This window comes from Streptomyces triculaminicus, from assembly GCF_017349075.1.
In the GTDB taxonomy this organism is placed as follows: Bacteria; Actinomycetota; Actinomycetes; order Streptomycetales; family Streptomycetaceae; genus Streptomyces; species Streptomyces triculaminicus.
On the sequence record NZ_JAFMOF010000002.1, the window covers coordinates 1,714,520 to 1,770,990 of the forward strand.

General features: G+C 69.3%; 52 protein-coding genes and 2 pseudogenes (2 of these 54 running past the window's edge). 29 read left to right on the plus strand and 25 right to left on the minus strand.

The annotated features are described in order from the left end of the window. The 5 genes and pseudogenes from J1792_RS17890 to J1792_RS17910 all read left to right on the plus strand — a co-directional run. Positions 1–297 carry the 3' end of a YdcF family protein gene (locus J1792_RS17890; protein ID WP_086570523.1) on the plus strand. 303 nt of this gene lie to the left of the window's left edge, so the window shows 297 of its 600 coding nt (coding positions 304–600); its start codon lies off the left edge, out of view; it ends in the stop codon at positions 295–297. A 315-nt stretch (positions 298–612) separates the two neighbouring features. Continuing rightward, positions 613–801, plus strand: coding sequence for a lasso RiPP family leader peptide-containing protein (locus J1792_RS17895; protein WP_207247682.1), 189 nt, complete (start codon positions 613–615; stop codon positions 799–801). Positions 802–825: 24 nt separating this feature from the next. Beyond that, positions 826–2,664: an asparagine synthase-related protein gene (locus tag J1792_RS17900; RefSeq protein ID WP_207247683.1), complete on the plus strand. Its 1,839-nt coding sequence runs from the start codon at positions 826–828 to the stop codon at positions 2,662–2,664. Positions 2,665–2,723: 59 nt separating this feature from the next. Further along, positions 2,724–2,975, plus strand: coding sequence for a lasso peptide biosynthesis PqqD family chaperone (locus J1792_RS17905; protein ID WP_086570519.1), 252 nt, complete (start codon positions 2,724–2,726; stop codon positions 2,973–2,975). After that, positions 2,972–3,376, plus strand: a pseudogene (locus J1792_RS17910) (lasso peptide biosynthesis B2 protein); the annotation flags it as partial. The gene J1792_RS17905 and the pseudogene J1792_RS17910, both read left to right, overlap by 4 nt. Positions 3,377–3,492: 116 nt before the next feature. Here the strand turns inward: J1792_RS17910 and J1792_RS17915 are convergent. Continuing rightward, positions 3,493–4,650, minus strand: a complete 1,158-nt coding sequence (locus J1792_RS17915; protein ID WP_207247685.1) for an FAD-dependent oxidoreductase — start codon at positions 4,648–4,650, stop codon at positions 3,493–3,495. A 234-nt stretch (positions 4,651–4,884) separates the two neighbouring features. Between J1792_RS17915 and J1792_RS17920 the strand changes: the two genes are divergently transcribed. Beyond that, positions 4,885–5,490 carry a TetR/AcrR family transcriptional regulator gene (locus J1792_RS17920; protein WP_086573179.1) on the plus strand — a complete coding sequence of 202 codons (606 nt, stop codon included), beginning with the start codon at positions 4,885–4,887 and terminating at the stop codon, positions 5,488–5,490. An 18-nt stretch (positions 5,491–5,508) separates the two neighbouring features. Here the strand turns inward: J1792_RS17920 and J1792_RS17925 are convergent, their stop codons facing one another. After that, a complete protein-coding gene (locus tag J1792_RS17925; RefSeq protein WP_086573181.1) occupies positions 5,509–6,381 on the minus strand; it encodes a GNAT family N-acetyltransferase in 873 nt (290 codons plus the stop codon). Between the two features lie 69 nt (positions 6,382–6,450). Continuing rightward, positions 6,451–7,062, minus strand: a complete 612-nt coding sequence (locus J1792_RS17930; RefSeq protein ID WP_086573183.1) for a helix-turn-helix transcriptional regulator — start codon at positions 7,060–7,062, stop codon at positions 6,451–6,453. Between the two features lie 377 nt (positions 7,063–7,439). Here J1792_RS17930 and J1792_RS17935 point away from each other — a divergent pair, with 377 nt between their 5' ends. The 3 genes from J1792_RS17935 (at position 7,440) to J1792_RS17945 (ending at position 10,659) form a co-directional block, all read left to right on the plus strand. Then, on the plus strand, positions 7,440–7,598 hold the full coding sequence (locus J1792_RS17935) for a triculamin-like lasso peptide (protein WP_179199025.1): 159 nt from the start codon (positions 7,440–7,442) through the stop codon (positions 7,596–7,598). Between the two features lie 162 nt (positions 7,599–7,760). After that, entirely contained in the window at positions 7,761–8,891 is a 1,131-nt protein-coding gene (locus J1792_RS17940) for an asparagine synthase-related protein (RefSeq protein ID WP_207247686.1), read from the plus strand. Positions 8,892–8,907: 16 nt separating this feature from the next. After that, complete coding sequence (locus J1792_RS17945; protein ID WP_207247687.1) at positions 8,908–10,659, plus strand: ABC transporter ATP-binding protein; 1,752 nt, start codon at positions 8,908–8,910, stop codon at positions 10,657–10,659. A gap of 76 nt (positions 10,660–10,735) precedes the next feature. On the opposite strand, the gene J1792_RS17950 is transcribed toward J1792_RS17945, so the two are convergent. Then, positions 10,736–11,338 (minus strand): TetR/AcrR family transcriptional regulator, encoded by a 603-nt coding sequence (locus J1792_RS17950; RefSeq protein WP_207247836.1) that lies wholly within the window; start codon positions 11,336–11,338, stop codon positions 10,736–10,738. A 183-nt stretch (positions 11,339–11,521) separates the two neighbouring features. On the opposite strand from J1792_RS17950, the gene J1792_RS17955 reads away from it, so the two are divergent. The 3 genes from J1792_RS17955 to J1792_RS17965 all read left to right on the plus strand — a co-directional run bounded on the left by J1792_RS17955 (position 11,522) and on the right by J1792_RS17965 (position 13,564). Further along, positions 11,522–11,914 (plus strand): DUF6463 family protein, encoded by a 393-nt coding sequence (locus J1792_RS17955; protein ID WP_086573187.1) that lies wholly within the window; start codon positions 11,522–11,524, stop codon positions 11,912–11,914. 109 nt (positions 11,915–12,023) lie between these two features. Continuing rightward, a protein-coding gene (locus J1792_RS17960; protein WP_372446086.1) for an IS5 family transposase occupies positions 12,024–12,883 on the plus strand; the annotation gives its coding sequence in 2 pieces (ribosomal slippage) (positions 12,024–12,390 and positions 12,390–12,883; 861 coding nt in all). A gap of 87 nt (positions 12,884–12,970) precedes the next feature. After that, the gene (locus J1792_RS17965; RefSeq protein WP_086570942.1) at positions 12,971–13,564 is read left to right on the plus strand and encodes a DinB family protein; all 594 of its coding nucleotides are present in this window, start codon (positions 12,971–12,973) and stop codon (positions 13,562–13,564) included. 260 nt (positions 13,565–13,824) lie between these two features. Here J1792_RS17965 and J1792_RS17970 read toward each other — a convergent pair whose 3' ends face one another. After that, entirely contained in the window at positions 13,825–14,247 is a 423-nt protein-coding gene (locus J1792_RS17970; protein WP_086570943.1) for a MerR family transcriptional regulator, read from the minus strand. Between the two features lie 55 nt (positions 14,248–14,302). Between J1792_RS17970 and J1792_RS17975 the strand changes: the two genes are divergently transcribed. Beyond that, the gene (locus tag J1792_RS17975) at positions 14,303–15,274 is read left to right on the plus strand and encodes an SDR family NAD(P)-dependent oxidoreductase (RefSeq protein WP_086570945.1); all 972 of its coding nucleotides are present in this window, start codon (positions 14,303–14,305) and stop codon (positions 15,272–15,274) included. Between the two features lie 613 nt (positions 15,275–15,887). Next, positions 15,888–16,556, plus strand: a complete 669-nt coding sequence (locus J1792_RS17980) for a hypothetical protein (RefSeq protein WP_207247688.1) — start codon at positions 15,888–15,890, stop codon at positions 16,554–16,556. Positions 16,557–16,723: 167 nt separating this feature from the next. Here the strand turns inward: J1792_RS17980 and J1792_RS17985 are convergent, their stop codons facing one another. The 6 genes and pseudogenes from J1792_RS17985 to J1792_RS18005 all read right to left on the minus strand — a co-directional run bounded on the left by J1792_RS17985 (position 16,724) and on the right by J1792_RS18005 (position 24,835). Then, entirely contained in the window at positions 16,724–17,923 is a 1,200-nt protein-coding gene (locus tag J1792_RS17985; RefSeq protein WP_207247689.1) for a cytochrome P450, read from the minus strand. A 741-nt stretch (positions 17,924–18,664) separates the two neighbouring features. Next, positions 18,665–19,705, minus strand: coding sequence for a cytochrome P450 (locus J1792_RS17990; RefSeq protein ID WP_242645960.1), 1,041 nt, complete (start codon positions 19,703–19,705; stop codon positions 18,665–18,667). Between the two features lie 83 nt (positions 19,706–19,788). Continuing rightward, on the minus strand, positions 19,789–21,015 hold the full coding sequence (locus J1792_RS17995; RefSeq protein WP_207247690.1) for a cytochrome P450 family protein: 1,227 nt from the start codon (positions 21,013–21,015) through the stop codon (positions 19,789–19,791). Next, the gene (locus tag J1792_RS34235; protein WP_307843020.1) at positions 21,012–22,523 is read right to left on the minus strand and encodes an SDR family oxidoreductase; all 1,512 of its coding nucleotides are present in this window, start codon (positions 22,521–22,523) and stop codon (positions 21,012–21,014) included. Before J1792_RS34235 ends, J1792_RS17995 begins: the two co-directional genes overlap by 4 nt. After that, positions 22,481–24,298, minus strand: a pseudogene (locus J1792_RS34240) (amino acid adenylation domain-containing protein); the annotation flags it as partial. The gene J1792_RS34235 and the pseudogene J1792_RS34240, both read right to left, overlap by 43 nt. Before the next feature lie 60 nt (positions 24,299–24,358). Further along, positions 24,359–24,835, minus strand: a complete 477-nt coding sequence (locus J1792_RS18005) for a pyridoxamine 5'-phosphate oxidase family protein (protein ID WP_242645961.1) — start codon at positions 24,833–24,835, stop codon at positions 24,359–24,361. Between the two features lie 1,030 nt (positions 24,836–25,865). On the opposite strand from J1792_RS18005, the gene J1792_RS18010 reads away from it, so the two are divergent. Together J1792_RS18010 and J1792_RS18015 are read left to right on the plus strand one after the other, a co-directional pair. Next, the gene (locus J1792_RS18010; RefSeq protein WP_086575098.1) at positions 25,866–26,861 is read left to right on the plus strand and encodes an ATP-grasp domain-containing protein; all 996 of its coding nucleotides are present in this window, start codon (positions 25,866–25,868) and stop codon (positions 26,859–26,861) included. A 719-nt stretch (positions 26,862–27,580) separates the two neighbouring features. Then, positions 27,581–28,093 (plus strand): hypothetical protein, encoded by a 513-nt coding sequence (locus J1792_RS18015; RefSeq protein ID WP_143587581.1) that lies wholly within the window; start codon positions 27,581–27,583, stop codon positions 28,091–28,093. On the opposite strand, the gene J1792_RS18020 is transcribed toward J1792_RS18015, so the two are convergent. Next, complete coding sequence (locus J1792_RS18020) at positions 28,055–28,555, minus strand: hypothetical protein (protein ID WP_086567197.1); 501 nt, start codon at positions 28,553–28,555, stop codon at positions 28,055–28,057. The genes J1792_RS18015 and J1792_RS18020 overlap by 39 nt on opposite strands. Before the next feature lie 69 nt (positions 28,556–28,624). Then, positions 28,625–29,209: a hypothetical protein gene (locus J1792_RS18025; protein ID WP_086567195.1), complete on the minus strand. Its 585-nt coding sequence runs from the start codon at positions 29,207–29,209 to the stop codon at positions 28,625–28,627. 377 nt (positions 29,210–29,586) lie between these two features. Between J1792_RS18025 and J1792_RS18030 the strand changes: the two genes are divergently transcribed. After that, positions 29,587–30,021, plus strand: a complete 435-nt coding sequence (locus J1792_RS18030; protein ID WP_207247691.1) for a VOC family protein — start codon at positions 29,587–29,589, stop codon at positions 30,019–30,021. Positions 30,022–30,134: 113 nt separating this feature from the next. Here the strand turns inward: J1792_RS18030 and J1792_RS18035 are convergent, their stop codons facing one another. Then, entirely contained in the window at positions 30,135–31,010 is an 876-nt protein-coding gene (locus J1792_RS18035; protein ID WP_207247693.1) for a glycosyltransferase family 2 protein, read from the minus strand. A 364-nt stretch (positions 31,011–31,374) separates the two neighbouring features. Here J1792_RS18035 and J1792_RS18040 point away from each other — a divergent pair, with 364 nt between their 5' ends. Both J1792_RS18040 and J1792_RS18045 read left to right on the plus strand, forming a co-directional pair. After that, positions 31,375–31,788: an SgcJ/EcaC family oxidoreductase gene (locus tag J1792_RS18040; RefSeq protein ID WP_179198782.1), complete on the plus strand. Its 414-nt coding sequence runs from the start codon at positions 31,375–31,377 to the stop codon at positions 31,786–31,788. Positions 31,789–31,938: 150 nt separating this feature from the next. Continuing rightward, positions 31,939–32,346, plus strand: coding sequence for a VOC family protein (locus tag J1792_RS18045; RefSeq protein WP_086567190.1), 408 nt, complete (start codon positions 31,939–31,941; stop codon positions 32,344–32,346). Here the strand turns inward: J1792_RS18045 and J1792_RS35830 are convergent. The 3 genes from J1792_RS35830 to J1792_RS18060 all read right to left on the minus strand — a co-directional run bounded on the left by J1792_RS35830 (position 32,253) and on the right by J1792_RS18060 (position 35,543). Beyond that, positions 32,253–32,882, minus strand: a complete 630-nt coding sequence (locus tag J1792_RS35830; RefSeq protein ID WP_372446121.1) for a sigma factor-like helix-turn-helix DNA-binding protein — start codon at positions 32,880–32,882, stop codon at positions 32,253–32,255. The genes J1792_RS18045 and J1792_RS35830 overlap by 94 nt on opposite strands. A 165-nt stretch (positions 32,883–33,047) precedes the next feature. Continuing rightward, positions 33,048–33,941 (minus strand): methyltransferase domain-containing protein, encoded by an 894-nt coding sequence (locus J1792_RS18055; RefSeq protein ID WP_086567189.1) that lies wholly within the window; start codon positions 33,939–33,941, stop codon positions 33,048–33,050. Positions 33,942–34,250: 309 nt separating this feature from the next. Then, positions 34,251–35,543, minus strand: a complete 1,293-nt coding sequence (locus tag J1792_RS18060; protein WP_207247694.1) for an RICIN domain-containing protein — start codon at positions 35,541–35,543, stop codon at positions 34,251–34,253. Positions 35,544–36,461: 918 nt separating this feature from the next. Here J1792_RS18060 and J1792_RS18065 point away from each other — a divergent pair. The 5 genes from J1792_RS18065 to J1792_RS18085 all read left to right on the plus strand — a co-directional run bounded on the left by J1792_RS18065 (position 36,462) and on the right by J1792_RS18085 (position 41,147). Further along, positions 36,462–37,211 (plus strand): hypothetical protein, encoded by a 750-nt coding sequence (locus J1792_RS18065; RefSeq protein ID WP_086567186.1) that lies wholly within the window; start codon positions 36,462–36,464, stop codon positions 37,209–37,211. Between the two features lie 454 nt (positions 37,212–37,665). Further along, the gene (locus J1792_RS18070; RefSeq protein ID WP_242705168.1) at positions 37,666–38,157 is read left to right on the plus strand and encodes a helix-turn-helix domain-containing protein; all 492 of its coding nucleotides are present in this window, start codon (positions 37,666–37,668) and stop codon (positions 38,155–38,157) included. A 131-nt stretch (positions 38,158–38,288) separates the two neighbouring features. Continuing rightward, positions 38,289–38,729, plus strand: a complete 441-nt coding sequence (locus tag J1792_RS18075) for a hypothetical protein (RefSeq protein WP_143587580.1) — start codon at positions 38,289–38,291, stop codon at positions 38,727–38,729. Next, on the plus strand, positions 38,722–39,924 hold the full coding sequence (locus J1792_RS18080; protein WP_179198780.1) for an MAB_1171c family putative transporter: 1,203 nt from the start codon (positions 38,722–38,724) through the stop codon (positions 39,922–39,924). The genes J1792_RS18075 and J1792_RS18080 overlap by 8 nt, the downstream gene beginning before the upstream one ends. Continuing rightward, the gene (locus J1792_RS18085; RefSeq protein WP_207247695.1) at positions 39,921–41,147 is read left to right on the plus strand and encodes a cytochrome P450 family protein; all 1,227 of its coding nucleotides are present in this window, start codon (positions 39,921–39,923) and stop codon (positions 41,145–41,147) included. The genes J1792_RS18080 and J1792_RS18085 overlap by 4 nt, the downstream gene beginning before the upstream one ends. 123 nt (positions 41,148–41,270) lie before the next feature. On the opposite strand, the gene J1792_RS18090 is transcribed toward J1792_RS18085, so the two are convergent. Then, positions 41,271–43,853 carry a galactose oxidase family protein gene (locus J1792_RS18090; protein ID WP_307843021.1) on the minus strand — a complete coding sequence of 861 codons (2,583 nt, stop codon included), beginning with the start codon at positions 43,851–43,853 and terminating at the stop codon, positions 41,271–41,273. Between the two features lie 421 nt (positions 43,854–44,274). Between J1792_RS18090 and J1792_RS18095 the strand changes: the two genes are divergently transcribed. The 3 genes from J1792_RS18095 (at position 44,275) to J1792_RS18105 (ending at position 47,401) form a co-directional block, all read left to right on the plus strand. After that, positions 44,275–44,862, plus strand: a complete 588-nt coding sequence (locus J1792_RS18095) for a hypothetical protein (protein ID WP_207247697.1) — start codon at positions 44,275–44,277, stop codon at positions 44,860–44,862. 169 nt (positions 44,863–45,031) lie between these two features. Next, positions 45,032–46,078 carry an alpha/beta hydrolase gene (locus J1792_RS18100; RefSeq protein ID WP_372446122.1) on the plus strand — a complete coding sequence of 349 codons (1,047 nt, stop codon included), beginning with the start codon at positions 45,032–45,034 and terminating at the stop codon, positions 46,076–46,078. 324 nt (positions 46,079–46,402) lie between these two features. Beyond that, a complete protein-coding gene (locus J1792_RS18105) occupies positions 46,403–47,401 on the plus strand; it encodes an endonuclease/exonuclease/phosphatase family protein (RefSeq protein ID WP_207247698.1) in 999 nt (332 codons plus the stop codon). A gap of 190 nt (positions 47,402–47,591) precedes the next feature. Here J1792_RS18105 and J1792_RS18110 read toward each other — a convergent pair whose 3' ends face one another. The 3 genes from J1792_RS18110 to J1792_RS18120 are packed head-to-tail and all read right to left on the minus strand — an operon-like array spanning position 47,592 to position 49,917. After that, positions 47,592–49,127, minus strand: coding sequence for a multicopper oxidase family protein (locus tag J1792_RS18110; RefSeq protein ID WP_242645962.1), 1,536 nt, complete (start codon positions 49,125–49,127; stop codon positions 47,592–47,594). Positions 49,128–49,138: 11 nt separating this feature from the next. After that, on the minus strand, positions 49,139–49,510 hold the full coding sequence (locus J1792_RS18115) for a hypothetical protein (RefSeq protein ID WP_207247700.1): 372 nt from the start codon (positions 49,508–49,510) through the stop codon (positions 49,139–49,141). 59 nt (positions 49,511–49,569) lie between these two features. Further along, positions 49,570–49,917, minus strand: coding sequence for a darcynin family protein (locus J1792_RS18120; RefSeq protein WP_086567175.1), 348 nt, complete (start codon positions 49,915–49,917; stop codon positions 49,570–49,572). Positions 49,918–50,012: 95 nt separating this feature from the next. Here J1792_RS18120 and J1792_RS18125 point away from each other — a divergent pair, with 95 nt between their 5' ends. Then, a complete protein-coding gene (locus tag J1792_RS18125; protein ID WP_179198779.1) occupies positions 50,013–50,735 on the plus strand; it encodes a TetR/AcrR family transcriptional regulator in 723 nt (240 codons plus the stop codon). A gap of 243 nt (positions 50,736–50,978) precedes the next feature. Next, positions 50,979–51,821 carry a helix-turn-helix transcriptional regulator gene (locus J1792_RS18130; protein WP_207247702.1) on the plus strand — a complete coding sequence of 281 codons (843 nt, stop codon included), beginning with the start codon at positions 50,979–50,981 and terminating at the stop codon, positions 51,819–51,821. Between the two features lie 158 nt (positions 51,822–51,979). Here the strand turns inward: J1792_RS18130 and J1792_RS18135 are convergent, their stop codons facing one another. The 4 genes from J1792_RS18135 to J1792_RS18150 form a co-directional block, all read right to left on the minus strand. Next, on the minus strand, positions 51,980–53,374 hold the full coding sequence (locus J1792_RS18135) for an amidohydrolase family protein (protein WP_242645963.1): 1,395 nt from the start codon (positions 53,372–53,374) through the stop codon (positions 51,980–51,982). Positions 53,375–53,609: 235 nt separating this feature from the next. Further along, a complete protein-coding gene (locus J1792_RS18140; RefSeq protein ID WP_086567169.1) occupies positions 53,610–54,983 on the minus strand; it encodes a carotenoid oxygenase family protein in 1,374 nt (457 codons plus the stop codon). 1 nt (position 54,984) lies between these two features. After that, positions 54,985–55,614, minus strand: coding sequence for a TetR/AcrR family transcriptional regulator (locus J1792_RS18145; protein WP_086567167.1), 630 nt, complete (start codon positions 55,612–55,614; stop codon positions 54,985–54,987). 113 nt (positions 55,615–55,727) lie between these two features. Beyond that, a protein-coding gene (locus J1792_RS18150) for a LysR family transcriptional regulator (RefSeq protein WP_086567165.1) crosses the window boundary here: on the minus strand, positions 55,728–56,471 show its 3' portion. The gene runs 192 nt beyond the window's last position; only the last 744 of its 936 coding nucleotides appear in the window; its start codon lies beyond the right edge, outside the window; the stop codon is at positions 55,728–55,730.

Consider the following 56,471-nt stretch of genomic DNA (forward strand, 5'->3'; position numbering starts at 1 on the left):
CTTGAGTTCGACGGCAGAGTGATTCTGGAAGACCAAAGCGCCACGACGTGGGAGAACATCACGAACGTGATCCCACTGCTTGAGGATGTCGACCGCATCAAGATCGCTTCCCAGCCGGCTCACGCGCTCAAGGCCCGCGCGTACTTGCGGCGCCAGCGCCCTGACCTTGCAGAGAAGCTGGTACGGGCGGATGACTACCGCTCTGGCGAGTGGATGGTCGTCAAACCGCTCCTGGCTCTGTACGGACTGTGGACGCTCCGCGGTCTCAAGGCCGACGAACGAAATGTCTCGCTATAGACAGCCGCTGCCGCCGTTCTTCTGGGAATGCCCGGCAACGGACAGCCTCATTGAGGGGGACAATGACAGACGCTTCACCGGGCCGGTCTCTTAGGCCCTGGTCAAGACGGTAGACGCTGCCGCTGCGGCCACTTCGGGCCCGGCACCGCGCCCGTGGATCCCGGCCCGGACGCCGGGTCGGCCGATTCGCCGCTGCGCATACCCATGCGAATTCGCGCTGCTGACGGCTCGTTGAGGAAACCTCGAGCCTCTCGATACCATGAATGCGCGGATGATCCGTTCCTTGCAGACCGTTCACCCCTCTGGGAGGGCTCCATGAACGACAGGAATGACAGCACACGCATCGCACCGCAGAATGACACCGCACGCGCGGGACTTGCCGAGCAATCGGAGCCGATGACGTACATCGCCCCGACCTTCACCGAGTTGGGCGACTTCGCCGAGCTGACCAAGGGGACCGGGAGCATCGCCGTGGAGCCCATGGCTTTCGGCTTCAACGGCTGAGCCGCCGTGGCGCGCGCCGAGGGCATGCCCGCTGCCGATGCGGGCTGGTTCGTCGCGCTCCCCGACTGCCCGGCGAGTGAGCAGGTCGCGGCGAGCCTGCGCGTCCGCGCCCCCGCCGAAGCGACCCCCTCCGAAGTGGCCCACCGCTCGGGCCGGCCGTGGCTGATCGGCGTCTGGCGGGCGGATGCGCTGTGTGTCCTCGACGTGGGGCCGGTGCGGGTCGCGGTGTGCGGAGTCTTCCCGGACGCCGAAGTCCGCGCCGTGCTGGCCTCGGCTGGATCAGCTGGGGTGCTGCGCACTGTCCTGCCCGGCTCGTTCCACGTCGCCGTCAGCGACGCCGACGGGAGGACGTCGCTGCGGGGCGGTGCACACGGCGTACGGCAGGTGTTCACCGCCTCCCTCGGCGGCCTGACGGTCGCCGCGGACCGCGCGGACATCCTCGCCGACCTCGCCAGGGCCCGCGTCGAGCCGGCCGCCCTCGCCGCCCGGCTGCTCCTGCCCGGCATGCCGCAGGCCCTGGCGGACACAACGGTCTGGCAGGGCCTGCGGGCCGTGCCGCCCGGCCACCTTCTGACACTCACCCCGGACGGCCGGGCCACCGAAGACCGCTGGTGGACGCCGCCCACCGAGGAACTCTCCCTACGTGAAGGGGCTGACCTCCTCCGCACCGAACTCCGGCGGTCCGTCGCGGTACGTACCGCTCTCGGGCCGCTCACCGCGGACCTCTCCGGCGGCCTCGACTCCACCAGTCTCGTCCTCCTCGCCCACCAGGCGGGCGCCCCGCTCACCACCGTGTCCGTCACCGGGCTCGGCGACGAGGACATGCGCTGGGCGGCGCTCACCCGCTCCCTGATGCCGGACGCCACCCACATCACACTTGACGCGGCAAACGAACTCGCCCCCTGCTACGCGGAATTGTCCGGCGCCTGGGCGCCACCAGACGAACCCTTCCCCGAAGCCCGCACCCAAGCCCGGCTGCGCGGGGTCGCCCGCCACCTGGCCGGCCGGAGCGCCCGCGCGCACCTGGCGGGTCTTGGCGGCGACGAACTCTTCGCGCCCGCCCACGGCCACCTCCACGACCTCGCCCGCCGCGAACCACTCCAGGCCCTACGCCACTGGAGCGCGTACCGGGCGCACCACCGCTGGCCCCTGCGGCAGGCGCTAGGGCTGCTCGGCGGCGGACCCCGGGGATACGCACGGTGGCTGGCGGGTCAGCGGCAGGGGCTCCGTTCGGACATGAACTACTCCGCGCCGCCCACCTCGTGGGGCTACCCGCTCAAGCTGCCGCCGTGGGCCACCGCAACGGCCGCCGAGCTGGTCTGCGGGCTCATCGAGAGCCACCTGACCGATGCGGGACCGCAGGCGGACGGCCGCGGGCGGCACCTCGCCGTGGAGCGGGTACGGGCAGGATCCCGCGGCAGCCGCCTGTACGGGCGGATCTTCGAGGCGGAGGGGGTCCGCTGCCAGCTCCCGTTCTTCGACGACACCGTCGTCGACGCCTGTCTGAGCGTCCGTTCCGGTGAGCGGTTCTCACCGTGGGAGTACAAACCGCTGCTGAAGGAGGCCATGACCGGCGTCCTGCCGCCGGAGCTTCTGGCACGCCGCACGAAGGACGAGACGTCGCGGGACGCGCACGAGGGATTGCGCCGGCACCGTCATCAGCTGTTGGAGTTGTGCGAGGACTCGGCCCTCGCCGGGCTCGGCCTCATCGACGCGGGGACATTGCGCACGCTCCTGTCCGGGCCGGTCCCGCCACGCCTGCCCATCGCGGCCGTGACCCTCACGTTGGGCGGCGAGGTATGGCTGCGCGCGCTGGACCGCGGGCCGGTGACCGGAGTCAGCGCGCCCTACCGAACTCGATGACGGACACAACGACACCTGCAACAGGGACAACAGCAGCAAGGACGACAGGAGGGGGCGGCATGCGTCTCGCGCAATCCGTGTCGACGCTGGACACGGACGACGGCACGGTCCTGCTCCACGAGCGCGACGGCAAGTTCTACCAACTCAACGCCACCGGCTCGGAAGTACTGTCCCGCCTGCTGGCAGGTGAGCGCCTGCCCGACGTCGTCAGCGGGATCGCGGAGCGTTCGGGCGCGGTCCGGGAGACGGTGCACCGAGACGTCACCGCACTGATCGACCGGCTGCGCGGCGCGGGCCTGGTGGCGCCATGACTGCCAAGGCCACCGCCACCGCCCAGGCGCTGGACCGCCCGCCGCTGCCGGGCTGGCGGCTGCGCGTTCCCGCGTACGCCGCGGCGTGCCTCGCCGCCCCGCTGGCCCGCCGCCCGCCCGCTGCGATCCTGCGGATTCTGCGCCTCGTAGCGCGTGGGGCGCGCGGGGCGGACTACGCGTCGGTGTGCGCGTACCGGGCCGCCGTCGTCGCCGTCAGCCCCGCCTGCCGCGGCCAGCAGGGCTGTCTGCGCCGCTCACTGGCGGTGGTGCTGCTGGCCCGGCTGTACGGGCAGCGTCCCGACTGGTGCGTGGGCGTGCGGACGAGCCCGTTCGCCGCCCACGCCTGGGTCGAGGTCGACGGCCGCCCGGCCGGCGAGGAGGCGGGCGGCGAGGTGGGTACGTACCGGACGCTCCTGAGCAGCCGACCCGCCGCAGGGGCGGAGGCGGGGAGGGGTGAGCCCGGCCGGGAGTCGGGAGCCGGGGAGGGGGACTCAGGGTGGCAACAGGCGTATCTGGATCATGCCCCAGGGAGGGTGTTGGCCGGCCAGATGGAATCGGGGAAGGCGGCGTCGTCGGAGTCGGAGTCGGTGTCGGGCATGAGGGTGTTGAGCATGTGCAGGGCGGTCTTCGCGTTGTCGATGGCGCGGGGCAGCATGACGCTTTCGTAGGCGTCGAGGGCCTCGTCGATGGTGGGGTGGTCGATGACGGCTCGGGCGAGTTCGGCGCCGTCGAGCAGGGCGAGGTTGGCGCCGACGCCGGCGGGCGGCATCAGGTGGGCGGCGTCGCCGAGCAGGGTGATGCCGGGGACGCGCTGCCAGGAATGGGGAACGGGAAGGACGAACATGGGCCGGTTGATGAAACCGCCCTCGTTGTCGCGCAGGATGTCCAGCAGGCTCTCGTGCCAGCCCTGGTACTGGACGAGGAGGCGGGCGCGTACTGCTTCGGTGTCTGCGAGATCGAGGCCGGCGTGCCAGTCCTGGGGGCCGCGGAAGGTGATGTAGGCGCGGACGTGTCCGTTGCTGTTGCGCTGCATCACCAGGCTTCGGCCTCCGGCCTTGGCCGACATGGTGCCGTGGCCGACCAGGTGGGCGATGCCGGGGTGACGGTGGTCGACGTCGTTGAAGTGGGCTTCCACCATCGTGACACCGGCGTAGGAGGGTTGGGCGTCGGAGAGCGCGGGGCGCACCCGGGACCAGGCGCCGTCGGCGCCGATGACCAGGTCGAAGTCCTCGGCGGCGCGGTCGTGGTGGTGCAGGCGGGCGGTGCCGTGGGGTAGCGGGGTGACGGCCCTTGCGGGGTGGCCCCAGCGGACCGTGCCGGGGGCGAGGGAGCCCAGCAGGAGGGTGCGCAGCCGGCCGCGGTCGATCTCGGGCCTGCTCAGATCGCCCTCACCGGCCTGGTCATGGCGTATCAGGGTCGCGTGGCGGTCGTACAAGCGCCACTCCTGGCCTTCGGGCCGGGACAGGGCAAGGAACTGGTCGAACAGCCCGGCTGCGCGCAGGGCCGCCTGGCCGGTGTCCGCGTCGATGTCGAGAGTGCCGCCCTGCGCGCGGGAGTGGGGGTCGCTCTCACGCTCGAAGACCGTGACCGGCACGCCGTGCTGCTGCAGGACGCGCGCGCAGACGAGACCGCCGAGGCCGGCGCCGACGATCGCGATGCGAGGGGTGGTGGACATGAGAGTCATGCTCCGTTCGACGGTTGGCGAGAGTGCCGACGCCTTGTGGTGACGCCCTGTTTCGGGCATGTCGGATCGTTCCGGCGTGAGGGTGGGCCCCTGGGTTCCGGCAGGCGAGGGCAGGTCTTGCGTACTCGGCCACAGAATCACAGCCGCTACAAAAGTGCAATCGCTCCGACTTTATAGTTGATCGCCTTTACGATCGGCTCGTCTGAAGCGGGTAGGGTGAGGGGCATGGCAGAGACCACGACAGGACGCCGCGAGCGCAAAAAGGCCCAGACAAGGCAGGCGCTGACGGATGCCGCAGTGCGGCTGTTCACCGAGCGCGGCTTCGACAACGTCGGTGTACGCGAGGTGGCGGAGGCGGCCGACGTCTCGCTGAGCACGCTCTTCAAGCACTTCCCCAGCAAGGAAGCCCTCGTCTTCGACCTGGACGCGGACATGGAGAGCGCTCTGATCACCGCCGTTCGCGACCGAGCCCCCGGCCAGTCCGCGCTGCACGCCCTGCGCGACCACATGGTGCACACCCGTACCGCCGTGCGGACCGACGACCCCACGTTCGTCCTCGTCGAATCCACCCCCGCGCTGCGGGACTACGCCAGGCGCATCTGGTCGCGCCACGAAAAGACGCTCGCCGCCGCCCTCGCCGAGGCCACTGGGCTCACCGCGGGAGACCCCGCCGTCACAGGACTGGCGCGCTTTGCCCTGGAAGCCCCCAGCATCGCCCGCGCAAGCGAAGACCCGGCCCGAACCATGCGCGACCTGTTCACCCTGCTGGAACACGGCTGGGCCACCAGCCCCCTGGCGCGACAGGAAAACCGCCCCGGCCAGGACGGGTGACCGTGACCAGATGCCGCATCACGGCGTGACGGTGGGCCGTACGTAGATCCACAGCTGATCGACTTCGTTGAATCCGGCGGATTCGTACAGGGCGTTGGCCGCCGTCCGGTCGCGTTCGCCCCCGGGGGGTTCGTCGTCGTCGACGTAGAGAATCGCTTCAGTGGCTCCTAGACCGGTGAGCGTGTCGAGGGCGGAGCCGAGTAGTGCGCGTCCCAGGCCCTGCCTTCGCGCTTCGGGGCCGACCTCGATCCACCACAGGACGCCGACGCCCTGGACGGGTTCGCCGATGACCGCCTCGGCCACCGTCCGGCCGTCTCTGCGCACCTGCAGTTGCCGAGCGGTCGTCCGCTCGGGCTCGGGGACGATCCGGATGTTGTCCGCCCGTGGCAGGCCGGGGCGCGGTAGGGCGGCGTGCATGTAGCGCCAGAGGCGTTCGCCGGTGAACCCGGCGCGTTCCAGTGCCGCGCGGGTCACCGGCCGGTGGCCGATCGGCAGCGCCTCCAGACCCAGGGTGAGCGCGGTCGCGAACTGGAAGGCTTCGACGGGGCGGGGCGCCAGCTCTGCCAGGGCATGGGCGATCAGCGCCTCGGCCACGGCCGCGTTCTCACGGCAGTGGGCCCACAGGATCAGCCCGGTGTCGTCTTTCGGACGCAGTGCGCAGGAGACGACGCCCACGACGTTGCCGTTGCCGTCGGCGGTGGTGGCCACGTGTACGGTCGGCGGGTCGAGTTCGGCCCACCAGTTGTCGTCGACGGGCGACTCGCCGCGTAAGGCCTGCGCGAGCATGTCGGGTGTGGCTTCCGGCTGGCCCGGGAGCCTGTCGGCGTTGACAAGGGTCAGGACGGCCGTCCGGTCGGTCGCGCGGTACGGGCGGAGCGTTAGGCGTGTCATGGCTACCACACTGGTCACCGGGTCCTCTTCTGTCCAGGACGGCCGGTTGCTCGTCGCCCGTACCGGTCACTACTCGGCGTTCTGCAGGGTGGCCAGGGAGATGGGTTCGATGTCGCCGATCAGCAGGCTGATGGTCTGGTCGAGGCTCCTCCGCAGCCTTGCTTCCTCCCGATGCCCGGCCACGATCTCCTGAAGGTCCAGCAGGTCGGCGACGATTCGATCGGTCGCCCGGTACGGGTGCTCGTGGTCGGCGGCCGACATGCCGAGACCTTCGTCGAGGTGGGGAATCGCCCGGCTCAGCCGGGCCCTCGCGTCCGGCGCCTGGGCTGGTTCCCCGATGGTCGAGACGGCGAGTTCCGAGGCTGTTCTCTCCGCCTGCGCCCTGAGCCAGAGGTCTTTCAGGGAGCCCTGGGCGTGCAGCACCTTATCGCTGAGGAAGGCGAATTCCCGGCTCGGCCAACGTTCCGCTTTTTCGATCTTCGACACGGTGGAACCGCTGTGCATCACTCGTTCCCCGAGGGCCGTTTGGGAAAGTCCCCGCTGTTTTCGGAATGTGCGTAGTTCCGCCCCGAAGCGATGGCGTACCGACGCGCAGGGAGTTAATTCACGTAAGGGTCGTCCCACTGTCAGTGCTCCCCCTAACCAAGCGCATGAGCCGGGCCGTGAAAGGTCCGGGATCATAGGACAGGTCCAGATCAAGGTAACGCAAAATCGATATCGGAAGGCTGAGATCTGGATCACGTTCGTCGTGCTGGTCCACTATCGGCCACTCGTCGGTCGTCGTCACAGGTCGAAGCTCCGTGCTCGCGTCGGCTGGTGATGATCTTTGTACGAAAACTGTCCGATTGTGTACGGCCCGCACCGGGATCTCTCGTGGTAATGGGTTCGCCAAGTCCGGAATCGTACATTGCCGCTGTCCAATTCAGGGCATTGATTTCCATGGCGTCGACACGTTGTCATGAATGACGAAGGGAATCGGCTCACGGGTGTGCCGATCGCCTTCATCGAAAATCGGGAGCCGTATCACCGATTTTTTCTCACCATCCAAGGAGGTAGCGATGTCGAAGAAGAGCAAGCCGGGCGACGGTATTCGCGGCAAGGGCGTCCGGGGACGCTTCATGTTCATGGACGAGACCCCGGAGGCGGAGGCCACCACCTCGATCCGGGATTCCCTGGCCGACCTGGCCGAGACGCTGGAAAGCGAAGCCCGCAAGTAACCAGAGGCAGGTGACGGCGTGCCGTACGAGCGGATCTCCCGACGCAGACTCGCACTGTGGTTGACCTGGCCGGCCATCAGGGGCGAGTTCGGCCCGGCCCATCCCTTCGAGGACGGTCCGGATATGGCGACGGAACCCCCGTGGCCCCGGGGCGAACCTGGAATGCGAAATCTGCGCACGGAGTTCCTCGCCTCGTTACGGCGCGCCGTCGGGAACAGCGAGGGGGTCGCGGTCGCCACCTCCGGCGGGCTCGACTCCCTCGCCGTTCTGGCCAACCTCATCCTCGAGCACGGTGATCAGCGCCGGATCACCGCTGTCGCCATCGAAATGATCGATGACCGGGGGAAGTCCAACATCCCCGTCGCCCGGAACCTGCTCGAGGGAATCGGTCTGCGGTGCGACCTGCGGATCGTACCGATCTCCCGGCGACCGACGGGGGTTCCGGAATGGCATGCGGAAGGGCCACGTCTCGACGCCCTGCCCGATGCCAACCGGCTTCTGGTGGAACTCGCCCACGAGGCGGGCGCGGACGTGCTGCTCACCGGCGACGGCGCCGACGAACTCCTGGGCAGCGGGCAGTACCTGACACCCCACTTATTTCGCCACGGAAACGTGCGCGCACTGCCGGACTACTGGCGCGATCACCGCGGCGAGTATCAGCCCACGAAGAAACTCGAGACGCTCGCCGTACTCTCGCCCCTCCTCGGCCGACGACGCCGGGCGATGACGTATCTGGCGTGTTCCTGGCCGGAGCTGTGCAGCAATCCACCGCACGACTTCCTCGCCGAGCCGTACCGAGGAATCGCCACCGCATGGACGAAGTCCTGGATCGGTTCGCTGGTACGGCTCCACGAACGGCACCATGATTCGCTGGCCGTCATGGAAGCGTGGAGCGACCTCTATCCACACCAACGGCTGCGCACAGCCGGTCTGGTGCGCAACGAGGACCCCTTCCTGGACCCGGAGTTCGTCGAACGGGCGAAGCGACTACCGCTGCACCGGCGCTACGACCCGAGCTACCCGCACCCGTACTGGCGGATGAAATCCCAGGTGATCAAGCTGATGCCCCCGGGTGCCCTGGCGCATCTCCCCACCGCCAAACAAATCTTCAGCCGGGCCATCGTCAGCCGTGTGGATCCCGCCGAACTGTCGGCGAAGTATCTGCTGGAGAGCGGGATCCTCAGCGCCCGCGCGCTGTCAGGAGACCTGGATCCCATGGTGGCGACCCGCATCGTCGAGGTCGAGCAATGGCTGGCCACGGCGATGGAACTCGGTTACGAACTGATCGACTAATCACCCTTGCGGAGCCATGGACGAAACCTCGAAAGTCAGCCGCGTCACCTTCCGTACTCTGCTGGCCTGGACGCGGGGCAGTCGGCGAAGGCTGCTGTTCGCTCTGCTCTGCGCCCTGGCCGGATCCGGACTCGGGCTGGCCCAGCCTCTGATCGTCAACCGGACCATCGAGGCGGCGACGGCGGGGCGGTCCGTCGCCGGACTGTTGTGGCTGCTCGCCGCCGTCTTCGCAGGCCAAGCCGCATTGCAGGCCTGGTCGACGTTCCGGCTCGACCAGGCCGGCGAGGGTGTCGTCCAGCGGCTGCGCAGGGCGATGGTCGACCAGTTGCTGTGCTTGCGCATGGCCGTCTACGACCGTCACCGGCTGGGCGACCTGATCTCCCGCACCACCACCGACACCACCCTGCTGCGCGACGTGCTCGCCACCGACGTGGTGAACGCGATCGTCAACTCCATCGTCGTGGTCGGCGGCGTGGGCATGATGTTCTGGCTGGATCCGATACTCGCCGGGGTGGTCATGGCGGTCGTCATCGGGTCCGGAGCGGTGATGGCGCTCGTACTCAAGGGGATCCGCCGCGAGACCCAGGCCGCGCAGGAAGCCACCGGCTCCCTCGCCGCCGAGCTGGAGCGCGTCCTCAGCGCCATCCGCACCGTGCGCATCAACCGTGCCGAGGCGCGCGAATCCGCGGCGCTGGCCCGTAGCACCGACGACATCTACGGTCACAACGTCAAGGCCGCCCGTCTGACCGCCGTGGTCTCACCCGCCATCGAACTCGCGGTGCAGGGCTCGCTGATCGTGGTCATCGTCGTCGGCCTGGCCAGGGTCGCGTCCGGGGACATGGCCGTCGGCGAGCTGGTGGCCTTCCTCCTCTACGTGAACTACCTGGCCGTACCGATGGCCGGGCTGTTCGACATCGCTCCCGCACTGCAAGCCGGGCTCGCGGCGCTGCAGCGCATCCAGGAGGTCCTGGATCTGCCCGTCGAAACGGACCGGCTCCGGACGGACCGCCCGCAGACGGACCAGTTCCGGAAGGAGCCCGTCGCCGTCGCCGTCGCCGCCTCCGGGCTCGTGCTGCACGACCTCCGGTTCCGCTACACCGATCGCGAGATTCTCAAGGGGGCGTCGTTCCGGGTGCCCCGCCACAGCTTCACGGCCATCGCAGGGCCGTCCGGGGCCGGCAAGAGCACGATCTTCAGCCTGCTCGGACGGTTCTACGACCCCGCGGCCGGGAGCATCACCCTCGACGGGCGCGATGCCCACACCGAGCACACCACGGGCGAATGGCGGTCCCGCATCGGCCTGGTGGAGCAGCATTCACCGCTGATGTACGGCACTCTGCGCGACAACCTCACCTACGCGGCGCCGGACGCCGAAGAACCGTGGCTGCACCGGGTAGTGGAGATGGCGGGCTTGTCCGCCTTGGTGAAGCGGCTGCCCGACGGCCTCGACACCCCCGTCGGGGAACACGGCTCGTCGTTGTCCGGTGGCGAACAACAGCGCGTGGCGATCGCTCGTGCCCTGCTGGCCCGGCCGGAGATCCTGTTGCTGGACGAGCCCACCTCGCACCTGGACGCCGCCCATGAGCAGCTCCTGGCACAGACCCTGCATCTGATCTCCAAGGAGTGCACGCTGCTGGTCATCGCCCACCGGCTGTCCACGATCCGGTCCGCCGACCAGGTCGTCGTGCTGGACGGCGGGCGGGTGGTCGCCGCCGGCGGCTACGACGAGATACGGGACCACCTGCCCGCGCAGCACGCGGCCGCCTGACTCCGGCGCGGGCCGGAGCCGCGTAGTTGTAGAGAGGTTGCCGACGGTCACCGGGTTGAGCGTGGAAACCCCATGATCACCGTGGCTCGTGCCCGCTCTTCATCCGGGGCACCTTGTCCGTGCCGGGCGAGCGGTCGAGGAGAAGCCGGCCGGCCCGGGCGCGGACCTCGGCTTGGGTGCGGCCGGGGTGGTCGGCGGCGAGGAAGTGGCTGCCGATGGCCATGCAGAAGGCGAGCAGGCAGCGGGCCTCGACCTCTTCCGGGTCGGGGCAGAACGTGCTGATCGCGTCACGCAGCAGCCGCATGCGCCGGTTGTCCACGCGGCGCAGCCGGTCGGCGACCGCCTGGTCGCGGCGTGCCCAGTCGCGGACGGCGAGGTCGATGGGCAGCAGACGGTCGCCGGAGAAGGTGAGTTGCCCGGCGAGCCGCACCCTTTCCAGGGGGGCGTCGCTCTCCTGCTCGACCCGGTCGATGACGTCGTCGACGCTCTCTCGCTCCCAGGCGTCGAGCATTTCGGTCAACAGCGCCTCGCGGCTGGCGAAGTAGCCGTAGAAGCCTCCCCTGGTGACGCCGAGCGTCTTTGCCAGGGCGTCGATGCGTACGGCCTCCACGCCGCCCTTCGCCAGAGCGCGCAGTCCTTCTTCGACCCAGGTCTCGCGCGGTGTGCGCAGCGCACCCATCTTGTGGTTCACCTCATGCAGTTGCTGGATGTACAGGGCTGTATAACGGGCCTAGTCTCGTGTTGTACATAACTGTACAACGGACGTTGGGGAAGGGGGACTTCGGCGTTCCGGAAGGACGGCCCCCAAACGAAGACCCACCCGTCCCCTCGTCCCCGTGGTCGCGAGAAACGGAGTACTCAGATGATCAAGTGGGCAGGCTGGATCATCACGCTGGCCGGCATCGGGCACACGCTGGGCAGCCTTCTCGAAACGGCTCCGGATTACGCCGGGACCTGGTTCGGCGGGGTGTGGAACCTCGGGGACTACCCCGAGATGAGCGACGCCACCGTCGCCTGGTGGTATTCGGTGTTCAGCTTCGGCCCGCCGCTTCTCCTCACCGGCCTGACCGTGCTGTGGCTCGCCCGTCGCGGAATGACGCCGCCCGCGTTCATCGCCTGGGCCATGGTGGCGTGGGTCGTCCTCGGTTTCGTAGTCGACGGGCCCTCGCCCTTGTTGGTCCTCCTCGTCGCGGCCTACCTGCTGCTGGTCGGAGCCCGACATGGCGAAGGCCAGGGGAACGCGTCTGCCGGCTGAGGCAGCGGCACCTGAGCGCTGAGCACCGTCCCGGGCGGCATCGTCCGCGGGGTGGACGACCTAGGGTCCGTCTTCAAATGGTCGTTCGATGGTGGATCATGGTGTCGTGATTCGACGTCATGAACTGACCGACTCCGAGTGGGAGTTACTGGCTCCGCTGATACCGAGTGCCAGCAGAGGCCGGCCTCGGACCGAGGACCGCAGGGTCATCAACGGGATGGTCTACAAGATCCGGACCGGGGTCTCCTGGCGTGACCTGCCAGAACGCTACGGCCCGTGGAAGACGGTCTACACTCGCTTCCGCCGCTATGCCATCGACGGCGTGTTCACCCGGGCCCTGCAACGGATCCAGGCCCGTGCCGACGCCGCTGGTGACATCGACTGGCTGGTCCAGATCGACTCCACCATCGTCCGCGCCCACCAGCACGCCGCCGCCACCGGCCGAAAAGGGGGAGGCACCGGACGGACGAACCGGACGATCACGCCCTCGGCCGATCCCGGGGAGGCCTGACCAGCAAAATCCACCTCGCCTGCGACGGCCGCGGCCGCCCCCTGGCCATCCTGCTCACTCCGGGCCAACGACACGACGGCATCTGCGCACGCCCCCTGCTCGAACGCATCCGAGTGCCCCGTACCGGACCAGGCCGGCCCCGCTGCCGCCCAGATCACGTGATCGCAGACAAGGCCTACAGTTCACGCGGCTTCCGCGCCTACCTGCGTAAACGCGGCATCGGACACACGATCCCGGAGAAGAACGACCAGAAGCGGCACCGCCGAAACCGAGGCCGACGAGGCGGCCGGCCGACAAGCTTCAACAGCGAGATCTACCGCCGCCGCAACACCGTCGAACGCTGCTTCAACCAACTCAAAGGCTTCCGCGGCATCGCCACCCGCTACGAGAAGACCGCCACCTCCTACGAAGCAGCAGTCACACTCGCATCACTCCTGCTCTGGGCAAGATCAATTTGAAGACGGACCCTAGTCGTTGGCTGATGCTTTGTGAGCGAGGGGAAACTCATGCGACTGCTGTCGGCATGCGGTGCGAGACTCAGCCCCATGAAGCCCAATGACCCTAAAGGCGACCTGCACCGCTACCTCAAGGCAGCCCGCGAAGCCGTCGTCTGGAAGCTGGACGGACTGTCCGAGTACGACGTCCGCCGCCCTCTGACACCCACGGGCACCAACCTTCTCGGCCTCGTCAAGCACCTCGCCAGCGTCGAGTTCGGGTACTTCGGCCCGACCTTCGGCCGCCCGCACAACGAATCCCTCCCCTGGCACGAGGAGGACGCCGAGCCCAACTCGGACATGTGGGCACCCGCCGACGAGTCGCGCGAGGATATCCTCAGCCTCTACCACCGTGCCTGGGCGCACGCGGATGCGACGATCGAAGCGCTACCGCTCGATGCGATGGGCCACGTGGCATGGTGGGGCGACGAGGGCGAGGTGACGCTTCAGCGGATCATGCTGCATATGACGGCGGAGACGAACCGGCACGCCGGCCACGCCGACATCGTCCGCGAGCTGATCGACGGCAAGGTCGGCATGCGAGAGAGCAGAAGCAACATGGCCGGCGACGGCGAAGTTTGGTACCAGGAGTACTGGAACAAGCTGGAGGCGTCTGCCAAACAGGCCCAGGCCAAGCTGAGCTGAGTTCGTTCGGGGAGGTGGAGCTCGCCTTGGCAGCGTGCGCTGGCGCCCCAGTCGCCAGCTGCGGCTCGCTGCCTTTTGACGGCTACGGTGATGTCGATGCCGTGGGTGCGGGCGAGGGGCGTGGCGGCATGGCTGCGGGGAATGTGACTTCGAGGCGGCCTGCAAATCGGCGAAGAACACGGCCACCGGGACAACCGGTCTGCCCGCAGGAGTAGTTCACGCACCGGCTAGTGGCAGCTCTCGGGGAGTTTGGTCTCGTCTCAGGCCGTCGGGTCCCACAGTCCGCCGGCCTCGCCGCGGGCGAGGTGGTCGGCGTAGACGCCGACCTTCCAGGTGATGACGGAACGGCACTCCTGCAACGCCTGGATCTGTGCATCGACGCGCTGCCGGTGGGCATCGAGGAGCTGGAGGCGTTCCGCCTCGTTGCCCGGCCCCTGCCGCACCAGCTCGGCGAATTGCTTGAGGTCGGCCAGGGGCATCCCGGATTCACGCAGCTTGACGCAGATCAGCAGCCAGTCGACATCGAACGCGGTGTACCGCCGCCGACCGCCGGACGTGCGCTGGACCGGTCCGACCAGCAGGCCCTCACGCTCGTAGAAGCGCAGTGCGTGCACGCTGAGCCCGGTCCGCTCGGCCACCTCGCCGATGCTCAGTGGCTCCGCGGAGGTCTCGGTAGTCGCCATGCCGGCCAGTCTAGGACTTGATCTAGACCTTGCTCCAGATCGTAGCGTCGACGCCATGACCAGCACCGATCAGCAGCCGCTCGGCTCGCCCTTCTCCGCCACCAGCACCGCCGAGGACGTCATCGCCGGCCTCGACCTGTCCGGCACGAGCGCCGTCGTGACGGGGGGCTACTCAGGGCTCGGCCTGGAAACCACCCGGGCCCTGACGGCCGCCGGGGCCCAGGTCATCGTCCCGGCCCGCCGACCCGACATCGCCCGCGCCGCGCTCGCCGATGTGGAGGGCTGCGACGTCATCCCCATGGACCTGGCGGATCTCGACAGTGTGCGCGCCGCCGCCGCACGGATCGGGGACTTGCTCCCCAGGCTCGACCTGTTCATGGCCGTCGCCGGAGTCATGGCCACCCCCGAGCGGCACGTCGGCCCCGGCTGGGAGAGCCAGCTCGCCACCAACCACTTCGGACACTTCACCCTCGCCTGCGAGCTCTATCCGCTCCTGGCCGCCGCCGATGGTGCGCGCGTCGTCATCAACAGCTCCGCCGGACACGTCCTGACCGACATCCGCTGGCACGACCCGCACTTCCGCACCGGCTACGACAAGTGGCTGGCCTACGGCCAGGCCAAGACCGCAAACTCCCTCTTCGCCGTGCAGTTCGACGCCCTCGGGCGCAACGAGGGCGTCCGGGCGTTCGCTCTCCACCCAGGCAAGATCATCACCGGTCTTCAGCGGGAGATGACGTTCCAGGAACAGATCGAACGCGGATGGCTGGACGCGCACGGCAACGTGATCGGCGCCGACTTCAAGACGCCCTCGCAGGGCGCCGCCACCGGTCTGTGGGCAGCCACATCCCCACTCCTCGACGAGCGCGGCGGGCTCTACCTCGAAGACTGCGACATCGCACGCGTCTCCGCCCCCAACACGCCGATGGACGACGGCGGTGTCCGCCAGTACGCCATCGTCCCCGACGCGGCCGCACGGCTCTGGGACCTGTCCATCGCTGCGACCGGCGCCACCCCGATCACACGGTGAACCCGGCGCTTCGCACGCACCGGGCGGTGTGCCACCACGGAGGTCATGGTGCGTCGTGATCACCCCTTCGTAGTCGCTGACCGGTGACCCCGCACTGATCCGTTCCCGGTATCGACCCTGGTCGCCCTGTTCGGTAGGCCGACCAGGGCGACGGTGTGTCAGGTGCTCGCCGTGCCGGTGGGCAGGATCGGGGCGCCGACGGCCGCGGGGGCGGTGACCGCGAGGTTGGCCATCAGCTTCCTGCGCCGCACCGGATCTTCCCCGTCGCCTGGACGAGCCGTCCCTGCCAGTTCAGTGCTGTGACCGGGAAGGCCTGCCGGGTTGCCCGTTGCTGACTGCACAGGTGAGTTCTGGTCCTGGTCCACTTCCTGTGGTGGTGTACGCAGCGTAATCTGTTGACCTTCGCTCGATGGCGGTCAAGGTCAGCTGGAAGGCGTCCGTGGGACCGGCGACGGTGAGCGCAGCGGCCCGCTGGCAGGATGACCGCGGGCGAGGCGACCGCGCGCCGTGAGTGTGTTGCGTATGCACGACGGTCGCGTCGCGCTGCCAAAAGGGGCCGCACGCTCAGGCTCGTGTCCCCCCAATCCGGAATTTCAGTGAGAAGGAAGCACGTATGCACCGCCGATCTAAGACCCTGTACGGGGTCTTGGTAACCGTCCTTGGAATCACGCTCACCGCCTGCGGTGGTGCTGGAGGCGGTGAGAAGTCCGGCGTTCCGGAAGACAGCTCGGCGAAGGGCGCGACTGGCCAGGAGAGTCCGTCCGTGCGTCCGTCCAAGAAGCCGGAGTGGGGTCCAGCGCTGGCGATGGGCCGGCCGGCACCGAAGCTGTACGAACCCCAGAACACCGAAGGGGGGAAGTTCGAGGTAACTGCCACGAAGATCGTCAAGGGGACCGCCGCGCAGGCGAAGTACCTGCACTGGGACCAGAGCAGTCCTGGCGAGCTGAAGGGCAATACCCCGTACTTCGTGTACATCGCGTACACGCTGAAGGAAGGGAAGCCGCAAGTCGCCAACCCTGACCTCGGAGCCCACGCCGCGGCCCTCGACATGAATGGTGTGAAGGTCGCGGCGCGGCCGGTTGTCCACTCGGGTTTTGTCGAGGGTGGTTGCGAGGTCCCGCCCGTCTACATGAGTTGGGACATCGGAGAGACGCGCACCCTTTGCACGGTCTTTGCCGGGGACGAGTCGAACCCCCCTGCCCGACTCGCCTGGGATACGACGGATATGACGACTGTCGAGGACTATATGAAGGCCGCGTCTTGGGAGTGGGTCGCCCAGTGATCAGACGGACGGACAACTCGGCTTGATACGAGCCGGTTCACCCTAGTCCGTCCGGCAATTCGTCAAGCCACGCGCGGGAGGCCCCGGTGGCATGGACGCGTGGGCTGATCGCTCCGCTGGGGGGGGAGGAGGAAGCGCTGGCCTCGGCAGGGCGCGCTCGCAGGGGGCTACCACGCCACTGGGAGCGTGATGGGGCCACGGATCAGGGCGTCCAGTTGGAAGGCCACCTCGTCGGCGGGCACCGCCAGGCATAGTGCGGGGAGACGGGTGAAGAGGGCGGGCAGCAGTAGCTGGGCCTGGAGGCGGGCCAGGTGCGGGGCCACGCAGTAGTGGGGGCCGTGTCCGAAGGCGAGGTGGGGCGGACCGGAGCGGTCGGCATCGATCTCGGCGGGGCGGGTGAAAGCGGCCGGGTCGCGGTTGGCGGCCCAGTACTGGACGTAGACGTAATCCCCGGCGCGGATGGTGGCCTCGCCCAGTGCCACGTCCTCGGTGGCCACCCGGGGCTGCCCGATGCCGTTCTTGTGGGGAATCCAGCGCAGCAGCTCTTCGACCAGCTGTGCGACGGGGATGTCTCCGCCGCTGAGCGCTTTGACGAGGTGCGGTCGGCGCAGCAGGGTGAAGACCATGTTGGCGAGGTTGTTGCGGACCGGATGCCAGCCGTTCAGCGCCGTGAGAGAGGCCATGGCGAGTGCTTCGTCCTCGCTGATCTGCCTCTCCTCGACAGCGTGCGCGAAGACTGTCATGAGGTCGTCGCCGGACGAGGCGCGGCGTCGGTCCAGCAGGTCGTGGAAGTGTGCGGCCGCCTCGTCGCGCAGTGCGCGGGCGTGTGCCGCGTCCTGTTCGGTGCGTGGGCGTACGAGGATGCCTTCCGCCCAGCGGCGCAGTCGCGGGCGTTCGGCCGGGTCGATGCCGAAGATCTCTCCGATGAGCGTCAGTGGCAACGGGGAGATGACTTGCTCGATCAGGTCGGCCGGCGGGCCGACCGCTTCCAGGCCGTCCAGCAGCTGGGTCACCAGGGCTTCCGCCCGGGGGCGCAGCTCCTGCATGCGGCCGGCGGAGAAGGCCGGGGTGACCACGGAGCGGATCCGGGTGTGGTCGGGCGGGTCGATGAAGCTGACGCTGGCGCCCATCGGGATGAGGTGGCGGTTCATCGTGGGGAAGGCACGCTTGGTGATGTCCCGGCTGAATCGCGGGTCGGACGCCACGAACCGTGTTTCCTCGTATCCGGTGACCAGCCAGCACTCCGCCAACGCCGCTCCTTGGGGCAGCCGGATTTTCATCACCGGGCCCTGGGCCAGCGCCTGGGTCAGGAACGGGTCGAACTCCAGGCCGGGGATGTCGGGTGGCCTGTAGACGGGGTGACGCATTGATGGTGTCCGCGACTCCTCTCCCGTGTCGACGCTCGGGGTTCCTGTCGCTTGGTGGGGCAGGTCGGCGGGGAGCAGAGACTCGCGTCCGTCGCCCCGTCCACGCGCATCGGTGGTCATCGTGGTCCCTTGAGGATTGCCGCTGTCGCGGCTGCCGCCATCTGGTCGGACGCCTGGTCGTGGCCGAGATGCAGTGCAACGACGAACGGGCGGTCGGGAGATCGCACGGTCGGCGCCGCGCGCGTACCGGCAGGCAACTGTGGTGTCCGGCTGCCAGGGGCGGCGTCAGCCCCTGGCCGGGCGCGGGGTGTTCGGGGGGCGGGTCATGTCCCGGCTTTCGAGTACGACCAGGTCCCTGACCACGTTGGAATTGGTTCTGAAATCCACTCATTGAGCGTCAAACCAACTCTACCCATGGCCGCAGGGGATCTAACACGGCTGGTTGGGCGCGAGCCCGGCACGGCACGACACGACCTGTTCGAATAGCCGTCTCGGCCTGCCGGGCTCGGCCCTCCTGCCGTGCTTGCGGGACTACCAGGTCACAGGCAGCCCGGCCGCCATGATGGCCATGCGGTTGGGGTGCCACGGGACCTCCGCCGGCGGCACGGCCAGGCGGATTCCGGGCAGGCGCTCGAGGAGGACGCGGAAGGCGACGTCGGACTGGCGGCGGACCAGGTGGGCGCCGGGGCAGTGGTGGCGGCCGTAGCCGAAGCGGAGGTGCGGGTTGGGGGAACGGTGGGGTCAGAAGGTCTCGGGGTCGGAGAACGCGGCGGGGTCGTAGTTGACCGCGTCCAGGGAGAGCAGGACCATGTCGCCCTCCTTCACCTCCGCGTCGCCGAGCTGTGCGTCCTGGGTGACGAAGCGGGGGATCGCGTTGCCCAGGACGACGCTGCAGCGCAGGAGCTCCTCGACGCACTGCGGCATCGTCTCGGGGCGGGCGCGGACCGCGCTCATGACGTCGGGGCGCTGCAGGAGGTTGAAGGCGGCGACACCCAGGAAGCTCGCGAAGTCCTCGTAGCCGCTGACGAAGAGGACCGACACGATGTTCGACAGCTGGCGGCCGGTCAGGCCCTGGTGCTCGGCGTTGAGGTCGGCGAGGCGGTCCGCCAGGCCGCGCGGGTGGCCGGGGCGGCGGGTCGCCATGTGCTCGTGCATGTACGCGCGGATCTCCTCCCAGTTGCGGGCGAGTTCCTCGTACGTGGGCGTGACCATGGTCAGGTCGAGGTCGGCCCGTACGGCGAGCCATTCGCGGTCCTCGAAGGGCAGTCCGAGGAGCCGGCACATGCACTGGGCGGCGACCCACTCGGCGAAGTGACGCTGCAGGTCGCCGGGGCTGCCCTCCCGGATCATGGCGTCCAGGCCCTCGTGGGTGGCGGCTTCGACCCAGTCGGCGGGGAGGTCGGGCTGGTTGCGCCCGAGGGCCTTGAGTACTTCGTCGCGCAGGCCCGCCTGCTGCAGGTGGTTCATGGCGTCGAGCAGTTCGGGCGCGAGGATCGGGGCGTCCTGTGCCGGGCTGTCCGCGGCGGCCAGGACGGAGCGGGCGTAGGCGCGGTCGCGCATGACGTGCTGGGTCAGTTCGTAGCCGGTGACCAGCCATGCCTGGTCGCCGGAGTTGGTGCTGACCCGGGCGACGGGGCAGCGGCCGCGCAGTTCGGTGAGTTCGGGGGCGAGCTGGTCGCCGCGGGTGCTGAAGGGGTAGTGGGGGAGGGGGTCTTCGTGCGGGGTTTCCGTGGACGTGGACGTGGACGTGGACGTGGATGCGGGTGCTTGCGGTGTGGTCATGGGGTGCGGGCCCTCTTTCCTGGGGTCGCCTACGAAACGTTTCTGGGGGCGCGTAGGGCGCGCTGGTGGAGCGGGACTGTCGCTCACCAGCGCACGGGAAGCTGGGTCGGCGCGCGCAGGGGGGTGGACTCGTCCCAGGCGATGGTTTCCGCCGGTACCGCGAGTTCGATGCCGGGAAGGCGTTCCAGGAGCACCTCGATGGTGATGGCGAGTTGCAGGCGGGTCAGGTGCCCGCCGGTGCAGGCGTGCGGGCCGTGTCCGAAGGCGATGTGTGCGTTGGGGGTGCGGGTCAGGTCGAGGCGGTCGGGGTCGTCGAACGCCTCCGGGTCGCGGTTGGCGGACGCCGGTACGGGGACGACCGCGTCGCCCGCGCGGATGTGCTGCCCGTGAAGGGTGAGGTCCTCGGTCGCGACGAGGATGTTGATGGCGTTCATCAGTGGGACGTACCGCAGTAGTTCCTCCACCGCGGTGCTGATGCCTTCGGGCTTTTCGCGTAGTTTGTGCAGTTGCTCGGGGTGGGTGAGCAGTACAAGCAGGGCGTTGGCGGTGTGCTGGATGTTGGTCTTGTAGCCGGCCATGAGCATGGTGACGACGAAACTGACGACGTCGTCGCGGGTCAGCCGGCCCCCTGGACGCCGGGCCTCCGCCAGGAGCTGGCGGATGTAGTCCTCGTCCTCGCCGTCCGTTTCGGCGGCCTTCTCCTTGAGGGAGATCAGCTCGTCGGCGTAGTCCTGCAGCGCGTACAGCGCCTCGAGCACCTCCTCCATCGACAGCCCGGAGGCGCCGAGGAGAGCGAGGGTGTGCGGCAGGTAGATCTCGCGGTCCTCGTAGGGCAGGCCGACGGTCTCGCACAGTACGCGCAGCGGCAGGGGTTCGGCGTAGGAGGCGACGAGATCGGCCGTTGCGCCGTCCGCCGTGCCGGTCACCATCGTGTCGATGAGCTCCTCGGCCATCGCCCGGATCCGCGGCCGCATGAACTCCAGCTGCCGTCGGCCGAACATCGGCAGGACGGTGCGGCGTACGCGCTCGTGGTGCTCGCCGGTCATTTCCAGGAAGGTCGGCAGGGCCGGTGGCGGGGCGTCGTCGCCTTCGCGGGGCGGCCAGGCCGAGAGCAGGGGCCGGATGAGCCGGGGGTCGGCGAACGCTGCGCGCGCGTCGTCGTAGCGGCTGATCAGCCAGCCGGTCTCGCCGTTGGGGAGGAGTGCCTTGACGACGGGCTGTTCGGCGCGCAGGCGGGCGTAGGCGCAGGGCGGTCCGGCGGTGCCGGGTTCGACGTCCGGAACCGGGATGATGGTTTCGGGGTGGTTCATGCGGTGTGCTCCGATCCCGCGGTGATGCGCGACGTGCTGTGGTCCGGCGTGGCGCGGTCCGGTGTGTGCGGGGGGCGGGGGATGTAGCCGGTGGTGAAGAAGTGCTCCAGGTACCGGTCCAGCAGCGCGGAGTCCACCGGCGGGCAGTGCAGCCCGCTGTCGGTCAGTGCTCCTTCGGCGTTGCGCCGCCCCAGGACGGGGAAGGTGTCCTTGAGGTACATCTCCTTGACGGACATGTCGGCGTGGCGGCTGCGGTCGACGCACAGGGACACGAAGGGTGCCGTGGCGCTCGTCGGGTTCTCGGCGACGTGACGCACCAGCTCGCCGACCCATCGGTCGTACGGGAGCGTGCGCAGGGTGAAGCCCGCCGCGCGCATCCGGTCGAGGACGTCCGACAGCATGGCCGGGCGGGGGTTGGTGAGGTGGTAGACCCGGCCGTCGGCCGGCTGGTGCGTGGCGATGTGGACCACGGACTCGGCGAGGTGGTCGACGGGGACGAAGTCCATCGGCAGCTCGATGTCGGGGGCCACGCCGGTCTCGGCGATCGTCTTGAACAGTGAGCAGATGGCCGTCTCGGTGTTGCACGTGCCGTGCACCCGGTCGCCGGTCACCTCGTACGGCCGGTACACGGCCACCGGCAGGCCCAGCGCGGCCGCCTGCCGCAGCACGCCCTCGGCGACCCACTTGCTCTCCGCGTAGCCCATGGTGAGCCCGTTTGCGTGCGCCAGCGGAAGGTCCTCGTCGACCTCGTGCACTCCGGCGGTGCCGAATCCGGCGACGACGGCGACGGTCGAGATGAAGTGCACCGGGATCCGGCGGGGTGCCGCGATCCGGATGACCTCACGGGTTCCGTCGACGTTCGCCGGGCGCAGCTGCTCGTAGGGGTAGAGGAAGTTGACCTGGGCGCCGTTGTGCACGATGAGGTCCAGCCGGCGGGCCAGTCGGGTGGCGTGCTCGGCCGTCAGGCCCAGCTCCGGTTGGGTCAGGTCTCCGGGGAAGCACTCGACGCGTTGCCACTCGGCCTCGTCGAGGTGGAGGCCGTAGCGGGCCAGTGCGGTGCGCACCCGCTGCTCGGCGTGTGCCGGGCTCGTCGCCCGTACGGGGCAGTGGACGCGGGCGGCCGTCGAGCGCAGCAGACGGTGCAGCAGGAACACGCCGACGAACCCGGAAGCGCCCGTGAGCAGCACGTCCTTGGGGTCCTGAGGGAGGGGGCCGGGCCTTCGGCGGGCGGGAGGGCGAAGCCGAGTTCGCTCTCGCTGACGAAGTCGACCACCGGTTCCGGTCCGGCGATGCCGCCGAAGCCGCCCCGGGCCTCGCGTACGGCGGCGGTGAAGCCTTCCAGCGTGGGGGTGGCCAGCAGGGCCCTGATCAGGGTGGACCCCAGGGTGGCGTCGAGGCTGAGCACGGCGAGGGTGCGGGTGACGGCCTCCGAGGCGAGCAGGGAGTCGCCGCCGAGGTGGAAGAAGTCGTCGTGGGGCATGGGGCGTACGCGCAGCACCTGCTGCCACACCTCGGTGAGCACGTCGAGCAGGCCCTCGATCTTCGGCTCGTCCGTCTCCTCGGTGTCCTGCATCCCTGTTGTGTCGCTGTCGCTGCCGCGGTCGGTCAGGGGTGCGGTGGACTTCAGGCGGGTGCGGTCGACCTTGCCGCCACTGGTCACCGGGAAGTGGTCCATGGGCACCAGGGTGGGGACGGCCTGAGGTGGCAGCCACTCGGTGCAGTATGCGCGCAGGGCGGGCAGCGGCAGGTGGTGGCCGGGGACGGCGGGCGTGATGTAGGCGGTCAGGGCACCCGACTCGACCTCGACGACGGCTTCGCCGACCTCGGGGTGGGCGCGCAGGCGGGCCTCGACCTCGTCGAGCTCGACGCGCGCGCCGCGCAGCTTGACCTGGCGGTCGAGGCGGCCGCGGTATTCCAGCAGGCCGTCGGTGTGCTGTACGACCCGGTCGCCGGTCCGATAGAGCAGGCCGCCGCCCGGCTCCACGGCGGGCAGGGAGACGAACCGTTCGGTGGTCAGCTGCTGGTCGCCGAGGTAGCCCAGGGCCAGCCCGTCCCCGCCGACGTACAGCTCCCCTTCTTCACCCGGCCCGGCGACCGAGCCGTCGGCCCGCAGGACGTGGCAGGTGGAGGCTCCGAAGGGGCGGCCCAGGGGGACGTGCGTGGCGTCCTCGGGCAGGGGGCGCAGGATGTGGGCGGTGGAGACGACGGCGTTCTCGGTCGGGCCGTAGAAGTTGACCACTGTGGTGCCGGGGCAGGCCGCGAGGACGGCGTTCGCGAGGTGCGGGTCCATCGCCTCGCCGCCGGCGGAGACGAAGCGCAGCGTTGCCAGCGCCTCGGGGCGGGTCCGGGCGACGAGGTGGAAGACACTCGTCGTCAGATAGGCCACGGTGACGCCCGCTGTGAGGAAGAGCTGCTCCAGAGCGGTGGGGGAGAGGAGTTCCTCCCGGTCGGCGATGACCAGGCAGGCGCCGGTGAGCAGGGCGCCCCAGATCTCGATCGTCGAGGCGTCGGAGGACAGGCCGTACGCGTGCAGCACGCCGTCGCCCGGTCCGGGCGGGGGAAGTTCGGGCTCGGAGAGCACCAGGCGCACCACGCCCCGGTGGGGTATCGCGACCGGTTTGGGGCGGCCGGTCGTCCCGGAGGTGAAGGCCACGTAGGCGCAGTCGGTCGCGGAGCCGGTACGGGCGGGGGTGGGAAGTGAGGGACCGTCGGCCGCATGGTCGAGGGAACCGACCTCGACTGACGCGCGTAGACCGCGCACGCGGCGCGTACTGCCCGGCAGAGTGACCGCCGCGCTCAGACCCGCGTCCTCGGCCATGGCCCGTAATCGGGCCGGCGGAAGGTCCTCATCGAGCGGCACGTAGGCGCAGCCGGCCTTGAGGATGCCCAGCAATGCCACCAGCGCCTCGAGCGACCGGCCGCCGCACACGCCTATCAGCTCACCGGGACGGACACCATGCTCGAGCAGGCGCGCCGCCAGGTCGTCGGCGTGGGCGTCGAGTTGCCCGTAGGTCACGACGCGCTCCCCGTGCCGGGCCGCCGGCGCGTCGGGGCGCGCCGCGGCCCGTGCCTCGAACAGATCCGGGATGCGGTTGTCCCGGGGGTAGCCGGGCACAAGAGTGCCGGCCGCCGGGGACATTACCGGGGCCAGGGCAGGGGGCAACAGGCGTGACGAAACGTGGGTGTCGGTCATCGATTCCTTCTTGCTCGAGCGGTTCTGTGCGACGTGGCCGCGCGGTCGGTGAGACGTTCGCGGCGGCGCGGGGGAGGCCGGTGCGGCCATGGGGTGGTGCGGGGTGTGGGAAAGGCGGCAGTTACGGGTACGCGGCTGACTCGTCGGTGCTCAGCCGGCGTCGCCGCCCGTCTCGGCGCCGCTTTCGGCGAAGTCGGCCGCGAACGCGGCGAAGTCGGCGCTGCGCCAGTGCTGGGGGCGCATGCGGAAGAGGATGTCGTTCTTGAGCTGGGCCTCGGTCGCCACCAGGTACGCGCGTGCTTCCTCGGGGTCCAGGTACCGCTGGGTGAGCGCCTCTCGTACGGCCGGGTCCACGGGGTCCTCGATCGCCGTGATCGGGCCCTCGACGCTGACGTACCGGTACGGCCGTCCCTCGTCCTGCACGCAGAGGCTGAAGCGCCCGGCGGCGCGCAGAAGCCGAGCCTTGATGCTCTCCCGGTCCGTCTGGACGACGACCTCGCCCCCGGGCTCGTAGTCGTACCAAACCGGCACGATCAGGGGCGCGCGGTCACCGCCCCGGGAGTCGGCGACCCCCAGGACGCCGACGCGCGGTTCGGCGAGGAAGCGTTCACGGTCGGGGCGCGGCATGGAAGGCAACATGTGCGGGGGCTCCTGTCTTGGCGGCTGTGGCTGAAGTGGTGCTGTTGGAGTGACGTCACTGCTGTGAACAATCTTGAGAGCGAGAGATCAATCCCCGACCGATTAGCCGATAAACATGGGGTTTAGGCGTTTTTGAGCCGCTTCTTGGGGGGCGCGGGGTGATGCGCGCGGGCCGGGGGATCGCCGCAGGCAGGAGCCGCGCCTGGGCGGTACGCGGCAGGGGGGCCGTAAGGGGCCGGGCGTTCGCTCTCCCGTTGCCCGCGCGGCCTGTCCGGACATGCCGGCATGACCGGGTCGGGCGCCTGAACCGGGAAGCGGGGCGACACCCAGCCGCCGCGAACGACGACGGAACCCGCAGTGTGCGAACACGCCGGGGTTCGCCGGCGTGGAGAAGGTCAAGGCGCAGGCGCCCCGATATCGCCTTCTGTATGGGGCCGGAGCCGGCCTGCGATGAACTCCCTTCACAGCCTCACTTGTTGATCGCACAACAACCAGAAAGGCGCAATAAGAGGTCATTTTGACACGCTCAGCACCTGGTGATCTCATGAAAAGAGAGCTGCGGCCGCTTCAGGTCCCGGCACCGCAGAACCCGGTTCTCACCGCACGCCGTTCGCCGGCGGATTGCCCTGGTGGCGGCCTGATCACACACCAGGGGTGGGTGACCGATCGCGAGAAATGGGATGCGAACCATGGCCTCGGAATCCGAAAAGTCACGACCGATCGTGTTCCTCGGCGCACCGCAAGGTGGCGTCGACACTCCGGTGCCCCCGGAGCTCAGGGAGTGGGAAGCAGCAGTCATTCGCTTCGCGGAGCTGAGGGAGGAGATCCCGGAGGGATCCGGTGGCTCCTGCGCCTTCTCCACGAGCGGGACTCCTCGTGAAGCCGATGACTCCAAGGTGGACTACACCCTTATGTAGGCAAGGCCCTGGAGCCGGGTGTTCGTCCCGGCTCCAGCACGGCTGCGGAAGGAGTCCGCAAGCGGCCCGGAACAACGTACTGGCCAGCCTGGAGGTGAAGGGTGAAGACGGGCCGCCTGGCGATTCTCACGGACTCGGCAGATCTTCATGCCTTGCTCATGCAGCAAGTGCTGAATGGCCGGGGAAGGATCGCCTGCGACGTCGTCGAGACGGACAGCCTCTGCGGAGGCGGCGGATTGAGCTGGTCGGACGCCCGGAGTTGTTTGTCTGTCAAGGGTGGGGGCTCGATCGACGTCGGAGACCTCGATGTCGTCTGGTGGCGGCGCGGCAGCAACTTCCAAAAGATCCCGCCGGACATCACCAACCGGGCCGACGTGGAAGTCATCGACAACGACTGCCGGACGGCATTGGCCGGGATGCTCTGGAACGATTTTCACGGCACATGGGTGAGTGACCCGCACGCCACCGCCATGGCCGAGAACAAGCTCGTTCAACTGAGCGCAGCGCGGGCAGCGGGACTGCCCGTGCCGCGGACTCTCGTCAGCCAGGACCCGGAAGAGATCAGGCGGTTCTGCCTGTCAATCGAGGGCGACGTGGTCGTGAAGAGCGTGCGGGGCTGTTCTTCTGCGCCGACATTCACCACCAAGATGACCGATGCGCACCTCAGGGAAGAGGTGTCGATGCGCTTGGCCCCGGCCATCTACCAGGAATGCGTCCCGGGGCAGGATCACCTTCGCGTACTGGTTCTCGGGGACGAGATCTATGCGGTATCCATCCGCAGCGAGGATCTGGACTGGCGGGGCAGGCTCCCCGGAAGCTTCGGGATCGCGCAGGTCGACGATGCCACCCGCGCCGGCCTGATAGATGTCCTCAGACGCCTTCGGCTGAGAATGGGCGTGGTCGACATGAAGCTGGACAGCAGCGGGACTCCTGTCTGGCTGGAGGTCAATCCTCAAGGGCAGTTCCTCTTCATGCAGGCACTGAGCGGCCTGGATCTGGTGACGCCGTGCGTGACCTACTTCGAGCGGGAAGTACTGTCGGCCGCGCACCGGTTCCACCCCGAAGTCGCCTGCCGGTCGGCAGAGCTGCGCTGGTGAACCTACCGGCCGGCGGTCACGTTGACCGTCCGGATCGCACTGGACAGGCCCGTAGAAGCAGCGTGAACGGCCACGAGAGAACTGCCGCGGCCGCTGCGGTGGCCATCGACGTCCCGTGCGCCGGAGGGGACTTCATTGCTTCGGGCAGACAAGCGGCTGATCGAGCCGGCGTGCAAGGCAGTCTCCAAGGCCCTCGCCGAGGGGCGGGTGGGGCGGGCCGCGTAGCACGCCTCCTCCTTCGGGGCGGGCGATCGCGCGACGGGGCCGGTCCTCCGCCCGGGTGCGTCTCGCATCGCCGCGACCATGACCCTTCCCGCTCGGCGGGCAACCTGCCGCCTCACTATCCGGGCATGTCGCCACTCAGCGCATGGCCAGGGGCCGCGAATTGGTGGCTCTGCGAAGATCACAACATGCTGCGAACCATGGAGATCACCGCCGAGGCGGCCGTGCCCCCTCATGGAGATCCGTTCCCCAACCGGCCTACGACGTTGGAAGCCAGTGTCATGCCGCAGCCTGCTGCTCGCGGCGGGCGGCCCTCGAAGAGCCGAGTGCGTCACGGCAGCCCCTCCTGTGCGGACTACGGTTGTGGCCGCGAGGAGTGCCGACGGGCCGCACGCAGAGCCAGGGTGCGGCGGGAGACGGATCGTGCCCGCGGGCAGGACGCCCGTGTTGATGCGGCACCGGCCGCGGCTCACTCCTTGCGCCTGCGCAGGGCCGGCATGTCCGCCGGGGACATCGCCGAACGTGCCGGTATCTCGGTCACCCTGGTCCGCAGGCTCCTGCGGCCAGCGCGTATCCAGGCCAGAATCCACCGGACGACCGCCGACGCGATTCTGGGCCTGCCCATCCCCTCACAAGCACGGGCACCGCGCCTACCAGGCCTCACGCCGGGAGAGCAGGCGGCGGAGTGGTTGCTGGAACTGGCCAGGCGGGGCTGGCCCGCCACCTACCTGGCCCGGCAGCTCGGCACCAGTACCTTCACCGTCGCCGAGATCCGCAACCGGCGACGCCGGCACATCGACCTGCAGCTGGAACAGATGATCCGACTGCTGTACCAGCACCTGAAGGGCACCACGCCGGTCAACCGCGGGATCTCCTACAGAGACTCCCAACGCGCACGCCGGGCTGCCACCCGCACCGACGCGCTCTCCAGGGAAGTGGGCGTGTCACGGTCGAGTGGTGAAGAAGGTGGCTCAGTGGCTGAGGCGCTGTTCATAAGCGGTGAGATATAGGCCCTTCATCGCGGCTTCCGCCTGCTTGGCGTCCGTTCCTCGATCGATGGCCTCCAGGGCCGCGGCCGCTGAGAGCTGTACCGGGCGCGGCAGGGCGTCGAAAGCGGAGAGCCGGTAGGCGAGCGTACGGCGAGCATCCCGTTCCTCCTCGGTCACACCGTGGGGGACCAGAGGGAAGACCGCGGCCCGGTAGGTGGCGATGCTGACGACGACCGCGTCGGCGATTCCTTGCGCGTATCCGTCCGCCGACACCGTCTGGATGCCGGGGGAGACGCAGGCCATGATCTGCCGACGGGCAAGACGCGAGCCGATCCAGGCCCCCAGTCCAGCCGCTCCCGCGGCAACCAGAGCCATCAGCCGGCCGCCCAGGAGCAGGCCCGAACACAAGCCCCCCAGAGCCGCGCACGTCACCAGCACCAGCGTGATCAGCAGATGGATGCGGGCAGTGAGCGGCGGAGTCATCCCAGAAGTATGCACAACGGTGTACGGACCACGTCGCCACCTGGCGGGGGCTTGGTCACCGCCCAGTCGCTACATCGGCTCGGCATCTGCCTGCTTCTGTTCGGGCCGGTCTGCCCCGTCCTGTCGGTGTGCCGCGCTGTAGGTGACCGACCGCGCCTGCTTGCGGCGCTGCACCCTACCCCTGGCCACGAGTGCTTCCAGCGTGTTGCGCACCACGGTCGCCTTCACCGTACGTGCTGGATGAGCGGAGCTCACACCGTCCACGATGTCGACGACTGGCTGCGGCTCCTGCTGCCCGGCCAGGTACGCCAGGATGATCTCACCCCAGGTGGTTTCCCCCCGGCCTGCCGTTGCCCCGCGGCGACGGGCCTGTGCTCGCGCGGCCGTCTGGGGCGAGCGCGGCCGGGGCACTTCCGCGCCCAGGTCTCTGCCGGTGGTGCCGCCCGGGGAGGGCGGCACCAGCGCAGCCGGCTCACGGGTGAGGGCGACCTGCAGCTTCAGCAGCTGCTGATGGTCGGCTTCCAGCGTCTTCAGACGCTGCTGCAGGTCCAAGATCTCCGCGCGGACCTGCTCCCGCTCCTGGGTCACGCGCTCGATGTCCGTGGTGACCTGGGCCTTGTACTGGTCTGTAAGGGAGGCGGCAGTGTCTGGCATGAGGTGGTCCCCGCTCCAGTTGATGGGTGAGCCGAGCTGCGATGTTACCGATGCCGACCGACCAGAGGCAGACGCGAACGGAAGAATGGTCAAGTCACTTACGCCACAGGGATGTGCGATGTGATCGGCCCTCCGCTCCTGCCGGACCGCGCCTGGCCGAGCTCGTCCGGCACATCGTCGACGGCCTGGCTGACGTCACCTGACGTTGTCCCGCTCTCATGCGCATTGCCCCCTGCTCTCAGGTGATCTGGCCCGATTGGCTCGTTGTCTCAGGCGATCCGGTCCGTCGGCGCTACTCATGCCATGCGAGACCTCGACCCGTGCGGGCGATGACACCCTGGGGTCTCGGTGAACAGCACCGCCACTATGGTGGACCGATGGCATCGATCAAGCAGTTCCAAGTCACCTTCGACTGCGCGGATCCTGAGCGCGTCGCTCGCTTCTGGTGCGAGGTGTTGGGATACGTCGTACCGCCGCCGCCGGAGGGGTTTGCTACTTGGGACGATTTCGATCGCTCGCTGCCGCCCGAGCGTCAGGGTGCAGCGTTCGTCTGCATTGATCCCTCAGGTGTGGGCCCGCGACTGTATTTCCAGCGCGTTCCCGAAGGCAAGGTCGTCAAGAATCGTGTTCATCTTGACGTGCGGGTCGGCACCGGGCTCACGGGTGAAGAGCGTCTCGCCACCCTCGAGGCCGAGTGCGCACGACTGGTCGCGCTCGGCGCGGTACGCGTGCAAGTACTGATTGCCGATGGCTACAACGAGTCGTGCATCGTGATGCAGGATATCGAGGGCAACGAGTTCTGTCTCGACTGAGGGGCCGCGAACGTGTCCTCGACTACGTCATCCATGCCGCCGCCATGGCGGATGTCGCCGGTGGATCCGGCAGCCGGCCGGCGCCTCGAGCCTTCGGGCGGTGTGAGCGCGGGTTAGATGATCGGCGGGCGGCCCAGCCTCGTCATGCGCCACACCGTGGCCCACCTGACCGGCCGGCGTCGCCCGCACGGCGTTCGGAGCCCTTCCCGGAAGCCGCCCGCCCAGGCCCGGAGCCCGCCGAGAGAGCGTGTGCGGGCGAGAGTGAGCAAGGTCCACACCGTGAGGTAGACGGGCGCCAGGACGGCAGGCAGGTGGCGCTTGGCCAGCCAGACGCGGTTACGGGCGACCATCCGGTGATAGACCGCGTGGCGGGTGGGAAGAGTGCGCGGGTGCTGGAGTACGAGCGCGGGTTCGTAGAGGATCTTCCAACCGGCGTCCAGGGCCCGCCATGCCAGGTCGGTCTCTTCGTGGGCGTAGAAGAACTCCTCCGGCCATCCGCCGGTCTGCTCCAGCATGGGCATCGACAAGGCGTGCCCTCCGCCAAGGAACGTCGTCACCAGGCCCCGGCGCATCGGGTCCGAGGCCCGCAGGCGAGGGACGTGCCGACGCTGGGTGTGCCCGGTCTCGTCGGCGATCCGGAAACTGACGATGCCCAGTCGGTTATCCCGCTCATACAGCGACTGAATGAGGGTGAAGACATCCGGGCTGATCAGGAGCCCGTCGTCGTCCAGGTCCACGACGACATCCACGTCCCCGGCTTCCTGCAGGGCACGCAGGGCGACGTTGCGCCCGCCGGAGACGCCCAGGTTCTCGGGCAGCTCGATGCCGGTCACGCCGTCGGGCAGGGGCGGCAGGGGAGACCCATTGCCGACCACCACCACGTGGGCCGGGGCGGTGTCCTGTTTGGCGACCGAGTCCAGGAGCGCTTGCAACTCTTGCGGCCGGTTGCCCATCGTCAAGATGGCGACGCCTAGGCGCGGGTGACGCACGGGTGAACGCTCCCTCCTCCACCGGATGGTTCCGCGATGCTAGCGGCTCACAGAGTCAGAGCCGGGCAGAGGACACGTGATCAGTCAGGAGCCGAAGGGTGCAGCCGCAGTGATCACCAACGGACAGGGTGAATACCCGCTGCACCTGCGGGACAACATCATGCATCTGCCATCCGGGTACCTGGCCCCTGGTCCCTGGTCCTACGAATTGTCCGGCCGATCATGTGAATGTCGCCTGCCCAGGTCGTTGCCCAGGGCGCAGACTCCCTGGGCAAGCTTGTGCCGGAACTGCGCCGGATGTCCGGCCGTCCTCACATCGCCATGCGATCACAGGCTTGACCTCAATCCCGCTTGAGGTGTGACGATGATCCACATGACCACGGAATCCATATCCCACGCGGCAGATGTCGAAGCGATCACCCAGCTCGTCGCCACCGTCGAGCACTCTCAGCAGACCAAGGACCCGGAGGAGTTCCTCGGCCTCTTCCACCCGGACGCAATCTGGACGACGGCCCACGGCAAAGTCCTCATCGGCCTCGACGCGATCTCGGAGTTCACCCGCAAGGTCCTCCCTGCGGCGAGCTGGGACGGCAAGGTCACCTACGAGGTGGTCCACGTGCTCTTCATCCGTCCCGACGTCGCTGCGGTCAAGGTCCGTCAGCGTTACCTGGCCCCGGGCGAGGAGAGCGAGGGAGCCCCGCTGTACGTGATCTCGAAGCAGACCGACGGCCGCTGGCTGCTGACCGCCTGCCAGAACACGGGGGTCGTCGCCGACTAAGGGGTGTCCGGGCGATCATGAGCGGAGCCAGATGACCAGCGCGGCGACGGTGGCAGTGCCTCGGCAGAGCTTCTCCGCCCATCCGTCACATTCTCCTGTTGGGATCCGTCAGGGAGGTGAAGCGGATCAACAGATGAAAGAGAGCACTCCATGCTGACCAACGTCATGTACGTGACGCTCTACGTCACCGACCAGGACCGCGCGCTGAGGTTCTACACGGAGCAGCTCGGCCTGGAGAAGCGCATCGACTTCCCGGGCCCCGACGGACGTTTCCTCACGGTGGGCGCCCCCGGCGCTCCGGTCGAGATCATCCTGTGGGCGCACCTCGCGGCGGCGGGGCAGCCGACCGAGCCGGTGCCGGGCGCCACGCCCGGACCGGTCATCCTCGAGTCGGACGACCTGCGGGCGGACTTCAAGGTGTTCCGCGACCGCGGGGTGACCTTCGACCAGCCGGAACCGGAGGACTACGGGTTCGGCGTCCGCATCGATACGGCGGACCCGGACGGCAACCGCATCTCGCTGCGTGAGCGCAGCCGCGCAGGCCGTGCCAACGGCTGACCGTTCGTAGACCTGGTGTGGCCGGCGCCGACCGGCGCCGGCCACACCAGGTCGAAACGATGATGGCGATGAGCATGACGATGTTGAACGCAAACCTGCAGCAGCTGCTCGAACTGACCGTCGCGGGCCGCGGCCAGGAAGGCTTGGGCCACCTCGCGTTGTTGTCGTCCGGCGCTTGCCGGCTGCTGGGCGGCTTGTACTTTCCCGCGGGCGCGGGTGGTGAGCATTTTGGTCGCGTCGGAGGACTTGCCGAGAACGGGGCCGATCTCCGCGAAGGGCACGGCGAACACGTCGTGCAGCACGAACGCCAGGCGTTCAACCGGGCGCAGCGAGTCGAGGACCGTCAGCAGCGCGAGGCTGACGGAGTCCCCGAGTGCAACAGGTCTTCCCCGAGCGGGAGCGTCGTCGAGCGTCACGGTGAACTCGGGCAGCTGGTCGTCGTAGGAGACTTCCGGGCGGGTCCGGCCTGAGCGCAGGACATCGAGGGTGATGCGGCCGAAAGCAGCCGGGATCGGGGATGATGCGTCGGCAGGCACAGTCTTCCACTCGGGACATGGGGCGTCGAGAACTCCATGATCTTCGGACCCCGTGCGCGGGCCGGCCCCATCTCAGGTGACGCGCAGCGCGCACCTGCGCGAGCTGCCTGGCCTCCCCCCGACGAACAGCGCTGTGGGCAGGTCGGACAACGCCTGGATCCGCACCTAACCGAGTGCCGGAGGGTGCTCGGCCGGACGGCGGCCCCAGGCCGAGATCAGCGGCGCGAGTGTCAGGTCGAGTCTGCCCGCGTGGATGGCGGCCAGGTGTGCGTCGATCTCGGCGTCGTCGGCCAGGCCGGCCGCGAGCAGCTCGCCGCGCACGTGCCGGATGGTCGCCGCCTCCAGCCGGTCGCAGGCCAGGCCGCCGACCGGGAAAGAGCCCGCCGCGGCGACATCTACCAAGCCGGCCTCACGCAATGCCCGCGGCAGTGTCCGGCCGTAGCGCAGGTCCGCGCCGCGGCGCGTCAGCAGCTCTCGGACCGCGTCGCGCAGCCGGTTGGCCCGCCGCTGCGCGGGGCCGCTGTCGTCCAGGCATGCCAGTGGCTGCAGAGCGGTATCGGCGTCCTCGACCAGCAGCCAGCCGCCGGGCCGTAGCGCTGCCGCCATCGTGGCCAACGCGCGAGCCCGGTCGGGTACATGGACCAGCACGAGCCGGGCGTGCACCAGATCGAACGTCCCCGGCTCCGGGGACGGATCAGTGGCGACGTCGTGCCGGCGCACCTCGTACCCGTCGCCTGTCTTCAGCCACGACGGGTCGATGTCCGTGGCCAGCACGTGCCCGGTCGGACCGACGGCCGCCGCGAGCGCTTCCGGGATACCGGGGCCACCGGCCCCCACCTCCCAGCAGCGCGAGCCGGCCCTGACCCCCAGTCGATCGAAGTGCCCGCGCGTCACACCGTCGAACAGCTCGGCCAGCCAAACGAATCGCTCGCCCGCCTCGGCGCGCGCGTTGTCCAGCAGGTACCCGCGGGCGGCAGCGGACTCTCCACCGGGCGCGGTAGTCCCGTCTGTGGGATCCGGTCGGCCACCGACGTGCGGCGGGCGGGGCGAGGAGGTCATGACTACATGGTCAACCTTCCCAGGCCACCAGCGCCACGACCACGGGAGAGGGATGCCTCACACAGCCGGCGAACCCCGCACGTCCTACAGCACGGTTCTGCACCGTGACGCGCTACGACAGGCTCGCCGTCCGCTACCAGCCGACCGTCCAACTCACCCTGACACGGCAAGCGCTGTGATCACGTCTCAAACACGTCGTAGCGGACCCCCGGGCCGTGAGGTCGGCCACGAGGTGCTCCCGAGGTGTGAGAGCGCAAGAGGCGCCGGCCGTGGGGAAGCGGCCGGCGCCCTGTGTGTGCGGGACGGGGCTCAGAAACGGGGGTGCAGGTAGAAGGTCTCGTTGATGGCCGGGGTGCCGTCGGAGTTCCGCTGGTACGGCCACTGGATCAGCCAGGTCCCGTCACCCGTGCGGTTGTGGTCGACGTTGACCACCCGGCGGGTGCTGATGTTGCGCAGCACGGTGACGTTGGGGAAGCGCCAGTTGGGGTGTTCCAGCGTGAAGTTCTGGGTGTCGCGCTGGGAGCCACCCGGGTCGGGCTCGCCGTTGGGGCCGTGGCAGTCCCAGATGTTCAGGTAGTCGCCGTTGTTGCTCTTCTGGCCCCGGTGGACGTCGAGGCACTTGCCGCTGCTGAGGGTCTGGATGCGGTACAACGGCTGCCCGGTCTCAGCTGAGCGTCCCATGGGCAGCAGTCGCCAGCGCTGGTTGCTGGCGCCGTTGGCGTGGTAGATGATCACGTGGCTGCCGTTGGCGCTCTGGCCGTTGTAGACGTCCAGGAGCCGGTCACTGTTGTCCGCGTGGATGGTCAGGTCCCGTGGGCTCCCCGAGGCGCGCAGGGTGGAGAAGCCGACAGGCCAGTGGTCGCTTCCGTAGTTCGGGTTCACGGTCGCGTGCCAGTTCTGCGTGTTGACGTTGGAGGCCGCGTAGTCCAGCTCGTTGTTGCTCAGTTGGGTGGCCTGCCCGCTGTTGTAGATCCGGGTGTTCTGCGGCACGCCGTCGTTGGCGACGGCCTGCGGGGAGCGGTTGAAGTCACCGAGCACGACCCAGTTCGCGATGTTGTTGTTGGACGCGTACCCGGCGACCCGGCGGATGAGGCCGGCCGCGTCGTTGGGCCGCCCGCCGTTGGACGCCGCGTGCACGGAGGCGAAGACGGTCCCGTCCTCGCGGCGCACCGCCGCGAGTGCGGAGCGGTAGCCGCCCGTCAGCTCGTGGACGGAGTCCGGGAAGAACGACGTGACGATGCCCAGGTTGCGGGAGCGCTGGTTGAGGATGTGGAGGTAACGGAACTGCCCGTTGCCGATGTCCCACAGGTACGAGCGGATGTTGCCGTTCTGGCCGAGCAGGTGCGACCCGCCGGGGGCGGCTCTGGGCACCTCCTGGAGGGCCACGACGCTGAACGTGCGCGACAGCGTCCGCACGCCCGACCAACGGTCGGAACCAACCTGCATGTTCCAGGTGGCCAGGCGGTGGGTGTCGGGGTTCGCGGCGGCCGCGGGACCGCCGCCGACAAGAAGCATCGCGCAGGCGAGCACCCCGGCCAGCACCAGGGCGCCGATCCGGCGCACAGGCGTGACCGGGGCTTTATTGGAGGGCGTCAAGGACATGCCGTGATCCTTCACTTCGGGCCTCGCCCCACGGAAGGGGGGAACGGGCCGAAGATTCGGAAGGGAAAGGGCCTGCGGCTGGCTCGGGTGGCAGCGGGAGCCGGGGCTGGTGCTGTCGCCATCGATAGGGATGGTGGGCTCGCAGCGATGCCCTTGCCAGGGGCGGCCCGCAGGTTCCCTTGGCGTGATCAGCAGCCAAGCCTGATCGACAGATACCGCGAGAAGCCCGGACAGTGTCGGGCCGGGAATGTACGCCGTGGCCAGCCAGGGCGCGTCCGGGTCTGCGTCCACGACCGGGGCCGTGTGGAAGCCGCCGACCTTGCGCGCGGCATCGACCTCGGCACGGAACCGCTTGCGAAAGTGCGGATCGGCGGCCAGCTCAGGGCGCGCCACCTTGATGGCCACGGGGCGACCACCCCGGGACCGTGCCAGATACGCCGTGCCCATGCCGCCCGCGCCGAGCTCTCGCTCCACGGCCTACGCGCCGATACGCCGCGGCAGATTCCCCATGACCTCCATGCCCCGTACGCCTCTCGAGGCCGAGAACCGGGTGACCGTTTCAAGGTTCTGGCCACGCCTGCCGGATCAAGCTCCTCAAGCGAAGCATGTACGGATGTGCGTCCTTCCCCCTCCTGCGTGGGAAGCCATCGCCGCAGGTGCCCCGGCGGCGCGGCGACCAGCTATGCCGATGGCGACGCCAGAAGAACGACCCGATGTGCGCGAAGGAGCGCGCTGTCTGCGGCGGAACCCCACTTCTGCCGCGGTCTGTGCCGTCCATGGCCCGCGCTGACCCAGACGCCGCACCTTAACCGCCTGGCAGCATCCTGACGTCGGTTCGCCGTGTGATGGGATGTCCGTCGAAGGAAACGCGGGCACACCGCGGTCGGGCATGGATATGGAACGGGGAGCGACAGCATCATGGCAAGCGGGCACGACACCGACCAGGGGCGCAATGGCCTCCGGCCGTTGCCGACGCGCGCCTTGGTCCGTGAGTCCGAGCGATCGCGGCGGCTCCTGAACTCCGGGGACTGGCGCCCGGCCCCGGCGGACACCGACGCCGCAGCGGCCGTCCTGACGCGCCTGACCGCCCCTCTCCCGACCCGGCGGACCGCGACGGAAAAGACCCAGGCTACGGATCGGGACCGGCGGCTTCAGCGCATCCTGCGCACCGCCCTCCACCACCTCGACGCGGACGCCGTCAGCCCGCCGGCCGCCGCCCTCCTGGCAGCTGTCGCCCGCGCCCTCCTGCCCTGGCACGCCGCCCCGAACCCGCCGGCCGCCGCAGCGGCCCCGAGGTACGGAGCCCCGCCAGGGACACCGGCCGGCGTGGCAGCGCCGCCTACCGAGGCAGGAGAAGCCCTGCTCCCGGACCTGATCGCCCTGTTCACTGTCCTGGCCGCGCCGAGCCCGCCGGGCACCGTCCCGTGCGCACCCACCATCGAGCCGTGGACGGTCCGGCACGCGGGCCCGTTCCGTCGCCACGGTCGCCCCGCTCCCGGGGTGTGGACGGCCGAGACCGTCGCCTGCCCGGGGTGCGGGCGCACGGCCGGCCCGTGGACCGTGACCTGTGACTGGCAACTGCTCACACTGGGCTGCCCGTGCGGGACCGTCACCCGTGATCACGGGCTCTCGTTCTCCGAGGTCTGGCTCCTCCTGCCGGACGCGTGAGCGACGAGCGGGTGGGTCAGCCCGTGTGGGGCCGGCCCGACGCCGTCGTGCACGCAACGGACTGGTCGCGGCCGCCGGCTGTCGGACTTCGCCTGTGCCGGTGTTGATCTCCGTGAGCTGGACCCAGCCGGCGCGCGGTTCCTGGACGGCCGAGTTCTGCGCCTGAGGTCGCAGCGGACTTGCTCGGGGGGCGGCGCGTCGGCTCGGTGCAGGTTGTGTGGTCCACCACTCCAGAGGTGGGTGTGTGCGAACGCACGGGTAACTTTCGTTGCTGATGTACCGATGTCAGAGCAGTATGTGTCGCAGCCCCCTCCCCTTGAAGCCCCCTGAAGGCTCCTCCTCTTAGCGAGGACGACGGGCCGCACACGTGCATCGTTGCAACAACTTGCGCCATGGTGCAACATGTTGCAACGCCAAGGTGGTGAGCGGTGGTTGGGCGAATGGGGGATCGGGCGTGGATCGGAGTGATGGCCTCGCGGCGCAGCTCCATGCCGCGAAGACGGCCATCGCCGCGCGGATGCGACACCTGCGCCGGCACCACCCGGAAGGGCCGTTCAGCCTTGCGATGCTGGCTGAACGCACAGGTGTGTCCAAGCGCACCCTGGCATCGGCCGAATCCGCTGACGGCACGAATCTCACCATCGAAACCCTGGTCAAGGTGGCGCACAGCCTGGGCATCGAGAGGTGGGCCTACTTTCTCGACGAGCAGGTCTTTCAGCAGGTCAACGCCGAGCTGGAAGCGGTCGGTGAACTGCGTCGGCACGGCGTGGAGAGCATCTCCCTGCGTACGCGCGCGCCGCAGCCCGGGGGCCTTGCTCCAGAGCAGATGTCCGAGCTCCTCAAAGGGATCATCAATGCGGCGTCCAGGGCGCGGGAGTCCTTGCGGGACACCTCGGCCGCCGCGGACGACAGCGCGCGTCAGGCGTCGCCCGATCGCCTCACGTGATGGTGGTGCGATGGCGGCTTCGGGCTGACGGCGGGCGACCGGACAGTCTTCAAAAGCAGTGCGCGGAGCGAGTGCGAGCCCTTGGCCTGCCCTCGCAGACCAAGGTGTCGATGCGGACGTTGTGCGAGCACGTGGAACAGCTGCACGGCCGGCCCATCCAACTCGTTCCCCTGGAGCTGCCGCTCGGCAGTCCCGATGGTCTCTGGATTTCGGCGGAGGGCCAGGACTTCGTCTTCTTCGAGCAACGTCTGGCTCCCGTGCACCAGCAGCAGGTGATCCTGCACGAGCTCGGCCATGTGATCTGTGATCACGACGCAGCGCCGGTCATGACGGCGGAGTCGTCCACGCTCCTTCTGCCGTCGCTCAACCCGGACATGGTGCGCCGGGTGCTGGGCCGGGAGCACTCGCATGCCGAGGCCGAGATCGAGGCCGAACTGGTGGGCTCGCTCATAGGCAGGCAGATCAGCAACTGGACTGCCGAGCGCACCAGGGCAACGCCCTTGGAAGCGCGGGAGCTGGTCGCCAGACTCTCCGCCCTGGAAGCCCCCAGACGGCAAGGAAATGATGAATAGCACCCTCTATCCCATATGCGCACTGATCTCCTTATCTGCGTTCCTCTTCAAGCTGAGAGTCACACGCACCGACCGCTCTCCCACACAGCTGGCCCTGGCAGGAAACTTCTTCTTCCTGACCGTCACCTTCGTCGTCTCGACGCCGGCGGTCTGGATAGCGACGAGCAAATTCGTCGGAATCGTCAACTTCTCCGGACTCCTGGCCCAGAGCACCGTCATCCTGTCGGCCGCCTGCCAGCAACTCGTGCTCCTGCACCTGACACACGAACGCGATACCGCCTGGCGCAAAGCCGTCCCACGCCTCACCGGTCTGAGCATCGTGCTCCTCGGCATGATCACGCTCTTCTCCGCCGCCACCAGCATCGGAGAACGTCCCACCGACTTCGCCCTGACCAAGGCGCAGTACTACCCGGCGTACCTGTCGATCTACCTGATCGGATACGCGGCGAACCAGATCGACATCGGCATCATGGGCTGGCGCTACGCACGCATCGCTCCCACTCCGTGGCTTCGGCGGGGGCTGCGACTGGTCGCAGCGTCGATGCCCTTCGCCATGATCTACACAAGCTGCCGGATCGCTGACATCATCGCCAGCCAGTTCGGTGTCACCGGCCATCCCTGGGAACCAGTGGCGCAGCTCGCCATCGCGGGAACGGTACTCAAGACGGTCGGCTGGACGATGCCGGACTGGGGCCGCCATCTGACCACCGCGTCCGAACGGCTCGACAGGCGCCGCGCCTACCGGCAGATCATCCCCCTCCACCGCGAGCTCACCTCTCACCTGCCCGAGGTAGTTCTCCCTTTGGGGGAGAAAGCCGACCTGAGGACTCGCCTCTACCGCTGTCTGGTGGAGATTCGCGACGCTCAATGGGCCTTGCGTACCTGGATGGACCCCGCTGTCGCCGCCTTGGCCATGCAGCAAGGCCAGGCAGCGGGACTCGAAGGCGCCAACCTCGCCGCGGCTGTCGAGGCGGCACAGCTCAAAGCCGCACTCCAGGCCAGACGAGAACAGGCGCAGCCGGCCACCCACGTCGCCACACCGCGGATGGAGGAGCCTGAAGACCTCGCAGCGGAACTGTCCTTCCAACGGAAGCTGGCCCGGGCCTTCACCGCGACATCCGCCCCCGCCGTCACCCACACGGCGTACCTGGTACACGCGACGAACATTACGGATACGGAGAAGAAGGACGCATGACCTCCCTCCCCTCGACACCTGCTCTCCCGCGGCCTTTCGACACGGCCTTCTTCACTGACCCGTACCCCACCTACGCACGACTCCGCGAGGCCGGCCCAGTCCACCGCATAGCACTGCCTGACGGCTCCCCGGTCTGGCTCGTGGTCCGGGAGGACGATGTACGTGCCCTGCTGACCGACCCGAGACTGTCGGTGAACAAGACGCACTCCAACACCGGATACAAGGGCTTCTCCCTGCCGCCCGCGCTGGATGCCAACCTCCTCAACCTGGACTCCGCAGACCACCTGAGACTGCGCCGCCTCGTCTCTCAGGCCTTCACCCCCCGCCGGGTCGAGAACCTGCGCGTACGCGTCCAGGGCGCCGCGGACCGACTGGCCGACCGCCTGGCACAACGGCTGGTCACCCAGCCGAGCGCCGACCTCGTCACCGAATTCGCCAACCCCCTGCCACTGGCCGTCATCGGTGACCTCTTCGACGTCCCCCAGCCGGACAGGAACCCCTTCTCCACCTGGGTCGGCAACATGTTCGCCCCTGAGCACCCGAACCAGATCGCCGAGTCCATCGACCACATCCACCACTTCCTGATCCGCCTCGTCGCCGAGCGGCGGGCGAACCCCGGGCACGACCTGCTGTCCGGCCTGATCGCCGCACGGGACGCCGGAGACCAGCTCACCGAGGACGAACTCGTCTCCCTGGCCTTTCTGATCCTCATGGCCGGCAGCGAGAACACCCAGCACCTGATCAGCTCGGGGCTGCTCACCTTGCTGCGCCACCCGAAGCAGCTCGCCGCCCTCAAAGCGGTACCCGGCTTGCTGCCCGCAGCGGTCGAGGAGCTGCTGCGCTATGCCCACCCCAATCAGATGGCCATCCGTCGCTTCCCCACGGAGCCCCTCGAGATCGACGGCGTCCACATCCCCGCCGGAGACACCGTCATGCTCTGCCTCGCCTCAGCCCACAGAGACCCGGCCCGGTACCCGGACCCTGACCGTTTCGACATCCGGCGACAGGACACGGCACACCTCGCCCTCGGGCAAGGCATGCACTACTGCCTGGGTGCGCCCTTGGCCCGCATGGAAATCCAGCTGGGCCTGGACACCCTGCTTCGCCGCCTGCCCCGGATCGCTCTCGCCGTGCCCGACACCGAGCTGGTGTGGCGTTCCTCGTTCCGTTCCCATGCCCTCACCGCGCTGCCGGTCACCATCCGTGCGGAGCAGACAGAGTGAGCAACCTGGTACGGGAGGGGTAAGCGGGTGGGGCGGGGGAACGCCAGCCCCCCAGGCGAGGTCAGGCGAGGTCAGGCGAGGTCAGGCGAGGTCAGGCGAGGTCAGGCGAAGATCAGGCGAAGGTCAGCCAATCGTGATCATCTTGGCGACGCTGGGAACCCCCGCCGGGTCGAGGGCGAAGAGCATGTACGTGCCGGGCAGGGCCACTCCGGGATCGTCCGGGACCTTCAGCTCGTAGGAGGTGCCCCCTGTCTGCCGGAACGTGAGCGGGATCCTCCGCTGGTCGTTGTCGACCGAATGGGTCGCCGCTCCGGCCCGTACCAGTGAGAAGGCGGTGACGGGCTTGTCCGTCGTCACCGGCAGGGCGGCACCGTTCGCGATCCTGGCGGGCGGCGTGCTGGTGAAGGCCGGGCGGGGCTTCCGGGTGCCGTCCGGGTTGAGGAGGTACGGCGGGGTGAAGACGGCCCCGTCGGAGTGGTTGGTGGCGCAGTCGCCGCAGAGACCGCCCCCGCCCGAGAAGATCCGTCCGTCGGGCAGCAGGTTCGCCACGCTGTGGTAGTTGCGCGGGACCGCCATGCTGGCCAGCTTGGTGAAGGTGCCCGTCGCCGGGTCCCAGATCTCCGGGGTCATCACCGAGGTGGCGTCGCTGAAGGGGACGGGGTAGGACTGCCCGCCGAACACCGCCACCTTGCCGTCCGGCAGGACGACGCTGTTGCTGAACGAGCGGGCGTAGCCCATGTCGCCCGTGCGCTTGCTGACGGGCCGGATGCCGTCGCCGATGCCGTCGCCGAGATCGACGGTGTAGGCGCGGCGGGTGGCGTTCGCGTTCTCGTACGCGGTGGCGCCGCCGAGCGTGAGGAGCTTGCCGATGTCGTAGGAGACGGCGTTGCCGTTCATGGCGTCCGGGCTGTCGGCGCGCGTTCCCGCCGGTGTGATGGTGCCGTTGCCGGTGGTGTCGATCCAGTTCAGCTGCTTGCTCGGCCCGAGGTGCAGCACTCGGCCGCGGGAAGTGGCGTGCAGCCACTGGTGGTTGTCGGCGCGGTAGGGGCCGGCGGGGTCGGCGGTCAGAGTGTCCTTGGCGGGTACGCCGGGCAGCTTGCGCCACTTGCCGGTCGCCGGGGACCACACTTCGCCGTCCTTGTCCCCGCGGGCACCGCTCCAGGAGCCGCCGAGCACGAACGCCTCGCCGTTCGAGAGCAGCGTCATGGCCTGGTACCCACGCGGTGTGTTCATCTGGCCGGTGGCGGACCAGGTGTCGGTGCGCGGGTCGTAGATGCTGGCGCGGGAGGCGTTGCTGCCGCCGGTGACCAGCACCCGGCCGTCCGAGAGCATGGCGATGCCGGGACAGAACATGTCGTGGCCGGTGTTGTCGACGCGGCGCTGGGTGACCTGTCCGGTGCCGAGGTCCATGATGGCGGTCTGGGTGTATCCGTTGCTGCCACCGAACCGGTCGATGGCGTACGCGGACCAGGCCAGCAGTTTGTTGTTCGGCAGGACGGTAGTGGCCACGGGGACGAGCGGGAAGCCGGTGACCCGGTCCCAGGCGCCGGAGACGGATGGGTCGGCCGGGCTGCTCAGCCGGATCTCGGCGGCGGAGCTCCACGGGCCCCGGTTGCCGGCCTCGGTGGTCGCGGTCAGCCGCACGAACCGGGCCGGGGTGGGCCGCGTGAACGTGGTGCTCTTGACGGTGTCGTCGTCCTTCCACACGCCGCCGGCCACGGGGGCCCCGAACGAGACGCCGTCGAGGCTGGTGGCGACGGAGTACGCGCCGATGCGCCCGTTGGGGCCGCCGCCGGACTTGCGGGGCTGGTAGGTGAGCGCGGACACGGTCTGCGTACGGTGCATGTCGATGGTGACGGAGTGCGGCAGCGGGGTCGCACCGCCCGACCACCGGCTGTGCCAGAGGGTGTCGGCGTCGCCGTCCAGGACGTTGGCGGCACGGTTGTCGGCCTGCGCGGTCTCCTCGTCACTCGCGGAGGCGGTCCAGCCGGTGGTGGGCAGCTCGACGACGGAAGCGGGCAGCCCCGGGTCACCCAGCAGCTGGATCTCGGCGGCCGAGCTCCAGGGACCGCGCTTGCCCGCCTCGGAGGTGGCCGTCAGCCGGACGTACCGGGTGCCACGGGCGGCGAAGCTCAGCGTCTTGGTCGTGGCGTCGTCGGCCAGGGTGCCGCTCGCAACGGCCGCTCCCCAGTTCTGCCCATCGGCGCTGAGGTGGATGGCGTACTCGCCGATGCGGCCGTTGGGGCCGTCGGCACGCGGCTGGTAGAGAAGCGCGGACACGACCTCGGTGCGGTGCATGTCGATGACGAGGGAGTGCGGCAGCGCGGCCGCGCTCTCCGACCACCGGCTGTGCCAGATGGTCTCGGCCTTGCCGTCGAGAACGTTCGCGGCACGGTTGTCGCCCCGGGCCGTCTCCTCGTCACTGGCCGTTGCCGTCCAACCCGCCCTGGAGAGGACGGGTGCCGCCGGTTCCATGGCCGAGGCGGGCGCAGCGGCATGGTGCGGACGTGACGGGTGATCACCGTGCGCCTCGGCCTCGGCGACGGACCCGCCGCCCCGCGCGTTCAGTACGGGCAGGAGCGCGACGAGGACCGCCACCAAGGCGAGCAGGACGAGCCCCTGCCATCTGAGGCGGGAGAGGCGGGAGAGGCGGGAGAGACGGGAAGGCCGGAACAGGCCGGTCCGGCGGGATGGTTCGGGTAACACTTCGCCTCCTGGAGGACCTCGAAGGTCAGGAAGGTGAGGACTGGGACGGTGGTGAAGCGGTGATGGCGGTGATGGCGGTGAAGACGGTCAAGCAGTGAGTCAGTACGGGCGCCGCCCTTGAACCTGGGCAGAAGTGGTCACTCTTCTTGCCGGGAAGAGGGGTGTAAAGACATCAATCCGGCCGTCTACGGGGCCGGGCGCGTGTCGGGGGCTCACCGTGAGCGACTCCGCGACGGCTCCCGGCCGAGGACCTGGCCTGCCAGGCGCCGGGCTTCTGACGACCCTCAACCGCCCGGGGCGTGGAGGTGAGGCCTTCCACCGACGAAAGGCTCCGCGATGACGGTACGGAATTCCGGCACGACGGCGGCGCGAGAGAATGGGACATGCCGCGTAAGCTCCACCGCCACGCCAAGGGGAACCGTTGATCAGCGCGCACCAGCAAAGGCTCCACGACCGGGTCCTCGAGGCTCCCGTCGTACCGGCACCGAGCGCCTGGCGCCTGGTCGGCGACTGGCGTGTGCCCGTCGGCGGGCTGCTCGGCATCGGCTTCGCCGTCGACCCACACAGCGGCCACGACCTGGTCATGACGGTCTCCACCAGCGGTCACGGGCTCTTCGACGCGGTCACCGGCGAGAAGATCGCCCGCGACCGGGATCCCGACGACGACTCCTGCACACCCGACACCACGCCGGACCTGACCTGCCCCGGGCTCGGCCCGGTCGCGGGCAGCCGGATCCACATCGCCGGGCTCTTCGGAGGCGGCCTCCACTCGGGCACCGGGGACGGGTGGACCGTGACCGTCGCCAGCCCTGAATGGCCCTCCCACCGCGTACTGCTCGTCAGGGCCAGTGGTCTCCACCGAGGAGCGCACGAGGAGGATTGGTGGCACGTTCTCCACGCGAACTACTCCGAGTTCCGCGCCGCCGGGTTCTCACCGTCGGGGCACACCCTGGCAGTCGCGACCAGTAGCGATCTCACGCTCTGGTCGCGAACGTCCGCCGGATCGTAGTCGCCCTGCTATGACCTTCACTTCACTGAGGAGCGGGATCCCGCCTGGCAGATGATTGACTACGCCGCATGGACTTCGCACGAGCGTCCGCTCCATACGCGGACGTAATGATGGGCTGTTCCGATTGGCCCGACGGCCAGCATTCCCTCACCCGACGGGATGGCCTGTCATGAGCGTCGGTGGCATGCCGTCGGAGCCCGGCCCCGTCTCGACGGCTTGGGACGCACCCCCATTGGACCCCGAACTGAGTGTGGCACTCGCGGCGTTGGGGGAGGAGGCGAGGGAGCCGTTCACCCTGGAAAACCTTGCGGCTCGGCAGGAGCAGGATGCTGCGCGCCGGCCCAGGCCGACGGTCCGGGATCTACGGGCCGACGGCCGCTTCGAGGTAGACGAGCTGCATGTACCCGGACCGTCGGGCGGGCAGGACGTCACGCTCGTGAGCGCACGACCCGCCGGCATCGCCGGGACGCTGCCGCTGCTGTACTACATGCACGGCGGCGGAATGATCACGGGCAATGCGTGGTCCGTACTTCCGCGACTGCTTCGCGAATGGGCTCTCACGCTGGAGTTGGCCGTCATCTCTGTCGACTACCGATTGGCACCGCAGGCGCAGTACCTCGGACCGGTGGAGGACTGCTACGCCGGATTCGTCTGGGTGGCTGAGCACGCGGCCCAACTGGGCATCGACGCGGACCGCATCATCGTCGGAGGGAAGAGCGCCGGCGGTGGACTCGCCGCAGCACTCGCCCTGCTCACCCGTGACCGAGAAGGGCCCACACCGATCGGGCAACTGCTCCTGTGCCCGATGCTCGACGACCGCAACAACACCTTCTCCAGCCATCAGATGGCCGGCATCGACACCTGGGACAGAACTTCCAACGCCACCGCGTGGCAGGCGCTGCTGGGCGATCAGTACGGCGCCGCGGACCTGCCGCCCTACGCGGCTCCCGCCCGCGCCACGGACCTGTCCAGGCTCCCCCCGGCCTACATCGAGGTCGGGTCGGCCGAGACTTTCAGGGACGAGGACGTGGCCTATGCCAATGCGATCTGGCAGGCCGGTGGCCAAGCCGAACTGCACGTATGGCCCGGAGCCTTCCACGGCTTCGACACCTTCGCACCACAGACAGCTCTCAGCCAGGACGCCCGCAACGCCCGTTCCCGCTGGCTTCGGCGCATCCTCACACAGTCCGGTGCGAGCAGCGGATCTGCCTGCTGAGCATTTTGCGGCGGCCGGACGACGTCAGCAGACGGCGGCCGACGGCGGTCGAGCGCCAGGACCGTGGACCGTTTCGGCCAGGTGGCCCGGCGCCCAGGTCGTCTGCCGTCCAACCCCTATCCCTTGGGTCCGCGGGGGTGCCAATGCTCCGGGGGCCACGATGTGCTCGTGCTTCGACGTCACCGGGTGAGTCTGCCCAAGACGTGTGAGGCTCGGCCGGCCGACCTGCGCCTGATGGCCCTCACCCGCGGCCCGCTCGGAGCCGCGTGTCTGACCTTCATCCGCTAACCATCCCTGACCCCGCACGCCGAAAGGTCAAAGCCCTTGAACCGGACCGCACATGCCGTTCCCGAACCTCCGGACCGTCCCCGCTTACTATCCGCCCGCCGCGATGAGGATCTGATCAATGAGCCGGTCATCTCCGACGCGACCGGCTGGCTCGTCACCGACGGCCGCACCACCACCGACGCCCGTCGCCAGGTGGCGGGCAACGCCCGGCTGGTCACCTACAACACTCTCACCGGCGGCATCGACTCCGACGGCGGCGAGTGGCGGCGCCGGAGGCAGATCGAGTTCCTGGCCTCGCTGGACGCCGACATCATCGCGCTGCAGGAGCTGCGCCGCTGGGACGAAGGCGGCTGGTGGCGGTTGTGGGGCGCGGCCAATGCCCTGGGCATGGTTCCGCTGCCCCCGGTGCTCTCCGCGCGCGGGCGGGGCAACCACCTCGCCCTGCTCTACCGGCCGGCCACCGTACGGATCGACGACTACGAGCCGGACGCGGCCAGCGGGACGTTCCACCACGGGCTCGGCCGGGCCCGGCTCTCCATCAAGGGCCAGCCGCTGCTGACCGTCCTGTTCACCCACCTGTGCGTCCTCGGCGGGGCCGAACGCTATGCGGAAGCGCAGTGGCTGGCCGGCTACGGCGGCGCCTACGAGGGAGAGCCGCAGCGTGTGGTTCTGGCGGGGGATCTGAACTCGATCGGCGCGAATGACCCTGAGCCGGACTGGAGCCGGATGCCGGCCAACCTGCGAGCGCGCCACTGCCACCTCACCGCCGGGGGCACGTTCGGTGACACCGACCGGCGGGCCCTCCAGCTCCTGTCCCTGGCCGGCTTCCGCGATCCGTTCGAGGTCCTCGGCCAGGCGACACCGCGCACGGTGGGCTATTGGAGCCCACAGGAAGCGGTGGACCACCGCCGCGACTTCATCCTGGCCAACACGCACGTAGCCGACCACATCGCCGCAGCCGCCGTCCACGACAGCAAGGCGACCCGGGCCCTGTCGGACCACCTGCCCGTCGTCCTCGACCTTCAGGCACCGTAGGCCTGATCCCCTTCCTGCCCCTTTCCAGCCTTCTTGCCAGGAGACCTCCATGCCCCGCCGCCTGCGCATCGGCGCAGCACCTCCCCGATGGCACTCGCCCAGGTCCTTCGACGAGGTGTCGGGCGCCACTCGGTGCTTCAGGCGACGGGCCGGGCGCCGTGCCATGACCGCTCCCCTCTTCTTTCCGGGATCAGATCACTTGGAAGTTGCCCATCATGGCCATGTCCTCGTGTTCGAGGTTGTGGCAGTGGAGCATGTAGCGGCCCTTGTATCCGGTGAACCGTACGAGCACTTCGACCACTTCGTAGGGGCGGACGTCCACGGTGTCCTTCCAGCCGGCGTCAGTGGCCGCCGGTGGTCTGCCGCCGCGGGCGGTGACCTGGAACTGGGCCAGGTGCAGGTGGACGGGGTGGTGGAAGTCGCTGCTGAAGCGCCAGCGTTCCACGCTGCCCAGGTGCGGGGAAGCCAGGATCGTATCCGTACTGAACGGCCGTCCGTTGATCGTCCACATCTGCCGTTCGTCCGCGCTGTGCGTGCGGCGGAAGTCGAAACTGCGCACCGGTACCGCTCTGCCCGGGGAGAGTGTCTCGAAGGAGGCTGACAGGCGGGACGGTACGCGGCTGTCGTCCTTCTCCCTGCGCACGACGTGGAAGCGCATGACGTCGCGCATGCCGCCCCTGGCCGCGGAGTTGTGCAAGGTGACCTTGCTGCCGATAGGAAAGGCGGAGAAGTCGACGATGACGTCGAAGCGCTCGCCGGGCGCCATGTCGACGGCGTCCAACGGCTGTGGTGCGGCCAGCAGGCCGCCGTCGCTGCCGATCTGGACGAACTGCCCCCACTTGCCGTCCCCGGCGTCGAGTCGCAACCGGTAGCGGCGGGCGTTGGAGGCGTTGAGCAGCCGGAAGCGGTAGCGGGTCGCGGAGACCTCCAGGACAGGCCAGGGGGCGCCGTTGACGAGCTGGACGTCACCGAGCACGCCGTCCGGGAACGTGTCGTGGCCGTGATGGGCGGGATAGCGGAAGGAGCCGTCCTCGGCGAAGGAGCGGTCGCACAGCATCAGCGGTACGTCGCGGTGCCCGCCCGGCAGCGGCAGCCGGTCTTCCTCCTGGTCGCTGACGAGGAAGAAGCCGGCCAGGCCGCGCCAGACCTGCGGGGCGCTGAAGTCCATGCGGTGGTCGTGGTACCAGAGGGTCGCGGCCTGCTGCGGCAGCGGGTACTCGTAGCTGCGGTACCCCACGGCCGTCCGCCCCGGGTGGGCGCCGGCCATGCCGTCGTGCGTCTGGCCGGGTGCGCAGCGGGCGGGAAGCAGGAGGTCGGTGGGGTAGCCGTCGGACTCGGGCGGGGTGACGCCGCCGTGCAGATGGGTGACGGTCGGCACGGTGAGGCTGTTGCGCACCTGTACCAGGGTCCGGCGCCCGGAGCGGGCGGTGAAGGTCGGACCGGGGAAGATCCCGTCGTACCCCCACACCGTTGTCCTACGGCCCGGCAGGATCTCCACCCGGCCCTCGCGCTGCTCGACCTCGTAGAAGTCGGTACCGTGCTCGCTGCGCACCGGCCGGGCCACCGGCGGCACCGGCAGCGGCACGCCGAACGGCCGGGGGAGCGGGCCCGCGCTGGCCAGCACCCGGCCGGTGGACGCCTTGGCGACGCGGGACCAGCCCGCCGCGCCCACCGTGATCGCCGCGCCGGCTCCGGCCGTCAGGGCGAGGAGTCCGCGTCGGCTCATCAGCCTCGGCATCACTCGGCCGCCCCCTGCCGGGACCGGGCCACCAGCGGTGACGTGCTGGTGTGCTGGGTGAACGCCCAGTACGTCAGGGCTGTGGCACAGCCGAAGACGGCCATGCCCAGCGGCATGTGGCCGGCAAGGACACGCGCTTCGCCCAGCCCCTGCTGCACACTCACCAGAGCGGCCAGCACCGCGCTCGCCACAGCCGGCCACCACGGACCGCGCCCGGTGCGCCAGACCACCAGCGCAGCCGCTGTCTGAGCGATGGTCAACGCACTGAGCACGCCCGCGTTCGCCGCATGCCAGGTCAGCAGGTCGAGATCTCCGGTGACGAACAGGCCGGCCAGGGCCGCCTGCGCCAGTGTGTCCAGCAGCACCAGCACGGCCACCACCCGAAGCGCATGCAAAGGCCACCGGCGCACAGGCGCCCCGTTGTGTCCGCTCACCGGGGGTCGGCCCCGGCCGTCAGCGCCTGCTCGTAGGCGTGGAAGCCGTCCTCGACGCCCAGGAAGACATCGCTGAAGGCCAGGTAGCCCTCGGCGATGACCGGCGTGTCGCGCAGGGCCTCGATGAGGAAGTAGTAGGCGCCCAGGTCCTCCGTCTCCAGCACGGCGAAGTCCGAGATGCGTCCGTTGAACGCCTCCGCGTCGAAGAAGCGGGCCGTCACCCGGTCCGCGTAGGAGGCGAAGACCGGCTCGAGGTGCTGGGCGCGCATCGCGTTGCGCTGCTCGCGCGAGAGCGCCAGCCACCGCGGCGTGACCGTGTACGTCAGGACGATGCCGTAGGTCATGAGATCCCCCGAAGAGATTTGCTAACACCGTTAACTTTCGGGGCAAGCTAAAGTTACAGGCGTTAACTTTGTCAAGGGAAGGTGAGGGCGCAGCCGTGCCGAGCACATCGGGGACCGGGTCCACTGGCCGGCGTCACCGCGTCCGCGAAGAGGCGCTGGCCGAGATCCTGCGCACCGGCCGCCGGCTCCTGATCGAGGAGGGGCCGTCCGCGGTCACACTGCGGGCCATCGCCCGGGAGATGGGCATGACCGCACCCGCCCTCTACCGCTACTACGCCAGCCACCGCGACCTGATCCAGGCCCTGACCTCGCACCTGTACGACGAGCTGGCCGCCGCACTGACCGAGGCGCGCGAACGCCATCCTGCTGATGAGCCGGGGCGACGGCTGCGGGAGGTGTGCCGGGAACTGCGCCGCTGGGCACTGTCCCACCCCCGCGAGTTCGGGCTGCTGTTCGCCAAGCCGGTCACGGACGCCGACACCGCGCCCGGCTCGGCCGCGCACGACCCGAGCTGGCGCTTCGGCGCCGTACTCCTCGACCTGATGGTCGAACTGTGGCGCCGCGGCGGCATGCAGCCGCCAACCGATCTGGACCCTTCGTGGATCGGCCAGCTGGAGGAGGTACGCGAGCACCTGGCGGGCGAGCCCGTACCGCTGGAGGTCATCTACGTCTTCGTCGCCTGCTGGGCCCGCCTGTACGGGGCGGTGGCAGTCGAGGTGTTCGGCCACCTCGACTTCGCCCTCACCGACCCCGAGCCACTCTTCGGGCACACCCTCCACGACATCATGGCCGCCCTGGGAGAACCCGTCGGCCAGTGAGCCATCGGCCACAAGTGATGGCGATCGTGACACCGCACGGGGTGAGCGGAGTCGGCATGAGGTGACCGACCACCGCCTGGCGGCTTCCTCCGACGGGCTCGACTGGTTCCTCACGATGCGCTCCTTGTCGTTCGCGGGTGCTGGTCACCAGCGAGGGCGGACGAGGAGAGGGGAGCCTGGACGAGTCGTGCCCGGGTACGGCGCACCCAGGCACGCGGGGCGGGTGCGGCATAGCCTGACGGGGTGACCAGCAACGATCTCGGAGATTTCCTGCGCGCCCACCGCGCCCGCCTGCGCCCCGACGACGTCGGGCTCGCCTCCTACGGCGCGCGCCGGGTTGCGGGACTGCGGCGCGAGGAGGTCGCCGTCCTTGCCGGGATGAACAGCGACTACTACGCCCGCCTCGAACAGGGCCGCGAGCGCAGCCCCTCCCCGCAGATCCTGGAGTCCATCAGCAGTGCGCTGCGGATGGATGGCGAAGCGCGGGAGCACATGTTCCGGCTGGCCGGCACCGTGCCGGAAGGCGTGCGGTCGCAGCCGCGGGAGACGGTCAGTTTCGCGCTGCGGCAGTTGCTGGACGGATACCCGAACGCCGCGGCGTTCGTCCTGAACCCGGCCAACGACTTCCTGGCCTCGAACGCACTGGCCGACGCGCTGTTCTCACCGTTCGGACACGTGGACAACATGGCCCGCATGACCCTCCTCGACCCGGCCGCCCGGAGCTTCTTCACCCGGTGGGGGCGAGCAGCCGAGGCAGTCGTTGCCGGCTTGCGCCACGCCATGGGCCTGGACCCGAACTATCGGCGCCTGCACGATCTCGTCGGTTCCCTGACCGAGGAGAGCGAGGAGTTCGCCGCCCTGTGGTCCTCGCACACCGTGCACGCAAAGACCCGTGACGGCAAGGAGCTTGTTCACCCCGACGTCGGCCCCCTCGACCTCACCTACCAGACCTTCGATGTCCGCGGAGCGCCGGGCCAGCAGCTGGTGGTCTACCACGCCGAACCGGGCAGCCCCAGCGCCCAGGCGCTCGCCCTGCTCGGCAGCCTCCACGCCACACGCCACCAGGAGTCCGCCTCGGAGACGTAACTCCTCGACACGGCCTTGTGTACGTGGGGCGGCGTGGTCAGCGGCGGGTGAAGCGGCAGCCGGCGTGGTGCAGGCGTCCCCGCGGGCCTCGTCGGCCAGGCACAGGACGGCGATATCGGCGGCCTGGCCCGGGTTGAGGGAAGATCCGGTGTGCGGCGTCAGACGGCGGGCGTATTGAGCACGTACTCGCGGGAGGCGTGGACCTCGTCGCGCAGGGCGGCCAGGTCGACGTCGAGGACCTGGCCGTTCCATTTGCGGGGCTCGCCGTTGATGAGGACGGCGCTGATGTTGCGGGCGTCCGAGCCCAGCACGACGGTGCCGACGGCATCGTTGAGCGGCATGTTGTTCAGGTCCTCGGCCTGGATCACCAGCAGGTCGGCCTTCTTGCCTGGGGTGAGCGAGCCGGTGACGCCGCCCAGCCCGTTGGTACGGGCACCCTGGAGGGTGGCGAAGTCCAGGACGTCGTGGGTGGTGATGCGGGCCGGCTGCTGGTTTGTGCCGTAGGCGGTGTTGACCGCGCGCATCCGCTGGATGGCGTGCAGAGCCCGCATCTGCGTGAACATGTCGCTGACCAGCGCCACCTCGACGTCGATGCTCAGACCGGGCCGCACCCCGACCGACAGGGCCTCGTCGATCGCGGGGATCGCGGTCTCCAGCCCGATCTGGGCGTCCGAGGTCGGAGCCAGGGCGATGGTCGTGTCGCTCTCCCCGATCGCCCTCCACGCCTCGGGGGTCAGGCCGGTGGCGTGGATGAGGGTGAGGTCCGCGTCGAGGATGCCGGCCCTCTCCCAATCCAGGATGGCCCGGGAGGAGGAGACGCCGAAGACGGCATCCACGCTCACACCGATTCCCAGGTCCTTGGCCGTGCGGGCGAGTTCGGGGCCGTAGGCGAGGGCGGCCCCGGCGACCTCGTCGGTGGCCAGAGCGGCCAGCCGCAGGGTCAGCAACCGGTCCTCGCCGGCGAAGTACTTCTCCTTGAGGCGGGCCAGGTCACCGGGCCATTGCTTGTCCCAGTCACCGAAGTGCGGGCCCATGGAGGCGTGCACACCGCGGATGCCGGTGTCGATGAGGGCCTGGACGGCGGCGTCGGAGTGTTCAGGGGTGCGGGAGTTGTGGGAGAAGTCGAGCATGCACGTGATGCCGCTGTCGATCGCCGTCAGCGCGGCCAGCCTGGTACCGACGTACATGTCGTCGGGCCGGTAGACCGTGGCGTAGCCGGCGAGGGTGGACATCACATAGGCACCGAGATCGTCGACGTCCGGCATGATCCGACGCAGCTGCGTCTGCCAGGCATGCCGGTGTGTGTCGACGAAGCCCGGCGTGAGGATCGTGCCGGTCGCGTCGACGACCACCGCGCCCTCCCGGCTCAGAGCAGGACCTATCGCGGTGATCGTGTCGCCCTCGACGAGCAGATCGGCGCCGTCCAGGACACCGGAATCGGGATCCATGGTGACGATGGTCGCGCCGGTGAACAGAACGCGCCGCTTCGGGTCGGCGGATCGGCGCTGAAGCTGTTCGAGCACGGCAGGGCTGGTGGTGCCGGAGGAAGTCAAGGGGAGGATCCTGTCCGTCATGCCAGGGGCGGCTGGCCCCTACGCGGTGGGCTACGACCTCAGCTTCGGACCAGCCGCCGGCGGCAACCAGGCCGCCATCTGCCCAGGTACAGCACACCCCGGCTCACCGAACCGACCGGAGCCCTTGGCCACGAACACCGCCACTGTTCTAAAGATCCTCCGTGAGATGAGCGCCTCGGGGTGTGCGATGGATCAGTACCGGCGCGTCGACCTTTTACGGACGCGAACCCCACGGGTCGCCGGGGACCCAGTTGCCGTGCAGACCGAGCGGTACCCGAACGGGCAGGTGGATACGGGCGACCGGTTCGCCCGTGAAGTCCTGGGCGGACAGGATCACCAGGTCCGCCGCGCCGCGCTCGGGGTCGTGCACGTACGCCATCACGTATCCGTCGTCTTCGGCGGCGGGCGACTCCGCGGGGACGAAGACGCCCTCACCGACGGCCCCGAACCGGCCGAACTCGTGCGCCTCGGTCGTGCCGCGCACCACGTCGTGCTTGAGCAGCGCGTTACTGAACCCGGGGCCCGGTCGCGGGTCCGTGGGGCCGGTGGGCGGGGCGTAGAGCTCGACGGCGGCCGAGTACCCGTAGCGGTAAGGGCGTGCGACGCAGTGGGAGTTGACCCGGGGGAACTCCTGGGTGCGGTCGTCGAGCCGGTCCTCCCGTACCTTTCCGGCGGCGAGGTCAATCCGCCAGCGGTCCAGGGTGGGGCGGCTGTTGCCGAAGTCCCTGATGTTGAAGCCCTCGGGGTGCCGGACGATGTCGACGACGATGTCCGTGCCGTCCTCGTAGGCGTTGAGGGTGTGACCCACCAGGCTCGGCGCGACCTCGAACCAACGCACCTCGCCTCCCGTGCGGGGCATGACACCCACGCGCGCCTGGTGCGAGTCGTCCCAGACGAAGGGGACCCCGGTCGGAAGGTGTGCGGCGCTGAACAGCACCGGGGCGTCGAAGAGGATCACATGGTGCTCGGTCAGCGCGAAGTCGTGCATGTAGGGGTTGCCGGGCGCGTGGATCAGCGTGGTCCGCACCACCGTGCCGGTCTCGTCCATGACGATGTGCTGGACGTGCTCCGAGCCGTAGAGGAAGGCGAGCGAGTGCAGCTCGCGGGTGTGCGGGTCGAAGATGGAGTGGGCGTTGGCGCTGTAGCCCTCGGGAGTCACTCCGAGGTCGCAAGGGCCGACCGTGTCAAGGTCGTAGGTGAGCTCGTAGGGGCGTATCCCGCCTTCTATGAGGGCGAAGGTGCGGCCCGCGAGACCGGCGACCTGGACGTTCGGTGCCATGTCCAGGCGCTCGTCGAAGGGGATCCCGCGTCGTGGTTCCCCGAGCCGGTCGGCGACCGAGCCGGAGCGCACCCAGCGGTTGCGGTACCACTCGGCGCGGCCGTCGCGGATGCGGACCCCGTGCACCATGCCGGAGCCGAGCGTCCAGATGTGGGCGGCGGGGTCCTCGATGCCGAGCGGGTTGGGGCCGATGCGCAGGTAGCGGCCGTTGAGGTGGGCCGGGATCCGGCCGGTGAAGGGCAGGTCTAACGCGGTGACCTCTTCGGTGACCGGTGCGAAGCTCCCCGACAGGTAGCGGTTGATCGTCATGTCAGTCCTTGTCACTGCTTTGTCCCTGCTCGGCGAGGAACGACTGTCCCAGCGCCGTCATCAATGTGTCGTAGCGGTGCGCCGCGGTCTCCGGCGGGAAATGGCCGGCGATCTCCAGGCTCACCGCCCCGTGGGCAGCCGCCCAGAGGAGCTTGGAGATCTCGTATGCGTCTCCGGGCCGGAACACCCTGGAGTCGATGCACGCCTGGACGGCGGTCACGGAGGCGTCGAAGGCGGTCTCGGCCGCGCTCAGGGCATCGGGGCTCGGCCGGTAGCCGGGTATGGCCTGCTCGAACATCACCCGGTAGTAGGCCGGTTCGGCCAGGGCGTGCGCCCGGTAGGCGGTCGCGAGATCGTTGAGGTGGGCCAAGGGGTTGCCGGCACCTTGTACTTGCTGCTGCGCGCGGCGCAGCCGGGCGAACCCCTCCCGGTAGAGGGCGTCGGCCAGACCTTCCTTGCCGCCGAACATGGTGTACAGGACCTTGGTCGAGGCGCCGATCCCGGTGGCGATCCGACGCATCGTCAGGGCGGCCGGCCCCTCCGTGACCAGGAGGTCGATGGCGTGGTCAAGGATCGTGGTGCGCACGGCGGCTTGGCCGACGGACTGGGCGTCCTGGTAGGGCGTGTTCACGGCAACACAGTATCTGATGGGTAACGCTGTTACCAGCCCCGTCGGTTCGGCTTCAGCACTGACCCATGTGAGCTCGCGCATTCAACTGGGGTGAGTTGAGCGCACCGCGGCGTTCAGCGGGGGATCACCCAGCTCGGCGCCCAGGTCCCGGCGGCGTCGCGCCCGGCCGCTGTGGCGGCGAGGTGGGCGCGGAGGGTGGCCAGCGCCGGGTGGTGGTTGTCGCGGTGCCAGAGGAGTGAGTGCGGGTAGACGGGCGTGGGGTCGGTCACCGGGATGCGGCGCAGGCCGTGGCCGGCGGGCCAGACGAGGCGGGTGTGCTCGCCCATGAAGGTGGCCAGGGCCGGGGTGTCGGCGACGGTGTCGAGAAGGGCGTCGGAGCCGAAGTTGGGGCCGGTCGCCTCGATGGTGAGGCCGTACTCGGCGACGAGGTCGTCGTAGTAGGCGGCCCACTCGGTTCCAGGGACGATGCCGGGCATCCAGATCCGGTGCCCGGCGAGCTGGGCGAGGGGCACCGAGCGGGCGCCGGCCAGCGCGTGGGCGGGGCCGGTGAGGAGCTGGAGCGGCTCGTCGACCACCCGGACGGACTCGATGCCCTCGGGAAGGGGACGGCCGGGCGCGGCGACGGCGCGGAAGGAGGCGTCGATCGTGCCGGAGCGGATGGCGGCGACGGCCGTGTCGATGTCGAAAAGCGTCACCACGTCGAGTTCGATCTCGGGGTGCGCGCGGTGGAAGTCGCGCATCAGGCCCGACGCCGCGCCGCGCAAGTTGATCACGTCGACGCGCAGCGGACGGCGGACGGCGCGCACGGACGCGACCGCGCGCTCGGCGACGCGCAGCAGCTCCCGGGCGTGGGGCAG

Bases quoted from the DNA above. Each gene is read 5' to 3' on its own strand.
- J1792_RS17895 (WP_207247682.1), top strand. From the start codon at position 613: ATGAACGACAGGAATGACAGCACACGCATCGCACCGCAGAATGACACC.
- J1792_RS17900 (WP_207247683.1), top strand. From the start codon at position 826: ATGCCCGCTGCCGATGCGGGCTGGTTCGTCGCGCTCCCCGACTGCCCG.
- J1792_RS17905 (WP_086570519.1), top strand. From the start codon at position 2,724: ATGCGTCTCGCGCAATCCGTGTCGACGCTGGACACGGACGACGGCACG.
- J1792_RS17915 (WP_207247685.1), bottom strand. From the start codon at position 4,650: ATGTCCACCACCCCTCGCATCGCGATCGTCGGCGCCGGCCTCGGCGGT.
- J1792_RS17920 (WP_086573179.1), top strand. From the start codon at position 4,885: ATGGCAGAGACCACGACAGGACGCCGCGAGCGCAAAAAGGCCCAGACA.
- J1792_RS17925 (WP_086573181.1), bottom strand. From the start codon at position 6,381: ATGACACGCCTAACGCTCCGCCCGTACCGCGCGACCGACCGGACGGCC.
- J1792_RS17930 (WP_086573183.1), bottom strand. From the start codon at position 7,062: ATGATCCCGGACCTTTCACGGCCCGGCTCATGCGCTTGGTTAGGGGGA.
- J1792_RS17935 (WP_179199025.1), top strand. From the start codon at position 7,440: ATGTCGAAGAAGAGCAAGCCGGGCGACGGTATTCGCGGCAAGGGCGTC.
- J1792_RS17940 (WP_207247686.1), top strand. From the start codon at position 7,761: ATGCGAAATCTGCGCACGGAGTTCCTCGCCTCGTTACGGCGCGCCGTC.
- J1792_RS17945 (WP_207247687.1), top strand. From the start codon at position 8,908: ATGGACGAAACCTCGAAAGTCAGCCGCGTCACCTTCCGTACTCTGCTG.
- J1792_RS17950 (WP_207247836.1), bottom strand. From the start codon at position 11,338: ATGGGTGCGCTGCGCACACCGCGCGAGACCTGGGTCGAAGAAGGACTG.
- J1792_RS17955 (WP_086573187.1), top strand. From the start codon at position 11,522: ATGATCAAGTGGGCAGGCTGGATCATCACGCTGGCCGGCATCGGGCAC.
- J1792_RS17965 (WP_086570942.1), top strand. From the start codon at position 12,971: ATGAAGCCCAATGACCCTAAAGGCGACCTGCACCGCTACCTCAAGGCA.
- J1792_RS17970 (WP_086570943.1), bottom strand. From the start codon at position 14,247: ATGGCGACTACCGAGACCTCCGCGGAGCCACTGAGCATCGGCGAGGTG.
- J1792_RS17975 (WP_086570945.1), top strand. From the start codon at position 14,303: ATGACCAGCACCGATCAGCAGCCGCTCGGCTCGCCCTTCTCCGCCACC.
- J1792_RS17980 (WP_207247688.1), top strand. From the start codon at position 15,888: ATGCACCGCCGATCTAAGACCCTGTACGGGGTCTTGGTAACCGTCCTT.
- J1792_RS17985 (WP_207247689.1), bottom strand. From the start codon at position 17,923: ATGCGTCACCCCGTCTACAGGCCACCCGACATCCCCGGCCTGGAGTTC.
- J1792_RS17990 (WP_242645960.1), bottom strand. From the start codon at position 19,705: ATGACCACACCGCAAGCACCCGCATCCACGTCCACGTCCACGTCCACG.
- J1792_RS17995 (WP_207247690.1), bottom strand. From the start codon at position 21,015: ATGAACCACCCCGAAACCATCATCCCGGTTCCGGACGTCGAACCCGGC.
- J1792_RS18005 (WP_242645961.1), bottom strand. From the start codon at position 24,835: ATGCCGCGCCCCGACCGTGAACGCTTCCTCGCCGAACCGCGCGTCGGC.
- J1792_RS18015 (WP_143587581.1), top strand. From the start codon at position 27,581: ATGTCCGCCGGGGACATCGCCGAACGTGCCGGTATCTCGGTCACCCTG.
- J1792_RS18020 (WP_086567197.1), bottom strand. From the start codon at position 28,555: ATGACTCCGCCGCTCACTGCCCGCATCCATCTGCTGATCACGCTGGTG.
- J1792_RS18025 (WP_086567195.1), bottom strand. From the start codon at position 29,209: ATGCCAGACACTGCCGCCTCCCTTACAGACCAGTACAAGGCCCAGGTC.
- J1792_RS18030 (WP_207247691.1), top strand. From the start codon at position 29,587: ATGGCATCGATCAAGCAGTTCCAAGTCACCTTCGACTGCGCGGATCCT.
- J1792_RS18040 (WP_179198782.1), top strand. From the start codon at position 31,375: ATGATCCACATGACCACGGAATCCATATCCCACGCGGCAGATGTCGAA.
- J1792_RS18045 (WP_086567190.1), top strand. From the start codon at position 31,939: ATGCTGACCAACGTCATGTACGTGACGCTCTACGTCACCGACCAGGAC.
- J1792_RS18055 (WP_086567189.1), bottom strand. From the start codon at position 33,941: ATGACCTCCTCGCCCCGCCCGCCGCACGTCGGTGGCCGACCGGATCCC.
- J1792_RS18060 (WP_207247694.1), bottom strand. From the start codon at position 35,543: ATGTCCTTGACGCCCTCCAATAAAGCCCCGGTCACGCCTGTGCGCCGG.
- J1792_RS18065 (WP_086567186.1), top strand. From the start codon at position 36,462: ATGGCAAGCGGGCACGACACCGACCAGGGGCGCAATGGCCTCCGGCCG.
- J1792_RS18080 (WP_179198780.1), top strand. From the start codon at position 38,722: ATGAATAGCACCCTCTATCCCATATGCGCACTGATCTCCTTATCTGCG.
- J1792_RS18085 (WP_207247695.1), top strand. From the start codon at position 39,921: ATGACCTCCCTCCCCTCGACACCTGCTCTCCCGCGGCCTTTCGACACG.
- J1792_RS18100 (WP_372446122.1), top strand. From the start codon at position 45,032: ATGAGCGTCGGTGGCATGCCGTCGGAGCCCGGCCCCGTCTCGACGGCT.
- J1792_RS18110 (WP_242645962.1), bottom strand. From the start codon at position 49,127: ATGAGCCGACGCGGACTCCTCGCCCTGACGGCCGGAGCCGGCGCGGCG.
- J1792_RS18120 (WP_086567175.1), bottom strand. From the start codon at position 49,917: ATGACCTACGGCATCGTCCTGACGTACACGGTCACGCCGCGGTGGCTG.
- J1792_RS18140 (WP_086567169.1), bottom strand. From the start codon at position 54,983: ATGACGATCAACCGCTACCTGTCGGGGAGCTTCGCACCGGTCACCGAA.